Genomic DNA, 56,527 nt, shown 5'->3' on the forward strand with positions numbered 1-56,527 from the left:
CCTGCCCGACGCGTCCTTTGCGGGCCAGCAGGAAACCTTCCTGAACGTGCACGGCATCGAGGAAGTGCTGCACAAGATGAAGGAGGTCTTCGCCTCCCTCTACAACGACCGCGCCATCAGCTACCGCGTGCACAAGGGCTTTGCCCACGCCGACGTGGCCCTGTCGGCCGGCGTGCAGCGCATGGTGCGCTCCGACCTGGGCGCTGCCGGCGTGATGTTCACCATCGACACCGAGTCCGGCTTCGAGGACGTGGTCTTCATCACCTCCAGCTACGGCCTGGGCGAGACAGTGGTGCAGGGCGCCGTGAACCCCGACGAGTTCTATGTGCACAAGCCCATGCTCCAGGCCGGCAAAAAAGCCGTGGTGCGCCGCAACCTTGGCTCCAAGCTGATCCAGATGGTCTTCTCCACCCCCGAGGAGAAGAAGGCCGGTGGCAAGCTGGTCAAGACCATCGACGTGCCCACCGAGCAGCGCAACCGCTATTCCCTGACCGATGCCGACGTCGAGCAGCTGGCCAAATACGCCCTGGTGATCGAGCAGCACTACGGCCGCCCGATGGACATCGAATGGGGCAAGGACGGTACCGACGGCCTGCTCTACATCCTGCAGGCCCGCCCCGAGACCGTGAAGAGCCAGGCGGCCGGCACCGCCGAGATGCGCTACAAGCTCAAGGGCCAGAGCGCCGTGCTGGCCGAGGGCCGTGCCATCGGCCAGAAGATCGGTACCGGCCCCGTGCGCCTGGTGCACAACATCAGCGAGATGGACAAGGTCCAGCCCGGTGACGTGCTGGTCACCGACATGACCGATCCGAACTGGGAGCCGGTGATGAAGCGCGCCAGCGCCATCGTGACCAACCGCGGCGGGCGCACCTGCCATGCGGCCATCATCGCGCGCGAACTGGGCATCCCTGCCGTGGTGGGTTGCGGTGACGCCACCGAGCGCCTCAAGGACGGCACCCTGGTGACCGTGAGCTGCTCCGAGGGGGACACCGGCCACATCTACGACGGCCTGCTCGAGATGGAAGTGACCGAAGTCCAGCGCGGCACCATGCCCGAGATCGACGTCAAGATCACGATGAACATCGGCAACCCGCAGCTGGCCTTCGACTTTGCCCAGCTGCCCAACCATGGCGTGGGCCTGGCGCGCCTGGAGTTCATCATCAACAACAACATCGGCGTGCACCCCAAGGCCATCCTCGACTACCCGAACATCGACGCCGACCTGAAGAAGGCCGTCGAGTCCGTGGCCCGCGGCCATGCCTCGCCGCGCGCCTTCTACGTCGACAAGGTGGCCGAGGGCGTGGCCACCATCGCCGCGGCCTTCTGGCCCAAGCCGGTCATCGTGCGCCTGTCGGACTTCAAGAGCAATGAGTACCGCAAGCTCATCGGCGGCAGCCGCTACGAGCCCGAGGAAGAGAACCCCATGCTGGGTTTCCGCGGCGCGGCGCGCTATCTTTCCGCTGATTTCGCCGAGTCCTTCGCCATGGAGTGCGAAGCGATGAAGCGTGTGCGCGAGGAGATGGGCCTGAGCAACGTCGAGCTCATGGTGCCCTTTGTGCGCACCCTGGGCCAGGCCAAGAAGGTGATCGACCTGCTGGGCAAGCATGGCTTGAAGCGTGGCGAGAACGGCCTGAAGATCATCATGATGTGCGAGGTGCCGAGCAACGCCATCCTGGCCGACGAGTTCCTCGAATTCTTCGACGGCTTCTCCATCGGCTCCAACGACCTGACCCAGCTCACCCTGGGCCTGGACCGCGACTCCGGCATGGAGTTGCTGGCGGCCGATTTCGACGAACGCGACCCGGCCGTGGAAGCCATGGTGGCGCGCGCCATCACGGCCTGCCGCAAGCAGAACAAGTACGTCGGCATCTGCGGCCAGGGCCCCAGCGACCACCCGGACTTCGCCAGGTGGCTGGTCGATCAGGGCATCACCTCGCTCTCGCTGAACCCCGATTCGGTGGTCGAGACCTGGCAGAAGCTGGCGAAATAAGGCCGGCGCCCCTCGCGGCGATTCATAAGGTAAGGACCTGAAAACGGGCCGCTCCCACGGGGCGGCCCGTTTTTTCATGCGGTTTCGGGTAAACCCTGTCAGGGATTGACCGCAGAAAGTCAGCCTCAGGTCAGTCCTGTAAGAAGGGCGTAAGCGTGAAGCCAACAATGCCCTGAACCGCATTGATAGGTTCCCATGCTAGCTGTCGCGTCCACCATCAAACTGATTGCTGAAATCGCCCTCCTGGCCCTGCTGGGCCAGTGGCTGCTGGGCCTGCTGGCCGGCGCCAGGAAAGAGCAGAACCTGTTCTATCAAATCCTGCAGATCATGACCCGGCCCTTCGTGAGCGTGGCGCGCCTGCTGACGCCCAAGCTGGTGCTGGACCGCCACGTGCCCCTGGTGGCCTTCCTGCTGCTGCTCTTCATCTGGCTGGGGGCCACGATCTACAAGATTCAGACCTGCCTGCAGATCGGCGTGGAGTTGTGCAAATGAACACCACCCTGAATTACCTCGCCCTCAAGCTGCAGGCCATCGTGCTGCTGGTGTTCAACCAGAAGGTGCCGGCGCTCGATCGTTTCGAGCAGATGCTGGTGCTGCGCCCCGATGACTTCTACGCCCTGGCCAGCCGGGCCCACGTGCTGGCCCAGCTGGGCGAGAAGGCCCAGGCCCTGGCTGCGCAGGAACAACTCGTGGCACGCCATGCGGACAACCTGGCGGCCTGGTTCAACCTGGGTTACATGCTCGAGGAAGCCGGCCAGCATGCGCGTGCCGAAGTCGCCTTTCGCCGTGTCATCGAACTCGATCCCAAGATGGACCGCGCCTGGTATGGCCTGGCCCTGGTCCTGATCCAGGTGCGTCGCTTCGACGAAGCCGTCGCGGCCCTCAAGACCAATACAGAACTGCAGCCCATGAGCCCGTTCGGCTGGTACCAGCTGGCCCGGGTTCATGTTGACAGGCACGAGCCCGACGAGGCGGTGAAGATCATTCGCCATCTCAAGGGTTTCGAGCCGAAAGTGGCCGCCCAGCTGGAACGCGAGACCGGGTTGCGAGCCAACCCGGCTACGCAGACCAGCTGAGCGGGTACTTGATGGCCCCGGTGCAAGCCGCGGCCAGATAACGATAAGCCGCGATCCGGCCTGCAGGCCACGACGTGAGACACGTGGTGATCGCGAAATGCCCGAGAGGGTGACTTTGTTGGAGGTAGGTAAACATGCAGTTGACCGAAAGCCACCGCCAGTATTGGCGTAAGAACCTCAATATCACCGGCATCCTGCTGGCGATCTGGTTCGTCGTGACCTTTGTCGTGAGTTATTTCGCCCGCGACCTGAATTTCAACTTCTTCGGCTGGCCGTTCAGTTTCTGGATGGGCGCGCAGGGGTCGCTGATCATCTATGTGCTGATCATCGGCTACTACGCCCGTTACATGAACAAACTGGACATCGAGCACGATGTTCATGAAGGGGAGGAATAATCATGGCTGGAATGTTTGGTTCTGACGCCGGCGGCCCGACGGGGGCGGCCGCCAACAAGGCGTTCAAGCAAAACCTGAACAAGGTTTACAAGTGGTATACCGGTGGTTTCCTGATCTTCGTGGTGGCCCTGGCCATCCTCGAGCAGATGGGCCTGCCGCGCAGCTGGATCGGCTTCATCTTCCTGCTCGCCACCATCGGCCTGTATGCCGGCATCGGCATCATGAGCCGCACCACCGACGCCGCGGAATACTACGTGGCCGGTCGTCGTGTGCCTGCGGTGTACAACGGCATGGCCACGGGCGCGGACTGGATGTCGGCGGCCTCCTTCATCGGTATGGCGGGTACCCTGTACCTGACCGGCTATGCGGGCCTGGCCTTCATCATGGGCTGGACCGGTGGCTACTGCCTGGTGGCCCTGTTCCTGGCGCCCTATATGCGCAAGTTCGGCCAGTTCACCATCCCTGACTTCCTGGGCGAGCGCTATGGCGGCAACCTGCCGCGCTTCCTCGGCATCCTGGCCGCCATCCTCTGTTCCTTCACCTACGTGGTGGCGCAGATCTACGGCGTGGGCCTGATCACCGCCCGCCTGACCGGTGTGGCGTTCGAGATCGGGATTTTCCTGGGCCTCGGCGGTATCCTGGTGTGTTCCTTCCTCGGCGGCATGCGCGCCGTGACCTGGACCCAGGTGGCGCAGTACATCATCCTGATCGTGGCCTACATGATCCCGGTGGTGTGGATGTCCGTGAAGCAGACCAACGTGCCGATCCCGCAGGCTGTTTACGGCTACCAGCTCGAGAAGGTCACAGCCCAGGAAAAGCGCCTGAGCAACGACCCCAAGGAACTGGAAGTGCGCGAGATCTTCAAGCAGCGCTCCGCGACCCTGGCCGAGAAGCTCAAGGATCCCGCTGCGGCGCTGGCCGCCGACAAGGCCGCTGCTGCGCAGAAAGTGGCTGAACTGAAGGCCGCCAATGCCTCCGGGGCCGACATCACGGCTGCCGAGAAGGCCCTGGCTGCCCTGCCCAAGGACGCCGATGCTGCCAAGAAGGCCTGGACGGCTGCGAAGGCTGGTGCGGACGCCAAGTCCAGGCCGCTGAACAACATGCCGCCCCACGCGGCCCAGTTCTCGGGAGACCCCAATGGTGATGCCGCGGCACAGAAGGCTTACGACGTTTCGCGCCGTAACTTCCTGGCGCTGATCTTCTGCCTGATGGTGGGGACGGCCGCGCTGCCGCACATCCTGATGCGCTACTACACCGTGCCCAGCGTGCGCGAAGCCCGTGAGTCGGTGACCTGGTCGCTGTTCTTCATCTTCCTGCTGTACTTCACGGCGCCGGCCCTGGCCGTGCTGGTGAAGTTCGAGGTGTTCACGGTGCTGATCGGCACGCCGTTTGACCAGTTGCCGTTCTGGATCGCGGAATGGAACAAGGTCGACCCGTCCCTGCTGTCGGTGACTGACATCAACAAGGACGGCATCCTGCAGCTCAACGAGATGAGCATCGGCGGCGACATCATCGTGCTGGCGGCTCCCGCCATCGGTGGTCTGCCCTATGTGATCTCCGGCCTGGTGGCTGCCGGTGGCCTGGCCGCGGCGCTGTCGACTGCCGACGGCCTGCTGCTGACCATCGCCAACGCGCTGTCGCACGACCTGTACTACAAGATGATCGATCCGAACGCTTCCACCGCCCGCCGCGTGACCATCTCCAAGGTCCTGCTGCTGGTTGTGGCCCTGTGTGCCGCCTACGTGGCGGCGCAGAAGCCGGCCGACATCCTGTTCCTGGTCTCCGCAGCGTTCTCGTTCGCGGCGGCGGCGTTCTTCCCGGTGCTGGTCCTGGGCATCTTCTGGAAGCGCGCCAGCAACATCGGGGCCTCGCTGGGCATGATCGCCGGCCTGGGCACGACCTTCTACTACATGGTCACGACCCAGCCCTGGCTGCGCGGCGTCTTCGGTGTCACCTCGCCGGTTCAGCTCTGGTGGGACATCCAGCCGATCTCGGCCGGTCTGTTCGGTGTTCCGGTGGGTTTTGCCGTGATCATCCTGGTCAGCCTGGTGACGCCGGCCCCGAGCCAGAAGGTTCAGGAACTGGTCGACCACGTCCGCTACCCGAACCTGGGTGGCAGCAAGGCTTGATGACAACCTGACCCACGTCAGGACTTGAAGCCCGGCAACGCAGGTTGCCGGGCTTTTTTCATGGTGTTTACGCTAAGCTCTAAGCTGGCTTGTGAGGAGACAGCCACCCATGGCAGCACCCAACATGACGACTCCGGCGAGTTCCGGCGCCACCACTTCAGTGGCCGCCCAGGTACCTTCGGGCAGCCTGCTTGCGAACCTGCGTCAGGAACTGGCACGCTACACGCCGTTTTCGCAGATGGCTGCGCCGGAACTTGATTTTTTCCTGGCCCATGCCGAGCAGCTCTACTTCGCGCCCGGCGAGACGCTGATCGAGCCCGCCAGCGGCGAGGTCACCCAACTCTTTTTCATACGCCAGGGGGCGGTCACCGGCAAGCGTGGCCTGGCCGATCTCTCGGGCGGCGCCTTCCAGTTCGAGGCCGGGGACCTGTTCCCGATCAGCGCGGCGATCGCCAAGCGCGCCGTGACGGCCAGCTACGAGGCCACGGCCGATACCTTTGTGCTTGCGCTTCCCGCCGATGCCATGCAGGCGCTGGCGCTCAAGAGTGTGCCCTTCGCTGATTTCCTCAACCGGCGCGTGCTCAAGTTTCTCGAACTTTCGCGCCAGGCCCTGCAGGTGGCCTACTCCTCGCGCACCCTGGCCGAGCAGTCCCTGGAGACGCGTCTGGGCGATTTGACGCCGCGTACGCCCGTCACCTGCCGGCCCCATACGCCGCTGCGCGAGGCGCTGACCGAGATGCACCAGCGCCGCATCGGCTCCATGCTCGTGACCAGCGAGCGCGGCGAGCCGCTGGGCATCCTCTCGCGTGACGACATACTGGGGCGGGTGACGCTGCAGGAGGTGCCGCTGGAGACGCCGATCGGCGATGTCATGGCGCAGCCGGTGCACCATCTGACGCAAGAACACACGGCCGAAGACGCGGCCCTGCTGATGAGCCGTCACACCATCCGCCATGTGCCCATCACACGTGACGGCGTGGTGGTGGGCATCGTTTCGGAGCGGGATCTATTTGCCATGCAGCGCCTGAGCCTCAAGCACGTCAGCACCTCGATCCGCGGTGCCGCCGATGTGGACACGCTCAAGCTGGTGGCGCAGGACATCCGTCGCTTTGCGCGCAGCCTGCTGAGCCAGGGCGTGCAGGCGCGCCAGCTCACGGCCCTCATCAGTCACCTCAACGATGTGCTGACCGAACGCCTGCTGGAGCTCAAGGCGGCGCAGCACGGTGTCGAACTGGGTCGCCTGTGCTGGCTGGCGCTGGGTTCAGAGGGGCGCAGCGAGCAGACCATCGCCACCGACCAGGACAACGCCCTGATCCTCCCCGACGACAGCACGCCCGCGCAGCGCCAGCAGGCGCTGGCCTTTGCGCGCGATGTCAACCAGGCGCTGGACGCGTGCGGCTATCCGCTGTGCAAGGGCGGCATCATGGCCGGCAACCCGGAATGCTGCCTGACGCTGCGCGAGTGGCGCGAGCGTTTTTCGCACTGGATCGAACACGGCGCCCCGCAGGACCTGCTCAATGCCAGCATCTATTTCGACTTCCGGCCGCTGGCGGGCGACGTCACGCTGGCCCAGACCCTGCGATCGGAAGTCGACCGGTCGGCACAGCTGGTGCCGCGCTTCCTCAAGCAGATGGCGCTCAACGCGCTCACACGCACGCCGCCCCTGAGCTGGGTGGGCGGCCTCGCAGCCGACGATCAGGGCCTGATCGACCTGAAGCTGCAGGGCACGGCCCTGTTCGTCGATGCAGCGCGCCTCTATGGCCTGGCCCAGGGGCTGGCGGCCACTGCCACGCGCGAACGACTGGAGGCCGTGGGGCCGGTGCTGGGTGTGGAGGCCGCGGAGTACGAGGCCTGGGTGCGCGGATTCGAGTTCCTGCAGATGTTGCGCCTGCAGATCCAGCTGGAGGGCACGGCCACGGGCGACCAGCCCAACCACATCCGGGTCGACAGCCTCAACGACATCGACCGGCGCATCCTGAAGGAAGCCTTCCGTGTGGCGCGCACCCTGCAGCAGCGCATCCAGCTGGACTACGAGCGATGAGCCTGCTGGACTGGCTGCCTGGAGCGCGGGCCCGTACCCCGGTGAACGAGGAGCGCTGGGTCATGCTGGACGTGGAAACCAGCGGGCTGGATCCGCACCACGATCGCCTGCTGGCCATCGCCGCCATCGCCCTGCGCGTGGATTGGGGGCGCCGTCGCCTGAGCGTGGACCTGGGCGACAGCTTCGAGGTGGTGCTGCGCCAGGAGCAGGTCACGGCCGCCAAGGACAACATCCTGCTGCATGGCATCGGCGTGCAGCGCCAGCGCGAAGGCATGGCCCCCGGGGCGGCCCTGGAAGCCTTTGCCGGTTTTGTCGGGCAGTCGCCCCTGCTGGCCTTCCATGCGGCCTTCGATGAGGCCATGATCACGCGTCACATGCGCCTGTACCTGGCGCGCACGCTGCCCAACCCCTGGGTGGACATCGAGCACCTGTGCGCCGTCACGCACGAAAAGGTACGGGCCCGTTCCCTGGACGAGTGGATGCGGCACTTCGGCATCGAGTGCGCGGTGCGCCACCAGGCCGCTGCCGACACCCTGGCTGAATGCGAGCTGCTGCTGCGCGTCTGGCCGCGCGTGGCGGCCCAGTGTGCCGACTGGCGCGGGGTGCAGCGCCTGGCCCGCCAGCAGGGCTGGATTGCCCGCGCCTGACGGCCATCCCAAGGCCAGCTGGCCACGGTGGCCTGGTTGGGCTATAATGCTCGGTTCCCACCTTGCCGTACCCCAGTAGACGCCGGGGATGGCTTCCATCCACAAGGAGTATCAATGCGTCATTACGAAATCGTCCTCATGATCCATCCGGATCAGAGCGAGCAGGTCCCCGCCATGCTCGAGCGTTACAAGGGCATGATCACCACCGGCGGCGGCAAGATCCACCGCGTTGAAGACTGGGGCCGTCGCCAGATGGTCTACATGATCAACAAGCTGGCCAAGGCCCACTACCTGTGCCTGAACATCGAAGCCGACCAGGCTGTGATGGCTGAACTGGAGCATGCCTTCAAGTTCAACGACGCCGTGCTGCGTCACCTGACGGTTCTGAAGAAGAAGGCCGAGACCGGTCCTTCTTCCATGATGAAGACCGTCGAGCGTGAAGACGCCCGCAAGGCCCAGCAGGCTGAATTCCAGGCCTGATCGTTAGCGAGGAGTGAACCCCGGCGCCAACCAGCTGGACCTGAATGCTTCGATCGCAGAGCTCAACGCCATGCGATACACGCCGGCCGGAGTGCCGGCCCTGGATCTGAGGCTCGAACACGAGTCGCTGCGCCAGGAAGCAGGACAGGAACGGCAGGTGAAGGCGAGCGTCAAGGCAGTCGCCTTTGGCGCGCTGGCTGAACGGCTTGCCAAGCAGGCGGTCGGCAGCAACTGGAGGTTCCAAGGCTTTGTCGCCACTCCCCGCAACGGCAAGAACCTGGTATTTCACATCCAAGATTTCAGTCAAGATTAAACAGGAGGCCCCATGGCCACGTTCAAGAAATTCAACAAAGACAAGCGCCCCAAGCGCAACACCCAGTCGCTGCTGTTCAAGCGCAAGCGTTTCTGCCGCTTCACCGTCGCTGGCGTCGAGGAAATCGACTACAAGGACATCGACACGCTGCGTGATTTCGTCGCCGAAAACGGCAAGATCATCCCGGCTCGCCTGACCGGCACCCGCGCCATCTACCAGCGCCAGCTCAACACCGCTATCAAGCGCGCTCGCTTCCTGGCGATGCTGCCGTACAGCGACCAGCACCGCATCTAAGGAAGAACAGACCATGCAAATCATTCTGCTCGACAAGGTCGTGAACCTGGGTAACCTCGGCGAAATCGTCAAGGTGAAAGACGGCTACGCCCGCAACTTCCTGATCCCCTCCGGCCGCGCCCGTCGCGCCACCGAAGCGGCCAAGAAGGACTTCGAAATCCGCCGCGCCGAACTGGAAAAGGCAGCCGCCGCCAAGCTGGCCGAATCCCAGGCCCTGGGCGAGAAGCTGGCCGGCACCACCCTCAAGCTGACCCAGAAGGCCGGCGTGGACGGTCGCCTGTTCGGCTCCGTCACCAACTTCGACATCGCCGAAGAACTGGTCAAGACCGGTTACAAGGTGAGCAAGGCCCAGGTGCGCATGCCCAACGGCCCGATCAAGATGGTCGGCGACAGCACGGTCAGCGTGGCCCTGCACACCGACGTGGTCGTCGAGATCACCATCTCCGTGTACGGCGAAACCGCCTGACCCGGCTGATCTCCTGAAAAGCCGCCGGGCTCTGGGCCTGGCGGCTTTTTTCATGGCCGATCAAGTTGTACTTGCAAGTCCACAGCCTGCCCACAGTTATTCAATGGGTTGTCCACAGCATTTCACTCGACGCTGGGCGCGCTGCGTCGTAGGATAGAAAACCACAAGGAACACCACTGAATGTCAGCCGTATTGACCGCCGTAGACGACAACTACGGCCCGGACCGCCAGATCGCGCAACTGCGTGTCCCGCCGCACTCCATCGAGGCCGAGTCCAGCGTGCTGGGGGGGCTGTTGCTGGACAACGCCGCCTGGGACCGCGTCAACGACCTGCTGGGCGAGGGTGACTTCTACCGTTACGAGCACCGGCTGATCTACGGCGCCATCGGCCAGCTGATCAACGGCAGTCGCCCGGCCGACGTGATCACCGTCTTCGAGCAGCTGCAAAGCCAGGGCAAGGCCGAGGAAACCGGCGGCCTGGCCTACCTGAACGCCTTGGCGCAGTACGTGCCCAGCGCCGGCAACATCCGCCGTTACGCCGAAATCGTGCGCGAGCGCGGCATCCTGCGCAAGCTGGTGGCGGCCAGCGACGAGATTGCCACCAACGCCTTCAACCCCCAGGGCCGGCCGGTGGCGACCATCCTGGACGAGTCCGAGCAGAAGATCTTCAACATCGGCGAGGAAGGCTCGCGCATGAAACGCGGCTTCCAGTCCATGGATACCCTGGTGGTGGACCTGCTGGACCGTGTGCAGGAGATGGCCGACAACCCCAACGACATCACGGGCGTGCCCACCGGCTTCTACGACCTGGACCGCATGACTTCCGGCCTGCAGCCGGGCGACATGATCGTGCTGGCCGCACGCCCCTCCATGGGCAAGACGGCCTTTGCCATCAACATCGCCGAGCACGTGGCGCTCAACGAGCAGCTGCCGGTGGCGGTGTTCTCCATGGAAATGGGTGCCGCCCAGCTGGCGGTGCGTATCGTGGGTTCCATCGGCCGCATCGACCAGGGCCATTTGCGTACCGGCAAGCTGACGGATGAAGAGTGGCCGCGCCTGACCGAGGCCATCGAGAAGCTGCGCACCATTTCCCTGCACATCGACGAGACCGCCGGCCTGACCGCCAGCGAACTGCGCGCCAACGCACGTCGCCTGGCGCGCCAGTGCGGCGGCAAGCTCGGCCTCATCGTGGTCGACTACCTGCAGCTCATGAGCGGCTCGTCGGGCAACGACGAGAACCGCGCCACCGAACTCGGCGAAATCTCGCGCGGCATGAAGATGCTGGCCAAGGAGCTGGGCTGCCCCCTGATCGCGCTCTCGCAGCTCAACCGCAGTGTGGAGACCCGCCCCGACAAGCGCCCCATGATGAGCGACCTGCGCGAGTCCGGCGCCATCGAGCAGGACGCGGACATCATCATGTTCATCTACCGCGACGAGTACTACACCAAGGAAGCCTGCAAGGAGCCGGGTGTGGCCGAGATCATCATCGCCAAGCAGCGTAACGGCCCGACCGGCGTGGTCAAGCTAACCTTCCTCAAGAACCTGACGCGCTTCGAAAACTTGGCCGTCGGCTACAGCAGCGGGGATTTTTGATCAGGCATTTGTTCCTTGTCAGAATTGTCCTGCATCATTATTACTTCCCATGATTCGTCAGAAAACTGAAGCAATTGCTCTTGCCCCGTTTATCGAGCTGACTAGACAATTTGGGCTGGATGACAAAACTAGAACTGGCCAAGGGAAAAATAACCGATTGCCCCTTGATAAGAAAAATGTGTACTTTCAGTTTGGTGACTTGCGAGTTGAACTTCCGGAGTACACAGTTGTCGTTGAAGTCGAGTCAGCTGGTGGCGTAACGAACCTAGCTAAGTATTGGGCGTATCTTGGGCGCACAGAAGTAAGAACGCCCATAAAACTTTTGCATGTGTTCTTGCAGAAGAGTGAAGATGATTACAGGTCACATCTCATTGTTTGGGATTTCCTCGCAGAGCAAATGAAACAAGCTCTTGGTCCACAATGGGAAGCTAAATGTGAAACATCACGTGGTACTTCGAAAGAACACCTTAATTCTGCCCTCGGTGTGTTTGAGGATTGGTTGAAGGATGGTGCGGGCGAGCCAAAGATCGCGGGTCATCGCCGGTGATTTGGGTGTTGTGGCCGGCGTGATCCGTGGTTGGTCTCACTCCAAGGGGCTAGAGCACCTCGCTTGCGAAGTCTGCCAGGCGTGAGCGTTCGCCGCGTGCCAGCGTGATGTGCCCGCCGTGCGGCCAGCCCTTGAACTTGTCGACCGCGAAAGTCAGGCCCGAGGAGCCTTCGGTCAGGTAGGGCGTGTCGATCTGGGCCAGGTTGCCCATGCAGATGATCTTGGTGCCCGGGCCGGCGCGCGTGATCAGCGTCTTCATCTGCTTCGGGGTCAGGTTCTGCGCCTCGTCGATGATGACGTACTTGTTGAGGAAGGTGCGCCCGCGCATGAAGTTCATGCTCTTGATCTTGATGCGGCTGCGGATCAGCTCGCTGGTGGCCGCGCGCCCCCATTCGCCGGCGCCGGTGTCGGTCTTGGACAGCACTTCGAGGTTGTCGTCCAGCGCGCCCATCCAGGGGCCCATCTTTTCCTCTTCCGTGCCGGGCAGGAAACCGATGTCCTCGCCCACGCTCACGGTGGCGCGGGTCACGATGATCTCGGTGTAGCGCCGGTCGTCCAGCACCTGGGTCAGGCCGGCGGCCAGGGCCATCAGGGTCTTGCCGGTGCCGGCCGTGCCGGTCAGGGTGACGAAGTCCACCTCCGGGTCCATGAGCAGGTTCATGGCGAAGTTCTGCTCACGATTGCGCGTGGCCACGCCCCAGACCGCATGCTTGAGGTGGGTGTAGTCCTTGAGCGTCTTGAGCACGGCGCTTTTGCCCCGGATCTCGGTCACACGTGCATAAAAGCTCGGCTCGCCCGGGGCCTCGAAGTAGACGAACTGGTTGATGTGCAGGTTGGGCACGATGGGCCCGGTGATGCGATAGAAGGTGTGCTGGCCCTGCTGCCAGCTCTCCACGCTCTGGCCTTCGGTGGTCCAGAAATCGGGTGGCAAGGCCAGCGAGCCGGAATAGAGCAGGTCGCCATCTTCCAGGGTCTTGTCGTTCTGGTAATCGTCGGTCGCCAGGCCCAGCGCGCGTGCCTTGACGCGCATATTGATGTCCTTGGACACCAGCACGACCTCGCGCGGGGCGTACTGCACGCGCAGCGCCTCCACCACGCCCAGGATCTGGTTGTCGGCCTTGCCCTGGGGCAGGCTGGTGGGCAGGGTGTAGTTGAGCGGTTGCGTCTGGAAGAAGAGCTTGCCGCCAGCCTCGCGGTGGCCGGTGCTGTCGAGCTTGAGGCCGGTGGTGATGTCGGCGCCCTGGGCGCCGGCCAGCGCATCCAGCGTGCGGCTGGTCTGGCGCGCGTTGCGTGCCACCTCGGTCATGCCCTTCTTGTGGCCGTCGAGTTCCTCCAGCACGATCATGGGCAGGAAGATGTCGTGTTCCTCGAAGCGGAACAGGCACATGGGGTCGTGCATCAGCACATTGGTGTCGAGCACGAACAGCTTGGCCGGACCGGTCGGGGCCGTCTTTTTCGAACGCGGCCGGTCCTGCTGCTTTTCCTGGGTGCCGGGGGCGGGGCGGGGTGGGGTGCGCCGGGTCTCGACCTGGATGGCCGGGCCCTGGGCGTCGCTTCCCAGGCTCGCGCCATGCTCGAACAGGTCGCGCGCCTGAACCTTGTTCAGGGATTCGGGGGCGTCGAAGGAGGCCGAGGTCTTGCGGCCGCTGCGTGGCTTGCCTCGGGCCGGGGCTTCGAAGGCTTCAGGAGTGAGGAGAGCAGCGCGCTTGGTGGGGGCGGGAGGCAGGGGCATGGGTGGTGGAGCTGGAGGAGAGTGGGGCGGTTGCCGTGCGGAAAACAAAAAAGCCGCCCGGTAAACCTGGGCGGCTTCGTTTGGCGTGAGCGGTTGCAAACCTCAACGGCATGAATTCATTATGCATGAGCCGTCTGAAAGTACATGCCCCTGTTGCTCAAAAGCATCAGGGCCGGTCAGGCTCAGGCGGTAGCAGCAGCAGCGGCCTTCTTGAGCGCCTTGACGGCCTTGAGGACTTCGTCCACGTGGCCGGGGACCTTGAGGCCGCGCCATTCCTGCTTGAGGATGCCATCGGCGCCGATCAGGAAGGTGCTTCGCTCGATGCCCTTGACCTTCTTGCCGTACATGATCTTGTTCTTGACCACGCCGAACATGTGGCACATCTTCTCTTCGGTGTCGGCGATCAGCTCGAAGGGCAGTTCGAGCTTGGACTTGAATTCGTCGTGCGACTTCATGTTGTCGCGCGAAACGCCAAATACCATGGCGCCGGCCTTGACGAAATCCTTGTACTTGTCGCGGAACTGCATGGCTTCGGTCGTGCAGCCCGGGGTGTTGTCCTTGGGATAGAAATACAGGACCAGGGTCTGACCGAGATGGGAGGTGTTGGAAACCCGGATGCCACTGGTGGCGTTGGCTTCGAATTCCGGAATCGGTTTGTTGACAACAATCGCCATATGACTCAAATCTTGTGTGACAGCAGCTGTCGGAGAAGGGTCGGAATGCTTGCCGTGACAGCGGGGCTCGAGGTCCGACTCAATCCCGAGATTTTACCCTGAAATCCACCTCCTGGTGCGGGCCAGGGCTAGGGAGTTTCCAGTAACAGCGCGGCCACCACGTGCCGGCCTTCGCCAGCGAGGATGTTGTAGGTGCGGCAGGCCGCTGCCGTGTCCATGGTCTCCAGCCCGATGCCCAGGGCCACCAGGGTCTGCAGCCATTCGGGGCGGGGGAAGCGCAGGCGTGCGCCGCTGCCAAAGAGCACCAGTTCCGGGCGCAGTTCGGCCAGTGTGGCGAAGTGCGTGCCCTGCAGGTCTTCGTAGCGGCGGCATTCCCAGACCTGACGTTCGCCGCGCGAACCGAGCACGAGGCTGGTGCTGAATTTTTCAGCATCCACGGCAATCCAGCCCGGACCGTAGCCGTTGATGGTCTGGACCGTGGGTTTATCAGGCTGGAGTTTCATAGGGAATGCTTTGCACTACTTTCGCCGCACGCGGCGTGGATTTTGCGGGATGAGCCGCAAGGCGCAAAACCCAAGGCAAGCCTGAACGGCTTGCCTGGTTTTGCAACGCCGCGGATCGCCCGCAAAACCACGCCCCTTCGGGTTCGAACCAAAACGGGCCCTTTGCCCACCAAACCCCTTGCGTGTGCTGTAGCACACGCTGCGTGGTATTGGCGGCCAAATCATCCCGTTTTGGACTCGAACGCGTATGGCGAAAGCAGTGCAGAGCATTCCCGGTGTGAACTGTGGTCAAATTATAGGTTTCGCCTCGTCTAAAGGCTGGCTGTTGCAGGCCATCCTGTGTATCCCGGAGGGACTTTGAAGACCATACGCAAATCGGAAAAGCTGGCCAACGTCTGCTACGACATCCGCGGCCCCATCATGGAGCGCGCCAAGCAGATGGAGGAGGAGGGCCACAGCATCATCAAGCTCAACATCGGCAACCTGGCCGTGTTCGGTTTTGATTCGCCTGAGGAAATCCGCCAGGACATGATCCGCAACCTGCCCAATGCGGCAGCCTACTCTGACAGCAAGGGCATCTTCGTCGCACGCAAGGCGGTGATGCAGTACACCCAGGAGCAGGGCATCAAGGGCGTTACGCTCGATGACATCTACCTGGGCAACGGCGCCAGCGAGCTCATTGTCATGGCCACCAATGGCCTGCTCAATGACGGCGACGAGATGTTGCTGCCCGCGCCTGACTATCCCCTGTGGACGGCGGCGGTCAGCCTCTCGGGCGGCACACCCGTGCACTACCAGTGCGACGAGGCCAATGGCTGGATGCCCAACCTGGCCGACATCCGTGCCAAGATCACGCCGCGCACCAAGGGCATCGTGGTCATCAACCCGAACAACCCGACCGGTGCCTTGTACTCCGACGAGCTGCTCAAAGGCATCGTCGAGATCGCCCGCGAGCACAACCTGGTCATCATGGCCGACGAGGTCTACGACAAGGTGCTCTACGATGGCGTCAAGCACACCGCCCTGGGCAGCCTGTCGGACGATGTGCTCACGCTGACCTTCAACTCGCTCTCCAAGAGCTATCGCTCCTGCGGCTACCGCGCCGGCTGGATGGTGGTCTCGGGCGACAAGAAGCCGGCCAAGGACTACATCGAGGGGCTGAACATGCTGTCCTCGATGCGCCTGTGTGCCAATGTGCCGGGACAGTCTGCCATCCAGACCGCGCTGGGCGGCTACCAGACCATCAACGACCTGGTGCACGAGGGTGGCCGCCTGCGCCGCCAGCGCGACATCGCGTACGAGCTGATCACCGCCATCCCGGGTGTTTCCTGTGTCAAGCCGCAGGCTGCCTTGTACATGTTCCCCCGGCTCGACCCCAAGGTCTATCCGATCGAGGACGACAAGCAGTTCATCCTGGAGCTGCTGGAGGAGACGCGTGTGCTGCTGGTGCAGGGTTCGGGCTTCAACTACCCGGACAACCAGCATTTCCGCATCGTTTTCCTGCCGCACGAGGACGATCTGCGCGAGGCCATCGGCCGTGTCGCCAAGTTCCTCGAGAGCTACCGCAAGCGCCAAGCGCACGCCTGAAATCTGCAAGAAGGCGCCAGTATGGCGCCATGGACTGAGTCAAAGATGAAAGCTATACAAGTAGGCCTGCTGGGCATCGGCACCGTCGGCTCGGGCACGTACAACGTGCTCCAGCGCAACCAGGAAGAGATCAAGCGCCGCGCCGGCCGCGGCATCGAGATCACCATGGTGGCCGACCTCGACGTCGCCCGTGCCCGGTCCCTCGTGGGGCCTGGCATCAAGGTGGTCAACGATGCGCGTGCCGTCATCGCCAACCCCGAGATCGATATCGTCGTCGAACTCATCGGCGGCTACGGCATTGCCAGGCAGCTGGTGCTCGAAGCTATCGCGGCGGGCAAGCATGTGGTCACGGCCAACAAGGCCCTGCTGGCCGTGCACGGCACCGAGATCTTCGCGGCGGCCTCGGCCAAGGGCGTGATGGTGGCTTTTGAAGCCGCGGTGGCCGGTGGCATTCCCATCATCAAGGCCCTGCGCGAAGGCCTCACCGCCAACCGCATCCAGTGGATCGCCGGCATCATCAACGGCACCACCAACTTCATCCTGTCCGAGATGCGCGACAAAGGGCTGGATTTCGACGTGGTGCTCAAGGAGGCGCAGCGCCTGGGTTACGCCGAAGCCGACCCCACCTTCGACATCGAGGGTGTGGACGCCGCACACAAGGCCACCATCCTGTGCTCCATCGCCTTTGGTGTTCCGGTGCAGTTCGACAAGGCCCATGTGGAAGGCATCACCAGGCTGGCCGCGCAGGACATCCGCTATGCGGAGCAGCTGGGTTATCGCATCAAGCTGCTGGGCATCACCAAGCGCACGGCCAAGGGCATCGAGCTGCGCGTGCACCCCAGCCTGGTGCCGAGCAAACGCCTGCTGGCCAATGTGGAAGGCGCCATGAACGCCGTGGTGGTCAACGGCGACGCAGTGGGCACCACGCTCTATTACGGCAAGGGCGCCGGCTCCGAGCCCACGGCCAGCGCCGTGATTGCCGATCTGGTGGACATCGCCCGCCTGCACACCGCCGACCCGCTCAACCGCGTGCCGCACCTGGCCTTCCAGCCCGACGCGATGAGCAATGTGCCGGTGCTGCCCATGAGCGAGGTGGTGACCAGTTATTACCTGCGCCTGCGCGTGGCCGACCAGGCCGGCGTGCTGGCCAAGGTCACCGGCATCCTGGCCGAGGCCGGCATCAGCATCGACGCCGTGCTGCAGCGCGAAGCCGACGAAGTGGGCGGAGAAGGTTCCACCCAGACCGACCTCATCATCCTCACGCACGACGCGCGTGAGGGCACCATGAACGATGCCCTGGCCAGGCTGCAGGCGCTGCCGACCGTGCTGGCGCCCATCGTTCGCATCCGCAAGGAAGAGCTGGCCGGATAAGACTATGAGCCCCCACGTTCACTTCGTTCTCTGCCCCCCGAGGGGGCGTTCATTGCCCTTCGGGCGGCCGGGCGAGCAATGAAATACCTCAGCACCCGGGGCGCACCGGAACGCAAGCGCTTCTGCGAAATCCTGCTCGAGGGCCTGGCGCCCGATGGCGGCCTCTATCTGCCTGAGTCCTACCCTCAGGTAGACGAGGCCACGCTCGCCCAATGGCGCGGCTTGCCTTATGCCGACCTGGCCTTCGAGATCCTCTCGCTCTACATCGACGACATCCCGGCCGCCGACCTGCGCGCCATCTGCCGCAAGACCTACACCGAGGCGGTGTTCGGTACCCGGGAGATCGTGCCGCTGAAGCCGCTGGAGAACGGTGTCCAGCTCGAAGCCCTGTCCAACGGCCCCACGCTGGCCTTCAAGGACATGGCCATGCAGCTGCTGGGTAACCTGTTCGAGTACGAACTGGCCCGCCGCGGCGAACAGCTCAACATCCTGGGTGCCACCAGCGGCGACACCGGCAGCGCGGCCGAGTACGCCATGCGCGGCAAGCAGGGCGTGCGTGTCTTCATGACCAGCCCGCACGGCCGCATGAGCCCCTTCCAGCAGGCGCAGATGTTCAGCCTGCAGGACGCCAACATCCACAACCTCGCCGTCAAGGGCGTGTTCGACGACTGCCAGGACATCGTCAAGGCCGTCTCCAACGACCTGGACTTCAAGCGCCAGTACAAGATCGGCACCGTCAACTCCATCAACTGGGCCCGTCTGGTGGCGCAGGTGGTGTACTACTTCGCCGGCTATTTCCAGGCAACGAAGAGCAACACCGAGCGCGTCAGCTTCACCGTGCCCTCGGGCAACTTCGGCAACGTCTGCGCCGGCCATGTGGCGCGCATGATGGGCCTGCCCATCGAGCGCCTCGTGGTCGCGACCAACGAGAACGACGTGCTCGACGAGTTCTTCCGCACCGGCGTCTACCGCGTGCGCGGCAGCGCCGATACGCACGAGACCTCCAGCCCGTCCATGGACATCTCCAAGGCCTCGAACTTCGAGCGCTTCGTGTTTGACCTGCTGGGGCGCGACGGCGCCAAGGTCAAGGCCCTGTTTGGCGAACAGCTCGGCAAGAGCGGCCGTTTCGACCTCAGCGCCGATCCGGCCTTCGCTTTGGCCCGCAGCCGGTATGGTTTTGTCAGCGGCAAGAGCACGCATGCCAACCGGCTCGCTACCATCCGTGACACCTGGGAGCGTTTCGGCATGATGATCGACACGCACACCGCCGACGGCGTCAAGGTCGCGCGCGAGCACTTGCAAGCAGGTGTGCCCATGATCGTGCTGGAGACGGCGCTGCCGATCAAGTTCGCGGCGACCATCGTCGAGGCGCTGGGGTGCGAGCCCGAGCGTCCGGCCAAGTTCGAAGGCATCGAAGCCTTGCCCAAGCGGGTGGCGGTGATCGCTGCCGACGTGCAGGTGGTCAAGGACTACATCGTGCAGCACTGCGCCTGAGTTGCCGTTTCGCTCCGGGGTCAATTTATGTGCTATCAAAAACATAGCTTTGGAGTGATCGTTTCATGAAAGTGGTGGGTTTCGCCGGTTACTCCGGCTCGGGCAAGACCACACTGGTCGAGCAGCTCATCCCCGCGCTCAAGCTGCGCGGCGTGCGCGTGTCCGTGGTCAAGCACGCCCACCACAAGTTCGACATCGACCACCCGGGCAAGGACAGCTGGCGGCACCGCGAGGCCGGGGCTTTCGAGGTGGTGATCGCCTCCAATCGCCGCCTCGCCCTGATGCGCGAGTTCGAGCAGCAGCACGAGCCCAAGGTGCACGAGCTGATCGCCGAGCTCTACGACGGCGTGGACTGGGTGCTGGTCGAAGGTTTCAAGAACAGCGACCTGCTCAAGGTCGAGGTCTGGCGCGCCGAGGTCGGCAAGCCGGTGCGTTACCCCGACGACGCCTTCATCGCCGCCGTTGCCACAGACGATGCCAGCCGGCTGCCGGTGCCCACGGGCCTGGACCTGCTGGACCTCAACGACCCCGACGCCGTTGCCGCTTGGCTGGTGGCCCATGGCGAGCGTTTCGAATACAGCCCCGAGGTCTACACCGCATGAATGCACCCCGTGCTCCGCTGAAGTCGCTGGATGAGGCGTGGGTTGCGCTGCTGGCGCAGGCTGCGCCGTTGGTGGGCACAGAGACGGTCAGCACCTTTGATGCCGACGGCCGCGTGCTCGCCCAGGACCTGGTTTCGGCCCTGCACGTGCCGCCGCAGGACAACAGCGCCATGGACGGTTATGCCCTGCGCTGTGCCGACGTGCCTGTTGCGGGCACCGTGCTGCAGGTCACGCAACGCATCCCGGCCGGCCACCATGGCCACGCCCTGGAGCCGCAAGCCGCCGCGCGCATCTTCACCGGCGCGCCGGTGCCGCCCGGGGCCGATGCCATCGTCATGCAGGAAGACTGCGAACCCGTGGGCGAGGGGGGCGTGCGCGTGAACACCATGCCCCGGAGCGGCCAGTGGATCCGCCGGGCCGGCGAAGACGTCACGCGCGGCGCCGTGGTGCTGGCGCGTGGCCAGCGCCTGGGCCCCGCTGCCCTGGGCATGGCCGCCGGCATCGGCCTGAGCCAGCTGCCCGTGGTGCGCCGCCCGCGCGTGGCCTTGTTCTCCACGGGCGACGAACTCGTCATGCCCGGCGAGCTGCCTCCTGAGAAGATGCCGCCGGGTGCCATCTACAACTCCAACCGATTCTTCCTGCGTGCGCTCTTGCTGCGCCTGGGCTGCGAGGTGACCGACTGCGGCATCGTGCCCGACCAGCGCGACGCCACATTGGCTGCGTTGCGCGATGCGGCAAAAGGCCACGACCTCGTGCTCACGAGCGGCGGCGTTTCCGTGGGCGAGGAAGACCACATCAAGCCCTCGGTGCAGCAGCTCGGCGAACTCGACCTTTGGCAGATCTCCATGAAGCCGGGCAAACCTTTCGCGTTTGGCTCGATTGCACGGCAATCGAGCCAGCCCGAGGCGCTGAATGTTGGCGCCCCCTCCCTAACCCTCCCCCGCCCGGCAGCGGAGGGGGCCGCGACTTCGAAGTGTTACTTCATGGGCCTGCCGGGCAACCCGGTCTCCAGCTACGTCACCTTCATGCTGCTGGTGCGGCCTTTCCTGCTGCGCCTGCAGGGTGTGGCCGATGTAGCGCCGGTGCGCATGGCCTTGCCGGCGCACTTCGACCTGCCGCGCGGTGACAAGCGCCGCGAGTTCCTGCGTGTGCGCCGCAACGCCGCTGGTGGCCTGGACCTGTTTCCCAACCAGAGTTCGGGCGTGCTGACCTCGGCCGCCTGGGGCGATGGCCTGGTCGACAACCCCGCGAACACGACGATCGCCCAAGGCGATACCGTCCAGTTCCTGGCCTTTGCAGAATTGATGGCATGAAAGTCAACGTCAAATACTTTGCTTCCATCCGCGAGAGCGTGGGCACGGGCAGCGAGCCGCTGCAGACGACAGCCGCTACGCTGGGCGCGCTGCGCGACGAGTTGATCGCCCGCGGCGGCGCCCATGCCCAGAGCCTGGCACGCGGCCGTGCCGTGCGCGTGGCACTCAACCAGGTCATGAGTGGCGAGGACGCCGCGCTGACCGAGGGCTGCGAAGTGGCCTTCTTCCCGCCGGTGACAGGGGGCTGATGCCATGACCGCCCGCGTCACGATCCAGTCTCAGGACTTCGACGTCGGTGCCGAGATCGCGGCCCTGCGCGCGCAGGACAAACGCGTGGGTGCGGTGTGCAGCTTCATCGGGACCGTGCGCGACCGCAACGACGGCCAGTCGGTGAGCACCATGGAGCTGGAGCACTACCCCGGCATGACCGAGAAGTCCATCGAGGACATGATCGATGCGGCCTTCCTGCGGTTCGACATCTATGCCGCGCGCGTGATCCACCGCGTGGGCCCGCTCAAGCCGCTGGACCAGATCGTGCTGGTGGTGGTCACCTCGGCGCACCGCGGCGAGAGCTTCCAGGCCTGCGAGTTCCTGATGGACTACCTCAAGACCCAGGCCCCGTTCTGGAAGAAGGAACAGACGCCCGAGGGCGCGCGCTGGGTCGACGCCCGCGTCAGCGACGACCAGGCCCTGGCCAAGTGGGGCATCGCCTCCGGCAACTCGGCCATCTGAGCCCCGGGCCCGGCGCCCGCTGCTCCCGGAGCCATCAGTAGAAACCTCAGTGTCGGTGGGTCGGTCCTGACCTTAGGATGGTAAGAGTTCTTATCAATACCCAGGATCGACCGCATGGAGATCAAGCTCCCCAATCTGGCCAACCCGGCCCCTCCGCAAAAGGCACCCTACCTGCGCATCGCCACCGAAGAGGCGTTTGCCACGCAGGAGATGATCGACATCTACAAGAAGATCCTGGCACGCGGCGACGCCGACCCTGGCTTTCGCGGCCTGATGGGCTTCTACATGAGCAGCCCCAGCGAGCGGGCGCAGCACATCATGCGCGGCCTGCTGGACCTGGACCAGCTGCGCCTGCAGCACATGGACGCAGCGGGTGTGGACATGGCCGTGCTGGCCTTGACCTCGCCGGCCGCGCAGGTCATGGACAAGGCCACCGCCGTGTCCTTCGTGCAAACCGCCAATGACCAGCTGGCCGAAGCCGTGCGCCGCCACCCCACGCGCCTGGCCGGCATGATTGCCATCGCCCCGCAGGACCCGGCCGCCGCCGCCAGGGAGATCGAGCGTGGCGTGAGCAAGCTGGGCATGCACTCGGTCATCATCAACTCGCACACCCAGGGCGAGTACCTTTCCGATCCCAAGTTCTGGGACATCTTCGCCGCCGCCGAAGCGAACGACGCGCCCATCTACCTGCACCCCAATGCGCTGCCGCCAGGCATGCTGCAGCCCTTCCAGGAGTGCGGCCTGGACGGCGCCATCTACGGCTTTGGCGTGGAGACCGGCCTGCACGCCATGCGCATCATCACTTCTGGCGTGTTCGACCGGTTTCCGAAACTGCGCATGATCCTGGGCCACATGGGCGAGGCGCTGCCGTTCTGGGCCTACCGCCTGGACTACATGCACCAGGCCACGGTGAAGTCCAGGCGCTACCCGAGCGTCCAGCCCATTCGCAAGCGCCCCAGCGCGTACCTGCGCGAGCATTTCTACATCACCAACAGCGGCGTGGCCTGGGAGCAGGCCATCAAGTTCACGCAGGATTTCATGGGCACGGACCGTGTGATGTACGCCATGGACTATCCCTACCAGTACGCGCCCGATGAAGTGAACCTGCTCGACGCCATGGACATGCCGCTGGAGCACAAGCGCCAGTTCTTCCAGACCAATGCCGAAACCGTGTTCAAGCTGAAGTAATCCACGAGACGAGGAGACCGAGATGAAGACGATCAAGCATCTGTTCGCAGGGTTGCTCCTGCTGGCCGGCGCTGCCGGCGCCCAGATCTGGCCGGCCCAGCCCGTGCGCATCATCGTGCCCTTCACGCCGGGCACCGGCATGGACACCATCGCCCGCACCGTGGCGCCGCGCCTGTCCGAACGCCTGGGCCAGCCTGTGGTGGTGGCCAATGCGCCGGGCGCCAGCGGCAACATCGGCGCGGACCAGGTGGCCAAGAGCAGCCCCGACGGTTACACCGTGCTCATGGGTGCGAACACCATGCTCATGGCCTCGCAACTCTACAGGAACGTGCCCTTCGACCCGGTGAAGGACTTCGCCCCCGTCTCCATGGCGGCCTGGGGCACGCTGATGCTGGTGGCCAACCCCAAGACCGGCATCACGTCCCTGCAGGACCTGCTGGACAAGGCGCGTGCGCGTCCCGGCAGCATCAGTTACGGCTCGCCCGGTGTCGGCACGCCGCACCACATGGCCATGGAACTCTTCAAGGTGCAGACGCAGACCTTCATGCTGCACGTGCCCTACCGCGGCACGGCCGGCTATACCACCGACCTGCTCGCGGGTGAGCTCAACGTCGGCTTCCTGCCAGTGCACGTGGCGCAGGGCTTCGTCAACAGCGGGAGGCTCAACGCCCTGGCCGTGGGCAGCCCCAAGCGCCACCCGGTGTCGCCCAACGTGGCCACCTTCGAGGAACTGGGCGCCAAGGGCGTGGACGTGGACCTCTGGTACGCCTTTTTCGTGCCGAGCAAAACCCCAGCGGCCGTACAGCAGCGCCTGAACGGCGAGATCGCCGCCATCCTCAAGTTGCCCGAGGTGCGCGAGGTGCTGGGCAAGGCCGGCCTGGACGCGGCCTCGTCCACACCGAATGAGCTCATGACCATCGTGAACAAGGACTACCCGCGCTGGGGCGCGGTGATCCGGCGCAACGGCATCAAGGCGGAGTAAGTCCATGGGCGAGTTGCATCAGGGCACCCGCATCGCCGTCGTGGGCGGGGGCGTTGCCGGTCTTGGCCTGGCGCTTTCCCTGCACCAGCGCGGCATCGCCTGCGATGTGTACGAGGCCGTGCCCGAGGTCAAGGAGCTGGGCGTGGGCATCACCCTGCTGCCGCACGCCATGCGCGAGCTGGCCGCGCTGGGCGTGCAGGGCAAGCTCGAAGCCGCGGGCATCGAGAACCTGGAGAGCGTGTTCTTCAACCGCTACGGCCAGTACATCTACAAGGAGCCGCGCGGGCGGCACGCCGGTTATCCCCACCCGGAGGTCGGCATCCACCGCGGCAAGCTGCACCGCATCCTGTACGAGGAGGCGCTGCAGCAGATCGGCCCGCAGCATATCCATACCGACCACCGCTGCACGGGGGTGGAGCAGGATGCACTGGGTGCCACCGTGTTTTTCGTCGATGCCAGGGGGAACAAGCGCCCCAGCGTGCGGGCCGACATCGTGATCGCCTGTGACGGCGTCAACTCCACCATCCGCCGCCAGTTCTACCCGGGCGAGAAAGTGGCCTTCGCCGGCATCAACACCTGGCGCGGTGTCACCGTGCACAAGCCTATCCTGACGGGCAAGAGTTATATGCGCGTGGGCTCCATCCATACCGGCAAGATGGTGATCTACCCCATCGTCGACAACGTGGACGGGCAGGGCAAGCAGCTCATCAACTGGATGGCCGAGATCCAGCACGAGGGCGAGTCCATGAACGACTGGAACCGTCCCGGCAACAGGGCCGACTTCGAGGCCATCTACGCCGACTGGAAGTTCGACTGGCTCGACGTGCCCGCCCTGATCGCCAACGCCGAGCACATCCTCGAGTACCCCATGGTCGACAAGGACCCGGTGGCGCGCTGGACCTTCGGCCGCGTGACCTTCATGGGCGACGCGGCCCATCCCATGTACCCGCGCGGCTCCAACGGCGCCGCCCAGGGCCTGATCGACGCGCGCACGCTTGCCGAGCTGCTGGCGGTCACCCCCGACCCGCAGGCCGCCTTGCAGATCTACGACCAGGCCCGCGTGGAAGCCACGGCGCGGGTGGTCCGTACCAACCGGACGGCGCCGCCCGATCTCATCAACATCAAGGTCGATGAGCTCAGCGGGGGCAAGCCCTTTCGCCACATCGACGACCTCATCAGCCAGGAAGAACTGCGCCAGATCTCGGAGAACTACAAGCGCATCGCCGGCTTCTCGCAGGATGCGCTGAAAGCGCCGCGCTAGCGCTCCTGCGCCAGCACCTCGAACTGGCGCGACAGGCGGTTGCCCTGCGGGTCCACCACCGTCACGCTGTGCGTGCCCACCGGGATGTCTAGCGCGCGCTGGTGGAAGGTGCGCGTGCTGCCGATGTAGCTATCGTCCAGGTGCCAGTGCAGCGTGGTCTCGCGCTCGCGGTGCACGGCCTCGAACACGACCCGGCTTTTCGTCTCGGCCAGGTCCATCGGGATGTAGATGCGCGTGCCTGCCGTGGGGTAGAGGAATTCGATCGGCGCGCGTGAAGGGCCGCTGCCCGCGCAGTCGCTGCGGTAGGGCGGAAGCACCTTGTAGTCGCCATGGTGCCGGCGGTAGAAGAACTCCGGTCCCGGCGGGAGCACGAACCAGCTGGCCTGCACCATGTGGGCCACGCGCTCGCAGCCGCTGTCCACACGCTGGCGGCGCGTGCGGTCCAGGTGCACGCGAATGTTGTGCGGGCTGAGCTGGTCGAAGTGGCTGTCGCGCGGCGCCCATTGCCGCTCGACCTCGCAATTGCCGTTGGCCAGGTAGCCGTCGTTGGCGCAGACCTCCACCTCCTTGAGATGCTGCGCGGGCGGGTTGAACCAGCCGGCCGGCTCCAGGCGGTTGAAGAGGTCGAACAGGATGGGGGCCGCTGCCGTAGCCCCGGTCAGGCCCGGGCGGCCTTCGCCGCTGGCATTGCCGGCCCAGACGGCCACGGTGTGGCGTGTCGTGTTGCCCACGGCCCAGGCATCGCGCAGGCCCCAGCTGGTGCCGGTCTTCCAGGCAATGCGCCGGCTGCTGGCAAAACTCTTCCAGTAGCCTTCCTCGTTGGGGCGCGCCACCTCGAGCAGGGCGCGCAGCGTCAGCCAGGCCGCACCGGGGCTGATCTCGGCGACCTTGCCGCCGGTGCCGTCGCCGTCGGTCAGCAGCTTGAGCCGGCGGTAGTGGAGGGGCGCAGCCGGGCCGTCCTTGCGCGCGATGTCGGCCATGTTGGCGTACATGGCCGCCACGTCGCGCAGCGTGGCCTCGGCCCCGCCCAGGATCAGCGTCAGGCCGTAGTCGTCGGGCTTGCGGGTGAGGGTGCTCATGCCGAACTGGCGCAGGTATTCGTAGAAACGCTGCACGCCGTGCTGCTTGAGCATGCGCACCGAGGGCACGTTGAGCGACTGCGCCAGTGCCACCTCGGCCGCCACCGCGCCGCGGTAGCCGTGGTCGAAGTTCTCCGGCATGTAGCCGCCGTACTGCGTGGGCACGTCGGCCACCAGCGTGCCGGGCAGGATCTCGCCGGCGTCCAGCATGGCTGCGTAGAGGAAGGGCTTGAGGATGCTGCCGGTGCTGCGCGGGCGACGGATCAGGTCCACCGCGTGGCCGCGTTCGTTGTGCACCGCCCACTCGTTGTTGCCCACGTAGGCCAGCACCTCGAAGCTGTGGTGGTCCACGATCAGCGCCGCCGCGTTGTGGATGTCCTGCCGCGCCAGGGCGGTGGCGCGCTCGCGCACCAGGCTCGTCGCGGCGGCCTGCAGCCGCGCGTCCAGCGTGCTGCGGAAGCGGTAGGTGCCCGGGTGCTGGGCACGCAGCGTCTCCAGCAGGTGCGGGGCCTGTTGCGGCAGGGGCAGCGGCTCGGCCGGCAGCGGTTCGCGCAGGGCCAGGGCCAGGTCCATCTCACCCAGGGCGCCCTGGGCCTGCAGCTGGTGCAGCAGGCGGTCGCGCTTGGCCTGGAGCTTGTCGCGGTTGCGCCCGGGGTGGATCAGCGCCGGGCTGTTGGGCAGCACGGCCAGCGTGCTGGCCTCGGCCCAGGAGAGCTGGTCTGGCGCCCGGCCGAAATAGCGCCAGGCGGCGGCCTCCAGCCCGATCACGTTGCCGCCGAAGGGCGCATGCCCCGCGTACAGCGCCAGGATCTCGTCCTTGCTGTACCCCAGCTCCAGCCGCAGGGCGAGCAGGGACTCGACCAGCTTCTCGAGGTAGCCGCGCTGGCGCTCCCCGCGTGCCAGGCGGATCACCTGCATGCTCAGCGTGCTGCCGCCGCTGACGACGCGGCCCTGCTGCAGGTTGAGCCGCACGGCCCGCGCCAGCGCCAGCGGGTCGACGCCCGGGTGCTGCTCGAAACGCTTGTCCTCGAAGGTGATCAGCGCGCGCCGGAACTTCTGCGGTATCTGATCCGTCGGGGGGAAGCGCCACTGCCCGTCATCGGCGATGCGCGCACCCAGCAGCGTGCCGTCGCGCGCCTGCAGCACGCTGGACAGCGGCTGCTCGAACAAGGGGGCGGGCAGGCTGCGCCAGACGCCCAGCGCGATCGCCAGGGCGGCCAGCACGCCCAGAGTCCGGCGCCGGTGGCGCCACAGCCAGGCTTTCATTTCGCCGGCACGACCTCCACCCACTGGCCCTGGGTGCGCGCATGCTTGGTCGCGTCGTACATGGCCTCCACGGTCTGGCTGGGCAGGTAGAAGCGGCCCAGGTAGGCGGCGGTCAGCCGGGTCTTGAAGCTGATGCTCTCGCCGGGCTTCAGGCCGAAGTAGCGCAGCACGCGGTCGTCACGGATGTCCAGGTGCTCGACACGCCCCGTGGTCTCGGCCCGCGAGCCGAGGAAGAAGGGGCTGCTGCGCTGGGCCGGCTTGCTGCGCGTGCCCGCAGTGTCCGCGCCGTCCATGCGCTCGTTGTGGATCTCGTAGCCCGCCGCCACCATCTGCGTCAGCGCGATGTTGTCGATGCGCTGTGCCGTGGTGTTGCGCACCGTGACCTCGGCCACGATGTCCTGGCCCTGGGGCAGCTTGTCCAGGTTGATCGGGCCACCGTCGGCCGTGCGGTAGTCGACTTCCAGCGCCAGGCCGGACGAGGCCGCCTCGTCGGTGCCGGGCTTGGGCGTGCCGCGCACCAGCAGGGTGGCGAACAGCGGCCGGTCCGAGGTGTTCTTCACGCGCACCGGCGCACCCTGCAGGGGGAAGTCCTTGAGCTCGGTCGTGTCCACGGGCGCGCCCGCGCGCAGGCGCTCCGTGCGCCCGCCGGTCGAGCGCTCGTAGCTGTACTCGCCCACCTTGGCGCCGCCCACGTAGCGCGACATGGCCATCAGTGCGTAGGCCACCGACTGCGTGCTGTGCCAGCTGTCGTTGCTCAGCTGGGCCGAGATGTCGTCCACCAGCGGGCGGGCGCGTTCGCTCTGGCCCAGCGTCACCATGCCGGTCAGCACGATGGCGCTGTCACGCAGGCGCGAGCCGAAGGTGCCGTCGGGCGCGGCGTAATCCTGCAGCATCAGTCGGTCGGCCTTGACGATGTCGTTGGCCGCGTCGGTCATGCCGGCCAGCTTGTAGGCCGCGGCCAGCATCCAGAGCGTCGTCGAGGGCAGGTTGGCCGATTCGCGCAGGCGGTTCATGGCGCCTACTTCGGGCTGGCCGGCCAGGGCCAGGGTGTAGAGGCGATAGGCCTGGTCGAGCGCGGGCGTTCCGCTGCTGCCGCTCCAGGTCTGCGCGGCCTGTTTCTGGAAGCGCACCCATTCGCTCTGCATGGATGAAGGCACCGTGTAACCCTGCTTGCCGGCTTCCACCAGGAAGTGGCCCGCGTAGTTGGTGGACCAGGCGTTGCGCGTATCGAAGCCGCTGAAGCCGCCGAAGTCACCCGGCCAGTAGGCGAAGGAGCCGTTGGGCAGCTGGAAGCCGCGCAGCCGGTCGATCGCAGCCAGCACATTGGCCTCGATTTCCTTCTTGCGCCCATCCTCCAGCTTGAGCAGCGAGGGCAGGAAGAGCTGCGGGAAGGCCGCCGAGGTGATCTGCTCGATGCAGCCGTGCGGGTAGCGGATCAGGTAGTTCAGCCGCTGCTCCAGGTTCAGCGGCGGCACCGCCGACATCTCCAGCGTCACCGTGTTGGTGCCCGGCAGGCCGTGCGGGGCGACGATCTTCTCCCAGGTCTCGCCCGGGGCGATCATCTTCGTCTGCGCACGCGTCGTGGCCGGGTTGGGGCTGCGCACCTCCAGGTACACGTCCGCCTGCGCGCGGTGCGCGCCGCTGGTGGCGATGAAGCGCAACCGTCCCTTGCCCAGGCGCGGCTGGGTCTTGATGCGCAGCTGGCCCAGCTTCTCCTCGGGCCGGGTGAACAGGATCTTGACCGTGTCGCCCCCGATCAGCTGGAAGCGCGAGTCGGCCTCCAGCCTGAGCGTGACCTCCTTGATCGACGGGTCCATGGCGAAGACCGACACCGGCACCGTGATGTCCTCCCACGGCCCCACGACGCGTGGCAGCGTGGGCAGCAGCATGAGCGGCTGGCGCACGTAGACCGACTTCTCGGCCGAGCCATAGGCCCCGGCCTCGCCAGCCACCACCATGGCGCGCACCGCGCCCACATAGGGCGGCAAGGTCAGCTCATGGCGGCGTTTCTCGCCGGCCTTGAGCCTGAACGGCCCGAGGTACTTGACCACCGGCGGGAAGCGCTTGCGGTTCTTGGCTTCCTCGGCCTTGCCGGCATCGCTGCCGCCCAGGGCCAGCAGGCGCTCCAGCTCGGCGCCGTAGGCGCCAGCCACGTCGTCGAACAGGTCCCAGGTCGTCACACCCAGCGCTTCGCGCTTGTAGAACTGCTCGTGCAGCTCGGGCGTCTTGAAGTTGGTCAGGCCCAGCAGGCCCTCGTCCACCACGGCCAGGGTGTAGGTCATCTCGCGGCCCGAGGCCTCGGAGACATCCACCGCCACGCGGGATTCGGGTTTCCATTCCTCGGCCGCCGCGATCTGCGGCTTGATCCGGGTCTGCGGGTCCGTCACCAGCAGCGGGATCACGCCGTACAGGCGGATCGGCCGGTCGTTCTTTTTCTCCGCGTGCGGCTGGATCAGCGTCACGCTGACGTAGACATTGGGTGCCATCGCGCGGGTGATCGGCACCTCGAAGCGCGTCGCCCCCTTCTGGAACTCGATCCAGCGCGCCTCGATGATGGCGCTGCCGCTCTCCACCGTCACCAGCGCGCGGCCCTGGCTGGCCTCGGGCAGCTGGACCACCGCCTTGTCGCCCACCACGTACTGTTCCTTGTCGGCATTGAAGGTCAGCACGCTGGCGCCCGGCCCGGACTGCTCCTGGGCGCGGCCAGCCCAGGCCGGCCAGTCGATGTAGAAGGTCTGCCCGGTGCAATGGCCGCCGTCCAGGTCGCAGGCGCGCACCAGGTAACGGCCCCACTGCGGGTACTTGATCTCGAAGTTCCAGCTGCCCTGGCCGTTGGCCGCGGTGGTGATGGTGTCCTTCTTGAGCACCCGGTTGCTGGAGGCCGAGGCGTACTGCGCCAGCGAATCGCCGGATTTGTCCCACCACCACTTCCACTCCACCTTGTAGAGCGTGACCTCGATGTTGCGCACCGCGGCCGGCTTGCCGTCGGCCAGCACGCTGGCGATCTCCACCGTGTGCTGCTTGTCGGTCAGCAGCATGTTGCGCGCCACGTCGCCCTTGGGCAGCTTGATGCCGATGTAGCGGTCGAAGGGCGAGTAGGGCGCCGTCTGCCGGTTGATGCTGAAGGCGCCGCCGGGCTCGAACACGCGTGTGGTCAGCGTGGCGCTGAGCATGCCAGGCGCCTCCTTGGCAGAACTGCCGGCGTGTTCGAACTTGGCCTTGCCGTCGTTGTCGAGTTCACCCTCGAAGATGGATTCGGGCTCGGCGTTGAATTCGCGTGCCGGGTCGTCGAAGGCGAAGTCGGCGTAGCGCTCGAAGCGCGTGGCCGTGCGGTTCAGGCGCATCTTCACCTCGGCCTTCAGCCCGGCGGCCGTGGCGCCGGTCAGCCACTGGGCGGCCAGCTGGCCCTTCAGGGGCGCGCTGCCCGCCAGCTTGCCGGCCCCCACGTCCAGGTCGATCTTGAGCCGGTTGGGCATCACCGTCTCGATCTTCACGCTGCGGCTGAAGCTGGTGCCGCCCAGGATGGCCTTGGCCGTCCAGTCGCCGGTGGGTGCGCCGTCGGCCGTTTTCATGGCGAATTTGTAGAAACCGCCCACCGGGGTGGTGTTGGTCAGCGTCTGCACCAGCTGGCCCTGCGGGTTGCGCAGCTCCATGGTCACCGGGTGGTTGGGCGGCAGGGTCTTGTGGCTGTCCTGCAGCACGAAGGTGAGGTAGATGTCGTCGCCCGGGCGCCAGACGCCGCGCTCGCCATAGATATGGCCCTTCAGGCCGGCGCTGACCTTCTCGCCGCCCACGTCGAAGTGGCTGGTCGGCAGGGCCGTGCCCTGCGCCACCTTGAGGTAACCCTTCTGCCCGCCCTTGTCGGCCAGCAGGAAGAAGGGGGCGGTCTTGAGGTTGAAGTGGATCAGGCCTTCGCCGTTGGACACCTCGCTCAGCACCGGCTGGTTCTGGAAGTTCATGGCCGTGACCTTCACGCCCGCCAGCGGCTGGGCCGTGCGCAGGTCGGTGGTCACCACCAGCATCTTGCCGTTCTGGTCGCGCTTGGCCAGCAGGCCGATGTTGGATGCCAGCAGGTTGCGTGCGGCGCGCGTGCGCTCCGAGAAACGGTAGTAGCTCTTCTTGCAGGGGTTCTCGCGCTCGTGCCAGCCCTCCTGTTCGCCCTCGCCGTAGTACTGCTCGGCAAAATCCCAGCTGCTGGCTTCGCGCTGACCGAAGTCCTCCTCGTTCACCAGCGGCGACTCCATGGTCGCTTCCTCGGCGTCGGTGCCGGGGCAGGCGTAGGTGGCGTCGGCGCGGCTGATCGAGACCGTCAGGCGGAACAGCCCGCCCGGGTTCTTGTCGAAGAGCTCGGTCACGTCCAGCGCGTAGCGGTTCCAGCGGTTGGCCTGCGTGGCGGGCAGCGTGATGGTCTTGCGCCAGAGGTAGCGGCCCACGCGGCCGAGCTCCTGCTGGCCGTCGAGCTTGTTGACCTGCAGGAACTGGCCCACGTTGTTGTCGTAGATGCGGAAGGCCGTCACGCGTACCGAGCGCGCGTTCACCGCCTCGATCGGCACGCTCAGCACCTTGTTCTCGGGCAGGATCACGCCCTTGCCCACAAAGCGCACCTGCGGCTTGATGCTGGCAAAGGTTACAGCCTGCTGGAAGCCGGAGAGCAGCCGGTCGCCCCGGGCCGTGCGCAGGCCGGCGGCCACCGTCACCTGCACCTCGCCTTCGGCGCCGCCGTCCGGATACACCTTGATGACGTTGTTCTCGACACGGTGGGTCGACCGGCCGGAACTCAGCTCCACCAGGCCGCGCAGGTTCTGGCGCGCGTCCAGCGGCTCGGAGAAGGTGAGCTGCACGTACTGTTCGTTGTCGTTCTGCACGGCGCGCGCCTGCAGCACCTTGAACTGGTTGCGCGCCGGAATCTCGATCTGGCTCTGGCCCGTGGTGTTCTGCGCCAGGCTCTGGCCGGCCCATTCGATGGAGAGCTCATGCGCGGTCTGCTGCCGTTCGATGCCGGTGACGGTGAACTCGTGCCGCCGCGCATCCGGGGCGGGCTGCCACTCCACGGCCAGCGGCTGGCCCTGGAAGCGTGCCTTGAGCACCTTCTGCACGTCGGCCGCCGCTTCCACGTCGGCGGTCAGCACGGCGCCACGCAGCTGCATGCGGCCCTCATGCTTCTGGTCGGTGGCCAGGCCGGCCACCTGCACCTCGAAGCGGCGCGGCTGGGTCTGCACCACGAACTCGTAGTCCTTTACATCGGCGTCTACGCCCTGCAGGCCGGCCGGCTTGACCGTGAGGCGGTAGTCCCGGCCCGACTCCAGGTCCTGTTCAGGCGCCAGCACGATTTCGCGCGTGCTGGCGAAGACCACGCTGCCCTGGATGGCCGGATAGGCCGCCAGGTGCCGGTTGGCGCTCTGCCCGACCCGGTCCGCCGAGACCACGTCGCCCGAGAAGACCACACGGATCTTGTCCTTGCGCGAAAGCAGGCCGGCGCTGTGCGAGTTGATGATCCGGCTCCAGGCCGGGTCTTGGGGGGTGATCTTGAGGGAGGCGCCCGGGCCCCGGTTGCAGGCAGCGAGCCCGATTACCACCAGGCCCACCAGCGCGAGCGCGCGCGCGAATTTCGATCCAGACATGTTGCCTCCCTTCACCGTATTCTGTTTCCGCTGGCGCAGGCCGCGGCGCTTGTATGAAGTGCGACATCCTGGTCCGTACCATGGATCAACGAAGCCGGGGAAACGTCGCGGGGTCATTCTAGGCCAAGGTTTTGCGGCGCCCGGCGCGGTTTTGTTCGGCGTGGTTTTGATATCCGTCAAAATCATTCCGGGCCCCAGCCCTTGAAATTCAGTCTATGCACCCAAAGCTGGGCTGCAACCGGAGGATTTCATGCGGATCGACAAACTCACCACCAAATTCCAGGAAGCCCTGGGCGAAGCACAGACGCTGGCCCTGGGACAGGACCACGCCTACATCGAGCCGGCCCACCTGCTGGTGGCCATGCTGCGCCAGCAGGACGGCCCCAAGGCCCTCTTGCAGCGCGCGGGCGTCAACGTGGCGGGCCTGCTGGCCGGGGCCGAGGCCGCCGTCAAGAAGCTGCCCCAGGTCGAAGGCCAGGAACAGGTGCAGGTCGGGCGCGACCTGGTCAGCCTGCTACAGGCCGCCGAGAAAGAGTCCATCAAGCGCGGCGACCAATACGTTGCCAGCGAACTCTTCCTGCTGGCCGCCGCCGACCACAAGGGCGACATCGGCCACCTGGCCAAGGCCAACGGTCTGACCCGCAAGGCGCTGGAGGCTGCCGTGGACGCCGTGCGTGGCGGGCAGTCGGTAGACAACCCGGAGGCCGAGGGCCAGCGCGAAGCCCTGAAGAAATACACCCTGGACCTGACCGAACGCGCCCGTCTGGGCAAGCTGGACCCGGTGATCGGCCGCGACGACGAAATCCGCCGCGCCATCCAGGTGCTCCAGCGTCGCAGCAAGAACAACCCTGTGCTCATCGGTGAGCCCGGCGTGGGCAAGACCGCCATCGTCGAGGGCCTGGCCCAGCGCATCGTCAACGGCGAGGTGCCCGAGACCCTGCGCGACAAGCGCGTGCTGGTGCTGGACATGGCGGGCCTGCTGGCCGGCGCCAAGTACCGCGGCGAGTTCGAGGAGCGCCTGAAGGCCGTGCTGAAGGAAGTGGCGCAGGACGAAGGCCGCATCATCCTCTTTATCGACGAATTGCACACCATGGTGGGCGCCGGCAAGGCCGAAGGCGCGATCGACGCCGGCAACATGCTCAAGCCGGCGCTGGCGCGTGGTGAACTGCATTGCATCGGCGCCACTACCCTGGACGAATACCGCAAGTACATCGAGAAGGACGCGGCGCTGGAGCGCCGCTTCCAGAAGGTGCTGGTGGGTGAGCCCACCGTGGAACAGACCATTGCCATCCTGCGCGGCCTGCAGGAGAAATACGAAGTGCACCACGGCGTGGACATCACCGACCCGGCCATCGTGGCCGCGGCCGAGCTCAGCCACCGCTACATCACCGACCGCTTCCTGCCGGACAAGGCGATCGATCTGATCGACGAAGCCGCCGCCAAGATCAAGATCGAGATCGATTCCAAGCCCGAGGTCATGGACAAGCTCGACCGCCGGCTGATCCAACTGCAGATCGAGCGCGAGGCCATGAAGAAGGAAAAGGACGAGGCTTCGCAAAAGCGCCTGGAACTGATCCAGGAAGAGATCGCCAAGCTGCAGAAAGAGATTGCCGACTACGACGAAATCTGGAAGGCCGAGAAAGCCCAGGCCCAGGGCAGCCAGCACGTGCGCGAAGACATCGAGAAGCTCAAGGCACAGATCGCCGAGCTGACCCGCAAGGGCGATTTCGCCAAGGTCTCCGAACTGCAGTACGGCAAGCTGCCCGAGCTGGAAAAGCTGCTCAAGGAAGCCCAGGCCCGTGAACAGGGCCAGGGCGAGGGCAGTGCGCCGCGCCTGCTGCGCACCCAGGTAGGTGCTGAAGAAATTGCCGAAGTGGTGTCACGCGCCACCGGCATTCCCGTGGCCAAGATGATGCAGGGCGAGAAAGACAAGCTGCTGCAGATGGAAACCAGGCTGCACGAGCGCGTGGTGGGCCAGGACGAAGCCATCTCGGCCGTGGCCAACGCCATCCGTCGTTCACGCTCGGGCTTGAGCGACCCGAACCGCCCCACGGGCTCCTTCCTCTTCCTCGGCCCCACGGGCGTCGGTAAGACCGAGCTGTGCAAGGCGCTGGCCGGCTTCCTGTTCGACAGCGTGGACCATCTGGTGCGCATCGATATGAGCGAGTTCATGGAGAAACACTCCGTGGCCCGCCTGATCGGCGCGCCGCCCGGCTACGTGGGTTACGAAGAGGGCGGTTACCTGACCGAAGCCGTGCGCCGCAAGCCCTACAGCGTGCTGCTGCTCGACGAGGTCGAGAAGGCCCACCCCGATGTGTTCAACGTGCTGCTGCAGGTACTGGACGATGGCCGCCTGACCGACGGCCAGGGCCGTACCGTGGACTTCAAGAACACAGTGATCGTGATGACCAGCAACATCGGCTCGCACCTGATCCAGGCCATGGTGGGCGAGCCTTATGAGGACGTGAAGGACGCGGTGTGGGGTGAGCTCAAGAACCACTTCCGCCCCGAGTTCCTCAACCGCATCGACGAGACCGTGGTCTTCCACGCGCTGGACGCCGAGCACATCACCAGCATCGCCGGCATCCAGCTGCAGGCCCTGCAGGACCGCCTGGGCAAGATGGAGCTGGCACTGCAGGTGTCCGACAAGGCGCTGGCCGAACTGGCCAAGGTCGGCTTCGACCCCGTGTTCGGCGCGCGGCCGCTCAAGCGCGCGATCCAGCAGCGCATCGAGAACCCGCTCTCGAAACTGTTGCTCGAGGGCCGCTTCGCGCCCAAGGACGTGATCGCCGTGGACGTGGATCCCATCAAGAACCCGGGCCAGTTCAGTTTCGAGAAGGTTTGAAGCCCGGTAGCCTGGCGACCGGAGCGGAGAAGCAAAACCCGCCTCTTGCGCAAGCAGGAGCGGGTTTTTTGATGCATCCAGGCGTAACGACCAGGTGTCAGCGCCATGGCGGGCGATAGGCAATTCGTCTCAGGACTTACATCTTGATCAGAAGTTTTTGGCGCTTTCCCATACGCTTGTAAAACTGGCGTGAGAAGCTACCTTTCTCAAGCAGGAATCTCGCAAGGAGAGGCGCCCATGAACATCCCGGCCTACAAGATCGAAAGCACGGCCCCCATCGTCGCATCGCTGCCTCGCACCCAGGTCCGGGATGGCGCCGTGCTGTCGAACCTGGACCTGGCCGTGTCCCTGGCCGCCAAGAGCATCACGGACCCGCCGGGCGGTGTCGTGCGCGTCATCCATGTTCCGACCGGCGAAGTCCTGTTCAGCAAGGTCAGCGGCTGGGGTGACCTGGACGGATGAGCCCGCCATGCTGGCATGACGCCATCAAGCGGGCTGCGCCAGCGCCGTATGCCGCCTGGGGATGGGCGCATGCACCATGGCAATGCTCAGCCACACCGCCACGCTGAAATACAGCGTCATCCATGTCACTTCGGATTTCCAGATGCCCCAGTCGTGTGAGACGACCCAGCGCCCGGAGGCATCCGCGACGCCCTGACTCAGGCCCAGGTATTGGCGCCCCATCCCTTCGTCCGACACCCAGCGCTCCCAGTACATCGGGACGTCCACTGAGAACATGAAGAGCACGTAAGCGACGCCGACGAGGCACACCGCACGCAGGTAGGGGCGCACCGAAGGCGCCAGCCGCTCCTGGTTGACCAAGAGGTTGGCCACCAGCAGCGCAGCCGTGATGCCCCAGAGCGACTCCTCGATCACGTGGCCGAGGTTGGACGTGGTCAGCACCGAATACCAGGAACAGGTCTCGGCGATCGCGATCAGCGGCACGACAGCCATTGCGATGAGACGCCCCGTCTTGCTGCCCGTGGTCTGGGCAATCTCCCTCTGTAGCAGCGCCCACTGCGCCACGAAGCACAGCTCGGCGATCGTCGCCACGCTGCGACCCACGATGACGCTGGAAAACCAGCTGTCCACCAGGCAGATGCGCTGCACATCGAAGACCGGCAGGGCCGAACGATAGGCACAGCCCAGCACATAGCCGGCCGAAAAGAAGAGCTGTAACCTGCGCGAGGCGTACACCGGCTCCGGCAGCGCACGCTGACGCTGGTGTAGTGCATGCGCCGCCCAGGACCACGCCAGGAGATTGATACAACTGACGCCGATGAGCAGCGTCCACCACAAATTGACCTCGGGTGACATGCGGGGCAACTCCATGCGGTTTACGGGACAGGATTCAATATAAACCGTATATACCGTTTTGCAATGGCAAACCGCCTGACCGTTGCCATCCGAGGTGCAGGCCGGCGCGTCGCCGAGCGGCACCGGCCGGATGGGGCGTATTGCCTGGCGAGGAGAGCCGGGCAGGCTTGGCACTGCGCCCCAGAAGTATCGAAACATGAAAGCGCGCCTTCGCGCGCATGGCCGCGTTGCAAATCCTCGCCATAGCGAAGGCTAGGGCTGTGGTTTGCGCCTGGCCCTGCGCACGGATTCATCGCTTTCATCATGTTCCTCTACCTCTGGGGTGCAGTACTGGTCTTGCGGTTTCTACGATTGCGGCCGAGCGGCGCACAGTGCAAGATAGGCCGGGTTCATTGAGAATTGACGCCAGCAGCGATAACGCCCGCCCCGGGGCGGCGATGATTTCCAGAATCGAGAGGAAGACGAGCACCCATGAGCACCCTGATCTACACCCACGAAGCCTGCTTCAACCACAAGCCCGGCCCACACCATCCCGAATCCCCCGAACGACTGGAAGCCGTGCTGGCCGCCCTGAAGACCCCGGCCTTTGCCGACGCCGTCTGGCGCGATGCGCCGCTGGGCACCTTCGAGCAGGTGCTGCACATCCACACGCCTGACTACGTGGAGGCCGTGAAGGACATGGCGCCGGAGCAGGGCTACCGGGCTCTGGATGGGGGTGACACCATCATGTCGCCCGGCACGCTGGAGGCGGTGCTGCGCTGTGTGGGCGCGGCCTGCGCCGGCGTGGACGACGTGGTGAATAAGGAGGCGAAAAACGTCTTCTGCGCCACGCGCCCCTGCGGCCACCATGCCGAAGCGGGTGAGGCCATGGGCTTCTGCGTGTTCAACCAGGCGGCCATTGCCGCGCTGCACGCGCGCGAGCAGCATGGCCTGCAGCGTGTGGCGGTGGTGGACTTCGACGTGCACCACGGCAACGGTACGCAGAATTCTTTTTATGACGACCCGGACCTGTTCTACGGCTCCTGCCACCAGGGGCAGTTCTACCCGGGCACGGGCGCGCGGCATGAGACGGGCGTGGCTCACAACATCGTCAACGTGCCGTTCCCGCGCGGCACGGGCTCGGCCGCCTTCCGCGCGGCTATGACCGACGTGCTGCTGCCCGCGCTGCGCGAGTTCGCGCCCGAGCTGCTCATCATCTCGGCCGGCTTCGACGCCCACCACCTGGACCCGCTGGGTGGCCTGAAGTTCACCGACGAGGACTACCACTGGATCACGCGCGAATTGATGAAAGTGGCCGACGAGACGGCCCAGGGCCGTGTGGTTTCGGTGCTCGAAGGTGGCTACAGCCTGGAGGGCCTGGCCAGCGGTACGGCCGCGCACGTGCAGGCGTTGATGGGCCGCTGATCCGGCGGCGGGCGCCGGCTGCGCTGGGGCAGCCGGGCGCTGCACTATAAGCAATACAAGAGGAGGAGCCCCATGCGTACAGGCAACATCAAGAAGATCGGTCTGGCCACGGCAGGGCTGCTGGGCGCTGCCGTGCTCTACCTCGCGGCCTGGCCGGTGCCCATCCGGCCCGTGGCCTGGGAAGCGCCAGCGGAGCCGGGGTACACCGGCCCGCATGCGGTCAACACCCGGCTGGCCAAGCTGCAGTTGATCGACCTCAAGGGCGAGGTGGGGCCTGAGCACATCGTGTTCGGCAGGGACGGCAAGCTCTACACCACGGTGGCGAGCGGCAACATCCTGCGCATGGACGCCGACGGCAACCAGCAGCAGGTGTTTGCCAACACCGGCGGGCGTGTGCTGGGTTTTGATTTCGACGCGCAGGGCAACCTCATCGCTGCCGATGCCATGAAGGGCCTGCTGTCCATCACCCTCGACGGCAAGGTCGCGCTGCTCACCGACAAGGCAGGCGATACGCCGATTCTCTATGCCAACTCGGTGGTGGTGGCCAAGAGCGGCAAGATCTACCTGAGCGATGCCTCCGGGCGTTTTTCCCCCAGGGACTGGGGCGGCACCTTCGAGGCCAGCGTACTCGACATCCTGGAGCAGGCCGGTACGGGCCGCGTGCTGGAGTACGACCCCGCTACCCGGGCCACCCGCGTCGTGGCCCGGGGCCTGAGCTTTGCCAATGGCGTGGCGCTGAGCCAGGACGAGCGCACGCTGTTCGTGAACGAAACGGGCCGCTACCGCATCTGGAAGGTGGCCGTGGCTGCGCAGAATCTGGACCTGGCCAACTGGCCCAAGGCCGGCAGCGCCGAGGCCGCTGTGCTGTTCGACAACCTGCCCGGTTACCCCGACAACCTGATGCGCGGCCTGGACGGCCGCATCTGGGTGGGACTGGTCAAGCCGCGTAACCCCAAGGTGGACCAGCTGGCGCAAAAGCCCTGGCTGCGCAGCCTGACGCTACGCCTGCCGCGCGCCCTGTGGCCCATCCCCAGGACCTATGGCCATGTCTTCGCCTTCAACGAGGCGGGCCAGGTGGTGATGGATCTGCAAGACCCCAGCGGGGCCTACCCCGAGGTCACGAGTCTCACGGAAACCAGGGACCGTCTGTACGTGCAAAGCCTGCACGCGCACGGGCTGGGCTGGCTGGCGCGCTGATTCAGGGCTGGTTTTCGGCGGCGATCAGGTCCAGCTCCACCGCCGCGTTCTTGGGCAGCTGTGCCACCCCGACCGAGGTGCGCGTGTGCACGCCGGCCTCGCCGAGCACGCGGATCAGCACCTCGGAGGCGCCATCGGCGACTTCGCTGAGCTGCGAGAAACCGTCGGCCGCCTGCACGAACACCGTCACGCGCAGCACGCGGCCCACCGCGTCGAGCGAGCCCAGGGCCTGGCGCAGCAGGGCCAGCGCGCGCATCACACACACCTTGGCGGCACGCTCGGCGCGCTCCAGCGACACATCGCCGCCCACGCGCCCCGTCACCACGATCTCGCTGCCCACGCGCGGCACCTGGCCGCTGACAAAGACCTGGCCGCCGTGGCGCACGAACGGTGCGTAGTTGCCACCTTTCTGGAGTTCGCCATTGAAGTCGTAACCCAGCTCGCGGGCCACCGCCTGGAATTCGCTTTCGCGTGACATGGTGGCCGCTCAGTCGCGCTTGGGAATGTTCAGGCCGCGCTGCACCGCCGGCCGTGCCACGAAGGCCGCCAGCACGCGCGCGACTTCGGGGAAGTCCTTGGCACCCACCAGATCGCCCGCCTCGTAGAAACCGAGCAGGTTGCGCACCCACGGGAAGGTGGCGATGTCGGCAATGGTGTACTGCCGGCCCATGATCCAGTCGCGGCCCTTGAGGTGCTGGTTCAGCACATTGAGCAGGCGGCGCGATTCGGCCACGTAGCGGTCGCGCGGACGCTTGTCTTCGTAGTCCTTGCCGGCGAACTTGTGGAAGAAGCCGAGCTGCCCGAACATGGGGCCGATGCCGCCCATCTGGAACATCAGCCACTGCAGCGTCTCGTATTTTCCCGCGTCGTCGGCCGGCATCAGCTGGCCGGTCTTGGCCGCCAGGTAGACCAGGATGGCGCCGGATTCGAACAACGCCAGCGGTTTGCCGCCCGGGCCGTTCGGGTCGATGATGGCCGGGATCTTGTTGTTGGGGTTCAGGCTCATGAACTCCGGCGAGAGCTGGTCGTTCGAGCCGAAGTTCACCAGATGTACCTCGTAGGGCAGGCCAGTCTCCTCCAGCATGATGGACACCTTCACGCCGTTGGGCGTGGGCAGCGAGTAGAGCTGCAGGCGCTCCGGGTGCCGGGCGGGCCATTTGCGGGTGATGGGGAAGTCGGCGAGTTTTTTCATGGCGGATGGGTGGGGAGTGAGAAGCGACGCCCACTGTAGCCCAAGCCGCCTGCGCGTGCAGGTCTTGCCGCCGGTCACAGCGCCAGGACCTCACTTCCCGGATCGGCACCAGCGACCCTGGCTGCCTGAACTCAGGGCCGGGAAGGCAGCTTCTCGGCCACCAGCTCGACCAGGCTGGCGATGCGCGTGGGCCACTGGTCGATCTCGGCGGCTTCCATGAAGTTCAGGCGGCAGCTGGCGCAGGACAGCACCACGGTGTCGGCCCCGGTGGCTTCGATCTGCTCGCGCTTGATTTCCCAGGCCTTGTGCCGCAGCGGCGCGGCGCGGTTGATCAGGAACGCGCCGGCACCGCCGCCGCAGCACCAGTTGAGTTCGGCCGTGGGCGTGCTTTCGCGGAAATCGGCACCGAGCGCACGGAGTGCCGCACGTGGTTCGTCGATCACGCCGCCGTGGCGCGCCAGCTTGCAGGCATCGTGGTAGGTCAGCTTGGCGCTGCCGTCACCGGCCTGCAGCTGCAGGCGCCCGGCCTGGATTTCTCGGCCGACGAACTCGGACGCGGCCAGCACTTCGAAGGGCAGGGGGCTGCCGTCGGCCAGCCGTCCCTCCCAGCGCAGGGCCGGATAGGCATGGCCGCATTCGGGCAGGATGAGGGTGCGCGCACCGATGGCCAGCGCCTCGTCCACCAGGCGCTTGCTGGCGGCCTTTTGCAGCGCCTCGTTGCCCGAGAGCAGGCCGAAGTTGGCGGCCTCGAAGCCGGCGCTGCGCAGTGTCCACTTCACGCCCAGGTGGTTGAGGATGCGGGCCGTCGCGGCCAGCGCGTCCTGGAACAGCAGCACGTCGATCACCGTGGTGACCAGCATCACGTCGGCCTGCGGCTCGTCCAGCGGGATCGTGAGGCCCTGCGCGCGCAGGGCTTGCACACAGCCGGCCAGCTCTTTCGGGCCCACGCCGAACACCGTGCCGCGGCCGGCCTGTTCCTGCGCCACGGCCATCAGTTCCAGGGGCACCAGGCCGGCCTGCGACAGCGCCTCGCGCATGACGTTGACGCCGCGCGCAATGTTGATGCCCATGGGGCAGGCCATGCTGCAGCGTCCGCATTCGGTGCAGCTGTCGTAGACCAGTTCCTGCCACTCGCGCAGCTCGTCGACCGTGATGTCCTTCGTGTAGAGGCGCCGCAGCGGGGCGAAGGCCGAGGTCTCGCGCATGTGCACGCGTCGCAGCAGGTCGAGCTTGCGCGTGGGGGTGTACTTCGGGTCCTGCGTGCTCTGGTAGAAGTGGCAGGCCTCGGAGCAGTAGCCGCAGTTGACGCAGGATTCCAGGTCGAGGGCCAGCGCGCGGTCGGTCTTGTCGTGCATCACGGCCTTGGCGCGGGCCAGCCGCTCTTCGTCGCCCAGCGCCTCGGGCTGCGCCATCTCGCCCAGGTGGCGGATCGCTTCCTGGAACTGCCTGAAAACGGTCATGTCGATCATGTGCGTACTCCCCGGCGGCCCAGGAAGCGGGCCAGCTGCATGCGGTTGGGCAGGACCAGAAAGGCGTGCATCAGCTTGCCGAAGGGGAACCAGACCAGCAGCAGCTCCAGGCTCAGCAGGTGGATGGCCAGAGGATCACGGTAGACCGGGCTGGCGTGCGCCAGCAGTGCGCTGGACGGCTCGCCCACCACGCCCATGCCGGTGATCAGCGGCAACAGCGTCAGCGCCCAGGTGATGTGGTCGTCGGCGCGCGAAATCCTGCGCAGCACCGGGTCGGAGAGGCGAAACACGATGGCCAGCAGCAGCGAGACCATGGTGGCCGCCGCGGCCAGATACATCACCATGTCCGGCAGGGCAGGCCAGCCCAGGCCGGTCAGGCGCTGGATGAAGGCGATGTGCGGCGCATAAGCGAAGAACACCAGCGCCAGCCCGATATGGAACACATAGGGGTTGAGGGTGACCAGTGTGGCGCTGGGGTGGAAACCGCGGTGCGGCAGCATGCGGCCCAGACTGGCGGAGAGCGCATCGGCCGTGCCGAAGGGCTGGCGGGCGGGGGCTTGTGGCTGCGTGCTGGCCGGCAGGCGCCACAGAACCCACAAGCGCCACGCCACACCGAGCACGAACACCAGCAGCGCGACGGCCAGCAGCGGCCCGCGGACCCAATCGAGAAAGTCCATAGTCCCTCCTTTTGACAACCCGGCAGGGTATCAACAGCCTGATGGTAACGCTGATGCGCAAGCGCTTCAATAAGGGCTGATTTTTCGATTCGTTTGCTATCAAAAAAATAGCATTCGGGTTTCGCCGAGAAAGATCAAGCGGAGCGTCTTCGGTCCGGATCGTGGCAGTGCTGCAGCATCGGTGCTGTCACGGTCTGCAGCGTGGTATGGGCGATGCCGAAGCGCTGGTGCAGCCCTTCGCTCACCTCGCGCAGGAAGTCATCGCCCGGGTGGCCCTGCGGCATCACCAGGTGGGCGGTCAGGGCGACCCGCGTGGTGCTCATGGCCCAGACGTGCAGGTCATCCACGCGTGCCACGCCGGCTTGTGCCTCCAGCCAGGCCTGCACGGCGGGCAGGTCCACGTGCTCGGGCACGCCGTCGAACAGCAGGTGCAGGGACTGGCGCAGCAGGCCCCAGGTGCCGGCGACGATGATGGCGGCGATCGCCAGGCTCATGACCGGGTCCAGCCAGGCCCAGCCCTGCCAGAGGTAGAGCGCACCGCCTATCACCACGCCCAGCGAGACCAGGGCATCGGCCGCCATGTGCAGGAAGGCGCCGCGTACGTTGAGGTCGTGTTCGCCGCCGCGCAGGAAGAGCAGGGCGGTGGCGGTGTTGACCACGATGCCCATGGCCGCCACGGTGATGATGGTCCAGCCCTGCGTGGGCTCGGGCGAGCCCAGGCGCTGGAAGGCCTCCAGGCCCAGCGAGCCCATGGCCACCAGCAGCAGCACGGCATTGGTGAACGCCGCCAGGATGGAGGCACGTTGCCAGCCGTAGGTGTGACGTGCATCGGGCTGCAGGCGCGCGGCCAGGGCGGCCATCCAGGCCAGCAGCAGGCCAGCCACGTCGCTCAGGTTGTGGCCGGCGTCGGCCAGCAGGGCCAGGGAGTTGACTTGCCAGCCGTACCAGGCTTCTACCGCCACGAAGCCGGCGTTGAGCGCGATGCCGATGGCAAATGCGCGGTTGAAGTTGGCCGGGGCGGGGTGCTGATGACCGGCGTGTGCGTGAGCCGCAGCGTGGTCGTGCGCGTCGTGGGAGTGGTCGTGCGAGTGCTCGTGGGCCATGCCCCCAGTATGCCCGCGCCGGCACGACCCGCCCGCGCCGGGGGGGTTAGAAAGTGGAAATCAGCGACTGGCGCGTGCTGAGCAAGGGGGAGTTGGGATCCAGGGCTTGCAGCAGCAGCGAGGGCAGCTTGGGCCACTGGATGGGGCGCTGCAGGTGGGTGGCGCCGTGGGGAGCGCTCTGGCCATCGACCTGGATGACAGTCTTGCCCACCAGCATGCTGGCCTTGGCGGCCCAGGCCATGACCTTGGCGTCCGCACCGTCAAGCAGGATGACGTCGGCGGTGTCGGCGTCATCGGAGCGGGTCAGCTCCAGCCGCAGCGGGCGGCGCTGCGACAGCGCCACGATGCCCTGGATCAGCTCCCGTTCGGAGGGCGTGAAGCCGTAGACCAGGACCCGCAGCGTGCTTTGCAGCGGAGCGGGCCGCGAGGCCGGGGCCGCCGTGCGTTCAGGTTCCGATTCCGGGCCAATGGGCAGGATGATCATGTTGGGACTCCCCTCGCGTTTTTTGATACGGCAAAGATGTGCTGTTCGAGGGGATTCTTGTCCCGGCCCGCACATCTGGCGAGGGACAAGTTCACGGAAGTGGCGGGTGCTTGTTGCGATGCAGCAGTTCGCCGCGCATCGCGTGCAATAGTTCACGCTGCGCCACCCGAGAAGCTTGCCAGGCAGCGCGTTGGGGCCTGCATTACCATGGCGCCATGAGCACTGCGAGCCTTGTTACCCCCTCCGCCCCCCTGCGCCAGGACGCCACCATCATCGGCCTCGTCGGCCTGGCCCATGCGAGTTCCCACTTCTCGCACCTGCTGCTGCCCCTGCTGTTTCCGGTTTTCATGCGCGAGTTCGGCTTGAGCTATTCCGAGCTGGGTCTGCTGATGTCGGTCTTTTTCGTCGTCTCCGGCCTGGGCCAGGCTGGGGCCGGCTTCGTGGTGGACCGCTTTGGGGCTCGCCGTGTGCTGTTCGCCGCTGAGGCGCTGTTCATCGCGGCCTGTCTCGGGGCCTCGCTGGTGCAGGGATACAGCGGCTTGCTGGCCGTGGCCGTGCTGGCTGGTCTGGGCAACGCGCCTTTCCACCCGGTGGACTTCACCATCCTGAACCAGCGCGTTTCGGTGCCGCGCCTCGGCCATGCCTTCAGCGCACACGGCCTGACCGGCAACCTGGGCTGGGCCGTGGCGCCCGTGTTCCTGGTGGGCATCGGTAGCGTCGCCGGCTGGCGCAGCGCTTATGTGTCTGCCGCCCTGATGTACGCCGTCATCCTCGTCCTGCTGGTCTTGCAGCGCGACAAGCTGCGCACCGAGGTCATGGTGCGCCAGCCCCAGCACGCTGAAGGCAGCGACCTGGCCTTTCTCAAGTTGCCGGTGGTCTGGTGGTGTTTCGGGTTCTTCATGCTTTCGACCATGACGCTGGCCCTGGTGCAGAACTACGCCGTGTCCCTGTTGCAGGCCTTGCATGGCGTCAGCATGGAAACGGCAACGCTGACGCTGACGGCCTACATGCTCTGCGCTGCGGCCGGTATCCTTGTCGGCGGTTTCGTCGTAGCCCGCCAGGCCGCCCACAGCGACCGCGTGGTGGCCTGGTGCATGGGAGGCGGGGCACTGCTCATCGCGCTGTGCGGCAGCGGCTGGCTGGGCGCCACGGGCACCATGGTCGCGCTCGCTGCCACCGGTTTTGCGATCGGCATCGGCACCCCCTCGCGCGACATGATGGTCAAGAAGGCCACCCCCCGGGGCGCCACCGGCCGCGTCTACGGCACCGTGTACTCGGGGTTCGACGTCGGCTTTGCCGTGGCACCGCTGATGTTCGGCGCCCTGATGGACCGCGGCCATTTCAATGCGACCTTTTTCGTCGCAGCGGCAATCCTGCTGCTGAGCGTGTTCACCGCGGTTGGGGTGGGGCGTCTCGTAAGGCACTGAATGAACGGCCGTTCGGCGCCGGGCAAAATGGCGACATGAAAACCCAAATTGCCGGACACCTCCTCGTTGAATGCCTCGTGGCCCAGGGCGTGACCCATGCCTTCGGCGTGCCGGGCGAAAGCTTCCTGGCCGTGCTCGACGGCTTCCACGCCTACCGCGAGCAGATCCAGTTCGTCATCAACCGGCAGGAGGGCGGGGCCGCCTTCATGGCCGAGGCCCACGGCAAGCTCACCGGCCGCCCTGGCGTGTGTTTCGTCACGCGCGGGCCAGGGGCCACCAATGCTTCCATTGGCGTGCACACGGCCTTCCAGGATTCCACGCCCATGGTGCTCTTCGTCGGCGACGTGGCCAGTGACATGCGCGACCGCGAAGCCTTCCAGGAGGTCAACTACGAATCCTTCTTCGGCCCCAGCACCAAGGGCTTTGCCAAGCGCGTCGAGCGCATCGACGACGCGCGCCGTATCCCCGAGTACATCGCCCGCGCCTTCGCCACCGCCATGAACGGCCGCCCCGGCCCCGTGGTGCTGGTGCTGCCCGAGGACATGCTGGTGCAGGAGGTGGACGTGGCGCCGCTGCCACGCGTGGAGGCGGTGCAGGCCTGGAGCGATCCCGGTTCCCTGCGCAGCCTGCGCGAGATGCTGCTGCAGGCCCAGCGCCCCCTGGTCGTGGCCGGCGGCGGCGGCTGGACGCCGCAGGCGGCCCAGGCCCTGCAGCGTTTTGCCGAGAACTGGAAGCTGCCCGTGAGCAATGCCTTCCGCTTCCAGGACACTTTCGACAACCAGCATCCGCAGTACGCGGGCGACATGGGCATTGCGCCCAACCCCAGGCTGGCCAAACGCATCCAGGACAGCGACCTCATCCTTGCCATCGGCCCGCGCCTGGGCGAGATGACCACGGGCGGCTACACCCTGCTGGAAGTGCCCAAACCGAAACAGAAGCTGGTGCACATCCACAGCAGCGCCGAGGAACTCAACCGCGTCTACCAGGCTGATCTGGCCATCCACGCCACCATGAACGCCGCCGCGCGCTCGCTGGAGGTGCTCACGGCGCCGCCCAGCCTGCCCTGGGAAGCCTGGACCCAGGCGGCCAACGCCGACTACCTCGCCAACCTGCAGCCGCAAGCCCTGCCCGGCGAGATCGACATGCCCGCCATCGTGGCCCTGGTGCAAAAGCACCTGCCGGCCGATACCGTGGTCACCAACGGTGCCGGCAACTTTGCGAGCTGGGTGCACCGTTTCTGGCGCTACCGAGGCCTGGCCCATGGCGACAAGACCCAGCTGGCGCCGACCAGCGGGGCCATGGGTTATGGCGTGCCGGCGGGCATTGCCGTGGCCATCACCCAGGGGCGCATGGCCTTCACCATCGCCGGCGACGGCGACTTCCTCATGAACGGCCAGGAGCTGGCCACCGCCGTGCAGCATGGCGCCAAGACCCTCATCGTGCTGCTCAACAACGGCATGTACGGCACCATCCGCATGCACCAGGAGCGCGAGTACCCGCAGCACATCAGCGGCTCGCAGCTGCAGAACCCGGATTTCGTGGCCCTGGCCCGCGCCTACGGCTACGCCGGCGCGCGCGTCACGCGCACGGCCGAGTTCGAGGCGGAGCTGAAAGCCGCGGTGGCCCGGCCCGAAGGCACCCTGATCGAGGTCATGCTCGATCCAGAGGTCATCACCACGCGCGGCACCCTGGGCGCCATCACGCAGGCGGCGCTGGCGCGCCAGGCCAAGGGCTGAGGGGAGGGCAGGCCGCGGCGACCGCCGCGACCGTGCATAAAAAAAGCCGGCGTCACCGCCGGCTTTTTCGTAAACGGGGTGAGCCGATTACTTGAGGTGCTTGCCGATCAGGGCAGCCATCTCGAACATCGAGACTTGCGCCTTGCCGAAGATCGCCTTCAGCTTGTCGTCAGCGTTGATGTTGCGCTTGTTGACGTTGTCCTGCAGCTTGTTCTTCTTGATGTAAGCCCACAGCTTGCTCACGACTTCCGTACGCGGCAGGCCAGCGGAACCCACCACTGCGGCCAGGGCCGGGCTGGGGGTCAGCGGCTTCATGAACGCTGCGTTGGGGGTGCGCTTCTTGGCCGGAGCCTTTTTCTTCGCAGCGGCCTTCTTGGCCGGAGCCTTCTTGGCAGCGGCCTTTTTGGCCGGAGCCTTCTTCGCAGCCGGCTTCTTGGCCGGAGCCTTCTTGGCAGCGGCCTTCTTCGCCGGAGCCTTCTTCGCTACCGCCTTTTTAGCGGGAGCCTTTTTCGCAGCGACCTTCTTGGCCGGAGCTTTCTTGGCCGGAGCCTTCTTCTTTGCAGTTGCCATGATTGAATTCCTCTTCTAGAAGTTGATTAATCACCAGAGGGAACTGCTTCCTCTCTGGTATTGCGGATGCTATAGGAGAAAAAACGCATCTCCAAGCGAAAAGTGTGTTTTCTCCCTCTGGGATGTTGTTTTTTGCATCGCGATTTTCAGGCGGCGCCCCTCTGAAAAACGCTTTTTCTCCTCTGGAGGTCTTGCTCCGGGGTGCAGATCACGCTCTGCAGCGGGAGGAAAATCGCCTTGCGCACACCCCTGCGCAGCCCCGCTTTCTCCTCTGAAAGCGGGGCTTTTCGCGAGTGATCCTCGGGGCGGCGCAGGGCCGACGGCGTCGGCCAGCTGCGCGTCCGGTGCGCACTGCTCCGGCTGGCCACGCCGTGCGCACCCCTGCGGTCCGCTACGCTCTCGTCAGAAGAGGCTCGTCGAGCCGCTTGAACGCCCTCAGGAGCTGCCCCAGGACGCCGCCCATGCCTACCCTGCCCGAACGCCATGTTTTCGTCTATGGCACGCTGCGCCGCGGCGAAGCCAACGACATCAACCGTCTGCAGCCGGCCTGGGGCAGGCGCGCATGGGCGGCTTGCTCTACGACCTCGGGCCCTATCCCGGCCTGGTCCTGGGCGGCACGGAGCCGGTGCTCGGCGAGGTCTATGCCATGGCTCCCGAGCTGGAGCGGCAGCTCGACGTGATCGAGGAGGTGGCGCCCGTGCCCAGCGGCGAGTACACGCGCCGCTACGTCGAACTCCTTCTCGACGGCCGGTCCCTGCGCTGCCTGGTCTATGAAATCGACCCGCAGCGCGTACGCGGCTGGCCGCGCATCACCACGGGCGACTGGTTGCAGCGCCACTGAGACCGGTTTTTGCCTGCCGCGCCCGGTCTGCGGCATGGCGGCGTCGGTGCGCTAGGGGCTGTCGTGGCTGCATTTCAAAACCAGCCTATCTAGTTTCACAATTTGAAATTACCCGTTGACGCATCGCAGCAAATTTTCTCAATACGAGATATTGAATTTCACATTGCAAATCGAATAACGTAAGTTATTGATTCGTAATGAAATAAAAAATGTCTTGTATAAGACACAAGAGGTTTTCAAAGTCTTATACAAGACTTAAAGTAGACCCATCGAGCCAGGCCGCATCGCCGCCCGGTAATCGAACGGTTTCATCCACCTGCTTTAGGAGTTACACCATGCCGCAAACCCTGACCGAACAACTCAGCCGTGAGCAACAGATCGCCGCCCTGGAAAAGGACTGGGCCACCAACCCCCGCTGGAAGGGTGTCGAGCGCGGCTACAGCGCGGCCGACGTGGTGCGCCTGCGTGGTTCCTTCCCCATCGAGCACACCATCGCCCGCCGCACCGCCGAGAAGCTGTGGGACATGCTGCACACCGAGCCCTACGTCAACTGCCTGGGCGCACTGACCGGTGGCCAGGCCATGCAGCAGGTCAAGGCCGGCGTGAAGGCCATCTACCTGTCGGGCTGGCAGGTCGCCGCCGACAACAACACCTACTCGTCCATGTACCCGGACCAGTCCCTGTACCCGGTGGACTCGGTGCCCAAGGTCGTGGAAACCATCAACAATACCTTCCGCCGCGCTGACGAGATCCAGCACGCCAAGGGCATCGACGCCGGCCACAAGGACTACATCGACTACTTCGCCCCGATCGTGGCCGATGCCGAAGCCGGTTTCGGCGGCGTGCTCAACGCCTTCGAGCTGATGAAGGCCATGATCCGCGCCGGCGCCGGTGGCGTGCACTGGGAAGACCAGCTGGCCTCCGTCAAGAAGTGCGGCCATATGGGCGGCAAGGTGCTGCTGCCCACCCGCGAGTCCTGCCAGAAGCTGATCGCCGCGCGCATGGCCGCCGACGTCATGGGCGTGCCCACCCTGGTGATCGCCCGTACCGACGCCGAGGCCGCCGACCTGCTGACCTCCGACTACGACGAGATCGACAAGCCCTTCCTGACCGGCGAGCGCACCGCTGAAGGTTTCTACAAGACCCGCAAGGGCCTGGACCAGGCCGTCGCCCGGGCCAACGCCTACGCCCGCTACGCCGACCTGGTGTGGTGCGAGACCGGCACGCCCGACCTCGACTTCGCCAAGAAGTTCGCCGACGCCGTGCACAAGGTCCACCCGGGCAAGATGCTGGCCTACAACTGCTCGCCTTCCTTCAACTGGAAGAAGAACCTGGACGACGCCACCATCGCCAAGTTCCAGCGCGAGCTCGGCGCCATGGGCTACAAGTACCAGTTCATCACGCTCGCGGGCATCCACTCCATGTGGTACAACATGTTCGACCTCTCGCAGGACTACGTGAAGCGCGGCATGACCGCCTACGTCGAGCGCGTGCAGGAACCCGAATTCGCCGCCCGCGACCGTGGTTACACCTTCGTGTCCCACCAGCAGGAAGTCGGCACCGGCTACTTCGACGATGTCACCACCGTCATCCAGGGCGGCAAGTCCAGCGTCACCGCGCTGACCGGCTCGACCGAGGAAGAGCAGTTCCACTAAGCACTGAGTAACTTCACCGGCCAACGGGGCTGACGCGCCTGCGTTTTCGCAGGTCCGTCAGCCCCGTGCAATTTCCGGGACGATTTTGATTACTTTTGGAAATGACGTCATTCAATAAAATTAATAAGAAGTTTTATTCTGTGACAGCATAAAAAATGAATTTACCTTATTAGTGGCTGTTTATATATTTGCGCCATACCAAGCCGGTTGCCTGGCTCTCCCCCTCAGGCAGCCCCTGCTGAAACGATTTCTAAAACTACGGACCCGCAAGGGCATCAATCATCATGAGCAAGAAATACAACATCCTGATCCTGGGCGCCTCTTATGGCTCCTTGCTCGCCAGCAAGCTGCTCATGGCAGGGCACTCGGTCAGTCTGGTGTGCCGTCGCGAGACCGCCGAGCTGATCAACCGCGAAGGCACCCGCGTGCGCATGCCGGTCAAGGGCCGCGAAGGCCTGGTCGAGATCGACTCGCGCCAGCTGCCCGGCAAGCTCGACGCGGTCTCTCCCTCGCAGGCCAAGGCCGAGCAGTACGACCTGGTCTGCCTGGCCATGCAGGAGCCGCAGTACAGCGCCCCCGGCATGCGTGAGTTGATGAAGGCCATCGCCCTGGCCAAGGTGCCCTGCATGTCCATCATGAACATGCCCCCGCTGCCTTATCTGGCCCGCATCCCCGGCCTGGACGCCAGCGCCTTGCGCGCCTGCTACCACGACGCCAGCGTCTGGGAGGATTTCGAGCCCGGCCTCATGACCCTGTGCAGCCCCGATCCGCAAGCCTTCCGTCCGCCGGAAGAGCAGCCCAACGTGCTGCAGGTCGGCCTGCCCACCAACTTCAAGGCCGCCCGTTTCGAGAACCCGGCGCACACCGCCATGCTCGAGCAGATGGAAGCCGACATCACCGCCGCCCGCCTGACCGTGGACGGCGAAGTGCTGGACATCCCGGTCAAGCTCAAGGTGCATGACTCCATCTTCGTGCCGCTGGCCAAGTGGGCCATGCTGCTCACCGGCAACTACCGCTGCGTGCAGGCCGACGGCATGCGCGCCATCAAGGACGCCGTGCATGGCAACCTCGAGCAGTCGCGCCAGGTCTACGCCTGGGTGGTGGACCTGTGCGTCCAGCTGGGTGCCCAGCCCGACGACATGGTGCCTTTCGACAAATACGCCGCTGCCGGCCAGGGCCTGCTCAAGCCGTCCTCGGGTGCCCGCGCCCTGGCGGCCGGTGCCACCGACATCGAGCGCATCGACCTGCTGGTCAAGCTGGTGGCCGAGCAGCAGGGCCTGAGCAACGACTCCGTCAACGAGACCGTCAAGGTGGTCAACGGCTGGCTGGACCGCAACCGCAAGGCGGCCGCCGCAAAAAAAGCGGCTGAGGCGGTCGCCGCCTGAGCGGCGGGGTCGCCTCGGCCTCTGTTTCCCGACGGTTGCGCAACGCCAGGGGGCGAGCCCCCTGGCGTTGTCGTCTGAGGCCTCGGTTAGAATGAGGGCTGTGGACCCAGCGTCCGTTCACAAGAGCGAGAAAGGCACCCTGGTTATGACACCGCGAACTACCACCGCCAGCGAGAAACGCCACAGGGGTTGCTAGTCCGCGCGCCCCCGGGCGCAGGTGCTGTCACATTCAAAACAAGGCGCGGTCACTACCGCGCCTTTTTCATTTTCTGCGAGTGAGAGATATGGTTCAGATCACGCTACCCGACGGTTCCAAACGCGATTTCCCCGGCCCGGTCACCGTGGCCGAAGTGGCGGCCTCCATCGGCGCCGGCCTGGCCAAGGCCGCACTGGCGGGCAAGGTCAACGGCAAGGTGGTGGACACCAGCTACCAGATCACCGCCGACAGTCCCCTGTCCATCATCACCGCCAAGGACGCCGATGGCCTGGAAGTCATCCGCCACTCCACCGCCCACCTGCTGGCCTATGCCGTCAAGGAGCTGTTCCCCGATGCCCAGGTCACCATCGGCCCGGTCATCGAGCACGGCTTCTTCTACGACTTCTCCTACAAGCGTCCCTTCACGCCGGAAGACCTGGCCGCCATCGAGAAGAAGATGGCCGAACTCGCCGCCAAGGACGAGCCCGTGGTGCGCCGCGTGCTGCCCCGCGACGAGGCCGTGGCCTACTTCAAGGGCCTGGGCGAGCACTACAAGGCCGAGATCATCGCCAGCATCCCGGCCAATGAAGACGTCAGCCTCTACCGCGAAGGCAAGTTCGAAGACCTTTGCCGCGGCCCGCACGTGCCCAGCACCGGCAAGCTCAAGCACTTCAAGCTCATGAAGGTGGCCGGGGCCTACTGGCGCGGCGACCACCGCAACGAGATGCTGCAACGCGTCTACGGCACCGCCTGGGCCAGCAAGGAAGAGCTGCAGCAGTACCTCACCATGCTCGAAGAGGCCGAAAAGCGCGACCACCGCAAACTCGGCCGCGAACTCGACCTGTTCCACCTGGACGAGCATTCGCCCGGCACCGTGTTCTGGCACCCCAAGGGCTGGACGGTCTGGCAGGAGGTGGAGCAGTACATGCGCCGCGTCTACCGCGACAACGGCTACCAGGAAGTCAAGGGCCCGCAGATCCTGGACAAGGCCCTGTGGGAGAAGACCGGCCACTGGGACAAGTACCGCGAGAACATGTTCACCACCGAGAGTGAAAAGCGCGACTACGCCCTGAAGCCCATGAACTGCCCGGGCCACATCCTGATCTTCAAGCAGGGCATCAAGAGCTACCGCGAGCTGCCCTTGCGCTTCGGCGAATTCGGCCAGTGCCACCGCAACGAACCCACCGGCGGCCTGCACGGCATCATGCGCGTGCGCGGCTTCACGCAGGACGACGGCCACATCTTCTGCACCGAAGACCAGATCCTGGTCGAGTGCGTCAACTTCACGGCCCTGCTGCAGAAGGTCTACAAGGACTTCGGCTTCACCGACATCATCTACAAGGTCGCCACCCGCCCGGCCCAGCGCATCGGTGCCGACGCCTTGTGGGACAAGGCCGAGGCCGCCTTGATGGAGAGCCTGAAGGCCGCCAACTGCGACTTCGAGATCTCCCCGGGTGACGGTGCCTTCTACGGCCCCAAGATCGAGTACACCCTGAAGGACGCCATCGGCCGCCACTGGCAGTGCGGCACCATCCAGGTCGATTTCTCCATGCCCGAGCGCCTGGACGCCGAGTACGTGGGGGAGGACGGCAACCGCCACCGCCCCGTCATGCTGCACCGCGCCATCCTGGGCAGCCTGGAGCGTTTCATCGGGATTCTGGTCGAGGAACACGCCGGCGCACTGCCCACCTGGCTGGCCCCGGTGCAGGTTTCGGTGCTCAATATCACCGACGCGCAGGCCGATTACTGCCTGGAAATCGCCCAAAAACTGAAGAAATCGTTGCCAAATCAAGAACTTAGGGTCCAGACAGACCTGCGCAACGAGAAAATTACGTATAAAATACGCGAGCATTCGATGCAGAAGCTGCCTTACATCCTCGTCGCGGGCGACAAGGAGAAAGCAGCCGGTGCCGTCGCAGTGCGTGCCCGGGGTAACAAAGACCTCGGTGTGATGTCCCTCGAAGCCTTTGTGCAAATCATCGCGGACGACATCGCTCACAAGTCAGTCGAAACGGCCCCGCAGGGGCAGTGAGTCGGGCTTTTGGCGCGTACCCTGGCGGTCTCAGCCCTGTGAGGGCAAAGTTTTAAGGAATTGAACCATCGCTACTGAATTTCGTGATCGTCGCCAGCGCGAAGAGCGCAAGCACCGCCTGAACCGTGAAATCATGGCCACCGAGGTCCGGATTTCCGGCCCTGAGAACGAGCCCATGGGGGTGGTGAGCCTGACGGAGGCCCTGCGTTTGGCAGGCGAGATGGATGTGGACCTGATCGAAACAGTGGCCACTGCGAATCCTCCCGTCTGCCGCCTGATGGACTACGGCAAGTTCAAGTTCCAGGAACAGAAGAAGGCTGCCGAGGCGAAATCGAAGCAGAAGGTCATCGAGGTCAAGGAAATCAAGTTCCGGCCCGGTACCGACGATGGTGACTACAACATCAAGTTGCGCAACATCAAGCGCTTCTTGGAAGAAGGTGACAAGTGCAAGATTACCTTGCGCTTCCGTGGTCGCGAGATCACGCACCAGGAGATCGGCATGGCCATGCTGGACCGCATGCGCGCCGATCTGGCGGATCTGATCGTGGTCGAGCAGTTCCCCAAGCTGGAAGGCCGGCAGATGATCATGATGATCGCGCCGGGCAAGAAAAAGGCCGGTGGCGCTGCGGCGCCCAAGGCTGCCACCGAGGCAGCACAGGGTTAAGTTTTTTCCTGCGGGTTGCAGAACCGGCAGGAAATGCCGGGAAGGTGCAAGCTTTCCCGAAACGCAGCGGGGTCACACCCGCGGCGAGGGCAGAGGGGCAACCCTTGGCCCGACAAGTGGCGGGTTTTGAACTCGCCACTTCAAGAAGTGGCTCGGGGCCTACAAGGCTGGAAAAGGTTTCCAGACGCCTCACGAGCACAAGTAATAGGAGCATGAATATGCCCAAGATGAAGACCAAGAGCGCGGCGAAGAAACGCTTCCGCGTTCGTCCCGGTGGTACCGTCAAGCGCGGCCAAGCCTTCAAGCGTCACATCCTGACCAAGAAGACCACCAAGAACAAACGCCACCTGCGGGGTTCCACCGCTGTGCATGCGACCAATATGGGTCACATGGCACAGATGCTGCCCGGCCAAGGCATTTAATTAACGACGAACAAGGAGTAATCACATGCCTCGCGTCAAACGTGGTGTAACGGCTCGCGCCCGCCATAAAAAAGTTCTCGCCCTCGCCAAGGGCTTCCGCGGTCGCCGCGGTAACGTCTTCCGCATCGCCAAAGAAGCGGTGATGAAGGCCGGGCAATATGCCTACCGTGACCGCCGTACCAAGAAGCGTGTCTTCCGTCAGCTGTGGATTGCCCGTATCAACGCGGCAGCCCGTCAGTGCGGCATGACCTACAGCCAGTTCGCCAACGGCCTGAAGAAGGCCCAGATCGAGATCGATCGCAAGGTGCTGGCCGACATCGCCGTGCACGACATGACGGCTTTTGCCGGCATCGTGGAGAAAGTCAAGGCCAAGCTGGCTGCCTGATCTTCACGCCGGGCCCGCTGCCCAAAGTGGCAGGCCTCATGCACAAGACAAGAGGGCCGAAGCTTGCATAGAGCTTTGGCCCTTTTTCATTGCACAGGGCGATCCGGAGAGCGCAGCCAAAAGCCATTGCCGGGCTGCGCTGCCCCGATC

General features: G+C 65.4%; 49 protein-coding genes (1 of these 49 cut by a window edge). 36 read left to right on the top strand and 13 right to left on the bottom strand.

Annotated elements, in window-relative coordinates; all coding sequences use genetic code 11:
* The 13 genes from ppsA to AC1RRP_RS10425 all read left to right on the top strand — a co-directional run.
* Positions 1-1,990 carry the 3' portion of a phosphoenolpyruvate synthase gene (ppsA, locus tag AC1RRP_RS10365; protein ID WP_493035824.1) on the top strand. Its footprint begins 401 nt before the window's first position, so only the last 1,990 of its 2,391 coding nucleotides appear in the window; its start codon lies off the left edge, out of view; the stop codon is at positions 1,988-1,990.
* Between the two features lie 195 nt (positions 1,991-2,185).
* The gene (locus AC1RRP_RS10370) at positions 2,186-2,482 is read left to right on the top strand and encodes a hypothetical protein (RefSeq protein WP_493035826.1); all 297 of its coding nucleotides are present in this window, start codon (positions 2,186-2,188) and stop codon (positions 2,480-2,482) included.
* Positions 2,479-3,066: a tetratricopeptide repeat protein gene (locus AC1RRP_RS10375; protein ID WP_493035828.1), complete on the top strand. Its 588-nt coding sequence runs from the start codon at positions 2,479-2,481 to the stop codon at positions 3,064-3,066. Before AC1RRP_RS10370 ends, AC1RRP_RS10375 begins: the two co-directional genes overlap by 4 nt.
* A gap of 134 nt (positions 3,067-3,200) precedes the next feature.
* Positions 3,201-3,461: a DUF4212 domain-containing protein gene (locus AC1RRP_RS10380; RefSeq protein ID WP_493035830.1), complete on the top strand. Its 261-nt coding sequence runs from the start codon at positions 3,201-3,203 to the stop codon at positions 3,459-3,461.
* 2 nt (positions 3,462-3,463) lie between these two features.
* Entirely contained in the window at positions 3,464-5,590 is a 2,127-nt protein-coding gene (locus tag AC1RRP_RS10385; RefSeq protein ID WP_493035832.1) for a sodium:solute symporter family protein, read from the top strand.
* 109 nt (positions 5,591-5,699) lie between these two features.
* Positions 5,700-7,631 (top strand): DUF294 nucleotidyltransferase-like domain-containing protein, encoded by a 1,932-nt coding sequence (locus AC1RRP_RS10390; protein ID WP_493035834.1) that lies wholly within the window; start codon positions 5,700-5,702, stop codon positions 7,629-7,631.
* Positions 7,628-8,278: an exonuclease domain-containing protein gene (locus AC1RRP_RS10395; RefSeq protein WP_493035836.1), complete on the top strand. Its 651-nt coding sequence runs from the start codon at positions 7,628-7,630 to the stop codon at positions 8,276-8,278. The genes AC1RRP_RS10390 and AC1RRP_RS10395 overlap by 4 nt, the downstream gene beginning before the upstream one ends.
* A gap of 114 nt (positions 8,279-8,392) precedes the next feature.
* Positions 8,393-8,758, top strand: coding sequence for a 30S ribosomal protein S6 (rpsF, locus tag AC1RRP_RS10400; RefSeq protein WP_493035838.1), 366 nt, complete (start codon positions 8,393-8,395; stop codon positions 8,756-8,758).
* Between the two features lie 13 nt (positions 8,759-8,771).
* Positions 8,772-9,071 carry a primosomal replication protein N gene (gene priB, locus AC1RRP_RS10405; RefSeq protein WP_493035840.1) on the top strand — a complete coding sequence of 100 codons (300 nt, stop codon included), beginning with the start codon at positions 8,772-8,774 and terminating at the stop codon, positions 9,069-9,071.
* Positions 9,072-9,083: 12 nt separating this feature from the next.
* Positions 9,084-9,365, top strand: a complete 282-nt coding sequence (gene rpsR, locus AC1RRP_RS10410) for a 30S ribosomal protein S18 (RefSeq protein ID WP_057675697.1) — start codon at positions 9,084-9,086, stop codon at positions 9,363-9,365.
* Positions 9,366-9,378: 13 nt separating this feature from the next.
* Entirely contained in the window at positions 9,379-9,831 is a 453-nt protein-coding gene (gene rplI / locus AC1RRP_RS10415) for a 50S ribosomal protein L9 (RefSeq protein WP_493035843.1), read from the top strand.
* 180 nt (positions 9,832-10,011) lie between these two features.
* Positions 10,012-11,424 carry a replicative DNA helicase gene (gene dnaB, locus AC1RRP_RS10420; protein ID WP_493035845.1) on the top strand — a complete coding sequence of 471 codons (1,413 nt, stop codon included), beginning with the start codon at positions 10,012-10,014 and terminating at the stop codon, positions 11,422-11,424.
* A 49-nt stretch (positions 11,425-11,473) separates the two neighbouring features.
* Positions 11,474-11,971, top strand: coding sequence for a hypothetical protein (locus tag AC1RRP_RS10425; RefSeq protein WP_493035847.1), 498 nt, complete (start codon positions 11,474-11,476; stop codon positions 11,969-11,971).
* Positions 11,972-12,020: 49 nt separating this feature from the next.
* On the opposite strand, the gene AC1RRP_RS10430 is transcribed toward AC1RRP_RS10425, so the two are convergent.
* The 3 genes from AC1RRP_RS10430 to AC1RRP_RS10440 form a co-directional block, all read right to left on the bottom strand.
* Complete coding sequence (locus AC1RRP_RS10430) at positions 12,021-13,703, bottom strand: PhoH family protein (protein WP_493035849.1); 1,683 nt, start codon at positions 13,701-13,703, stop codon at positions 12,021-12,023.
* A 182-nt stretch (positions 13,704-13,885) separates the two neighbouring features.
* The gene (locus AC1RRP_RS10435; RefSeq protein WP_057675706.1) at positions 13,886-14,377 is read right to left on the bottom strand and encodes a peroxiredoxin; all 492 of its coding nucleotides are present in this window, start codon (positions 14,375-14,377) and stop codon (positions 13,886-13,888) included.
* Positions 14,378-14,505: 128 nt separating this feature from the next.
* Positions 14,506-14,880 carry an Mth938-like domain-containing protein gene (locus AC1RRP_RS10440; RefSeq protein ID WP_493035852.1) on the bottom strand — a complete coding sequence of 125 codons (375 nt, stop codon included), beginning with the start codon at positions 14,878-14,880 and terminating at the stop codon, positions 14,506-14,508.
* 357 nt (positions 14,881-15,237) lie between these two features.
* Here AC1RRP_RS10440 and AC1RRP_RS10445 point away from each other — a divergent pair, with 357 nt between their 5' ends.
* The 10 genes from AC1RRP_RS10445 (at position 15,238) to AC1RRP_RS10490 (ending at position 25,410) form a co-directional block, all read left to right on the top strand.
* Positions 15,238-16,467: a pyridoxal phosphate-dependent aminotransferase gene (locus tag AC1RRP_RS10445; protein WP_493035854.1), complete on the top strand. Its 1,230-nt coding sequence runs from the start codon at positions 15,238-15,240 to the stop codon at positions 16,465-16,467.
* A 45-nt stretch (positions 16,468-16,512) separates the two neighbouring features.
* Entirely contained in the window at positions 16,513-17,838 is a 1,326-nt protein-coding gene (locus AC1RRP_RS10450) for a homoserine dehydrogenase (protein ID WP_493035856.1), read from the top strand.
* A gap of 78 nt (positions 17,839-17,916) precedes the next feature.
* Positions 17,917-19,332, top strand: a complete 1,416-nt coding sequence (thrC, locus tag AC1RRP_RS10455) for a threonine synthase (protein WP_493035858.1) — start codon at positions 17,917-17,919, stop codon at positions 19,330-19,332.
* A gap of 65 nt (positions 19,333-19,397) precedes the next feature.
* Positions 19,398-19,934, top strand: a complete 537-nt coding sequence (gene mobB / locus AC1RRP_RS10460) for a molybdopterin-guanine dinucleotide biosynthesis protein B (protein WP_493035860.1) — start codon at positions 19,398-19,400, stop codon at positions 19,932-19,934.
* Positions 19,931-21,247 carry a molybdopterin molybdotransferase MoeA gene (locus AC1RRP_RS10465; protein WP_493035862.1) on the top strand — a complete coding sequence of 439 codons (1,317 nt, stop codon included), beginning with the start codon at positions 19,931-19,933 and terminating at the stop codon, positions 21,245-21,247. Before mobB ends, AC1RRP_RS10465 begins: the two co-directional genes overlap by 4 nt.
* Positions 21,244-21,495: a molybdopterin converting factor subunit 1 gene (gene moaD, locus AC1RRP_RS10470; protein WP_493035864.1), complete on the top strand. Its 252-nt coding sequence runs from the start codon at positions 21,244-21,246 to the stop codon at positions 21,493-21,495. Before AC1RRP_RS10465 ends, moaD begins: the two co-directional genes overlap by 4 nt.
* A gap of 4 nt (positions 21,496-21,499) precedes the next feature.
* On the top strand, positions 21,500-21,979 hold the full coding sequence (moaE, locus tag AC1RRP_RS10475) for a molybdopterin synthase catalytic subunit MoaE (protein WP_493035866.1): 480 nt from the start codon (positions 21,500-21,502) through the stop codon (positions 21,977-21,979).
* A gap of 114 nt (positions 21,980-22,093) precedes the next feature.
* On the top strand, positions 22,094-23,167 hold the full coding sequence (locus tag AC1RRP_RS10480; RefSeq protein WP_493035868.1) for an amidohydrolase family protein: 1,074 nt from the start codon (positions 22,094-22,096) through the stop codon (positions 23,165-23,167).
* 22 nt (positions 23,168-23,189) lie between these two features.
* Positions 23,190-24,149 (top strand): tripartite tricarboxylate transporter substrate binding protein, encoded by a 960-nt coding sequence (locus tag AC1RRP_RS10485; RefSeq protein WP_493035870.1) that lies wholly within the window; start codon positions 23,190-23,192, stop codon positions 24,147-24,149.
* Between the two features lie 4 nt (positions 24,150-24,153).
* Positions 24,154-25,410 (top strand): flavin-dependent oxidoreductase, encoded by a 1,257-nt coding sequence (locus tag AC1RRP_RS10490; RefSeq protein ID WP_493035872.1) that lies wholly within the window; start codon positions 24,154-24,156, stop codon positions 25,408-25,410.
* Here AC1RRP_RS10490 and pbpC read toward each other — a convergent pair.
* A complete protein-coding gene (pbpC, locus tag AC1RRP_RS10495) occupies positions 25,407-27,755 on the bottom strand; it encodes a penicillin-binding protein 1C (RefSeq protein WP_493035874.1) in 2,349 nt (782 codons plus the stop codon). The genes AC1RRP_RS10490 and pbpC overlap by 4 nt on opposite strands.
* Complete coding sequence (locus AC1RRP_RS10500) at positions 27,752-33,376, bottom strand: alpha-2-macroglobulin family protein (protein ID WP_493035876.1); 5,625 nt, start codon at positions 33,374-33,376, stop codon at positions 27,752-27,754. The genes pbpC and AC1RRP_RS10500 overlap by 4 nt, the downstream gene beginning before the upstream one ends.
* 250 nt (positions 33,377-33,626) lie before the next feature.
* On the opposite strand from AC1RRP_RS10500, the gene clpB reads away from it, so the two are divergent.
* Both clpB and AC1RRP_RS10510 read left to right on the top strand, forming a co-directional pair.
* Positions 33,627-36,221, top strand: coding sequence for an ATP-dependent chaperone ClpB (gene clpB, locus AC1RRP_RS10505; protein WP_493035878.1), 2,595 nt, complete (start codon positions 33,627-33,629; stop codon positions 36,219-36,221).
* Between the two features lie 237 nt (positions 36,222-36,458).
* On the top strand, positions 36,459-36,683 hold the full coding sequence (locus AC1RRP_RS10510; protein WP_493035880.1) for a hypothetical protein: 225 nt from the start codon (positions 36,459-36,461) through the stop codon (positions 36,681-36,683).
* A 24-nt stretch (positions 36,684-36,707) separates the two neighbouring features.
* On the opposite strand, the gene AC1RRP_RS10515 is transcribed toward AC1RRP_RS10510, so the two are convergent.
* Positions 36,708-37,538, bottom strand: a complete 831-nt coding sequence (locus tag AC1RRP_RS10515) for a hypothetical protein (RefSeq protein WP_493035882.1) — start codon at positions 37,536-37,538, stop codon at positions 36,708-36,710.
* A 471-nt stretch (positions 37,539-38,009) separates the two neighbouring features.
* Between AC1RRP_RS10515 and AC1RRP_RS10520 the strand changes: the two genes are divergently transcribed.
* Together AC1RRP_RS10520 and AC1RRP_RS10525 are read left to right on the top strand one after the other, a co-directional pair.
* Complete coding sequence (locus AC1RRP_RS10520) at positions 38,010-38,942, top strand: histone deacetylase family protein (RefSeq protein WP_493035884.1); 933 nt, start codon at positions 38,010-38,012, stop codon at positions 38,940-38,942.
* Positions 38,943-39,014: 72 nt separating this feature from the next.
* The gene (locus AC1RRP_RS10525) at positions 39,015-40,139 is read left to right on the top strand and encodes an SMP-30/gluconolactonase/LRE family protein (RefSeq protein ID WP_493035886.1); all 1,125 of its coding nucleotides are present in this window, start codon (positions 39,015-39,017) and stop codon (positions 40,137-40,139) included.
* Between the two features lies 1 nt (position 40,140).
* On the opposite strand, the gene AC1RRP_RS10530 is transcribed toward AC1RRP_RS10525, so the two are convergent.
* The 6 genes from AC1RRP_RS10530 to AC1RRP_RS10555 all read right to left on the bottom strand — a co-directional run bounded on the left by AC1RRP_RS10530 (position 40,141) and on the right by AC1RRP_RS10555 (position 45,064).
* Positions 40,141-40,617 (bottom strand): RidA family protein, encoded by a 477-nt coding sequence (locus tag AC1RRP_RS10530; RefSeq protein ID WP_493035888.1) that lies wholly within the window; start codon positions 40,615-40,617, stop codon positions 40,141-40,143.
* 9 nt (positions 40,618-40,626) lie between these two features.
* Positions 40,627-41,331: a glutathione S-transferase N-terminal domain-containing protein gene (locus AC1RRP_RS10535; RefSeq protein WP_493035890.1), complete on the bottom strand. Its 705-nt coding sequence runs from the start codon at positions 41,329-41,331 to the stop codon at positions 40,627-40,629.
* Between the two features lie 131 nt (positions 41,332-41,462).
* Entirely contained in the window at positions 41,463-42,800 is a 1,338-nt protein-coding gene (locus tag AC1RRP_RS10540) for a (Fe-S)-binding protein (RefSeq protein ID WP_493035892.1), read from the bottom strand.
* Positions 42,797-43,477, bottom strand: coding sequence for a hypothetical protein (locus AC1RRP_RS10545; RefSeq protein WP_493035894.1), 681 nt, complete (start codon positions 43,475-43,477; stop codon positions 42,797-42,799). The genes AC1RRP_RS10540 and AC1RRP_RS10545 overlap by 4 nt, the downstream gene beginning before the upstream one ends.
* 134 nt (positions 43,478-43,611) lie before the next feature.
* Positions 43,612-44,580, bottom strand: a complete 969-nt coding sequence (locus tag AC1RRP_RS10550; RefSeq protein WP_493035896.1) for a cation diffusion facilitator family transporter — start codon at positions 44,578-44,580, stop codon at positions 43,612-43,614.
* Between the two features lie 46 nt (positions 44,581-44,626).
* Positions 44,627-45,064 carry a hypothetical protein gene (locus tag AC1RRP_RS10555; protein ID WP_493035898.1) on the bottom strand — a complete coding sequence of 146 codons (438 nt, stop codon included), beginning with the start codon at positions 45,062-45,064 and terminating at the stop codon, positions 44,627-44,629.
* A 215-nt stretch (positions 45,065-45,279) separates the two neighbouring features.
* On the opposite strand from AC1RRP_RS10555, the gene AC1RRP_RS10560 reads away from it, so the two are divergent.
* Both AC1RRP_RS10560 and AC1RRP_RS10565 read left to right on the top strand, forming a co-directional pair.
* Positions 45,280-46,491, top strand: a complete 1,212-nt coding sequence (locus AC1RRP_RS10560) for an MFS transporter (RefSeq protein ID WP_493035900.1) — start codon at positions 45,280-45,282, stop codon at positions 46,489-46,491.
* Positions 46,492-46,526: 35 nt separating this feature from the next.
* Entirely contained in the window at positions 46,527-48,227 is a 1,701-nt protein-coding gene (locus AC1RRP_RS10565; RefSeq protein ID WP_493035902.1) for a thiamine pyrophosphate-binding protein, read from the top strand.
* 87 nt (positions 48,228-48,314) lie between these two features.
* On the opposite strand, the gene AC1RRP_RS10570 is transcribed toward AC1RRP_RS10565, so the two are convergent.
* Entirely contained in the window at positions 48,315-48,797 is a 483-nt protein-coding gene (locus AC1RRP_RS10570; RefSeq protein WP_082605516.1) for an SWIB/MDM2 domain-containing protein, read from the bottom strand.
* Between the two features lie 562 nt (positions 48,798-49,359).
* Between AC1RRP_RS10570 and AC1RRP_RS10575 the strand changes: the two genes are divergently transcribed.
* The 7 genes from AC1RRP_RS10575 to rplT all read left to right on the top strand — a co-directional run bounded on the left by AC1RRP_RS10575 (position 49,360) and on the right by rplT (position 56,377).
* The gene (locus AC1RRP_RS10575) at positions 49,360-49,638 is read left to right on the top strand and encodes a gamma-glutamylcyclotransferase family protein (RefSeq protein WP_493035904.1); all 279 of its coding nucleotides are present in this window, start codon (positions 49,360-49,362) and stop codon (positions 49,636-49,638) included.
* A gap of 335 nt (positions 49,639-49,973) precedes the next feature.
* A complete protein-coding gene (gene aceA / locus AC1RRP_RS10580) occupies positions 49,974-51,293 on the top strand; it encodes an isocitrate lyase (RefSeq protein ID WP_493035906.1) in 1,320 nt (439 codons plus the stop codon).
* Between the two features lie 284 nt (positions 51,294-51,577).
* Positions 51,578-52,678: a ketopantoate reductase family protein gene (locus tag AC1RRP_RS10585; RefSeq protein WP_493035908.1), complete on the top strand. Its 1,101-nt coding sequence runs from the start codon at positions 51,578-51,580 to the stop codon at positions 52,676-52,678.
* 284 nt (positions 52,679-52,962) lie between these two features.
* Positions 52,963-54,906 carry a threonine--tRNA ligase gene (gene thrS, locus AC1RRP_RS10590; RefSeq protein WP_493035911.1) on the top strand — a complete coding sequence of 648 codons (1,944 nt, stop codon included), beginning with the start codon at positions 52,963-52,965 and terminating at the stop codon, positions 54,904-54,906.
* A gap of 67 nt (positions 54,907-54,973) precedes the next feature.
* Entirely contained in the window at positions 54,974-55,570 is a 597-nt protein-coding gene (gene infC / locus AC1RRP_RS10595; protein ID WP_493036071.1) for a translation initiation factor IF-3, read from the top strand.
* A 218-nt stretch (positions 55,571-55,788) separates the two neighbouring features.
* Positions 55,789-55,992: a 50S ribosomal protein L35 gene (gene rpmI / locus AC1RRP_RS10600; RefSeq protein ID WP_057675808.1), complete on the top strand. Its 204-nt coding sequence runs from the start codon at positions 55,789-55,791 to the stop codon at positions 55,990-55,992.
* A gap of 25 nt (positions 55,993-56,017) precedes the next feature.
* On the top strand, positions 56,018-56,377 hold the full coding sequence (rplT, locus tag AC1RRP_RS10605) for a 50S ribosomal protein L20 (RefSeq protein WP_174252392.1): 360 nt from the start codon (positions 56,018-56,020) through the stop codon (positions 56,375-56,377).
* Positions 56,378-56,527: the final 150 nt, after the last annotated feature.

The sequence above is a fragment of the Hylemonella sp. GW821-FHT12C09 genome, from assembly GCF_058807395.1.

What these genes read in the sequence shown, in the direction of transcription:
- AC1RRP_RS10370 (WP_493035826.1), top strand. Translation starts at nt 2,186, where the DNA reads ATGCTAGCTGTCGCGTCCACCATCAAACTGATTGCTGAAATCGCCCTC.
- AC1RRP_RS10375 (WP_493035828.1), top strand. Translation starts at nt 2,479, where the DNA reads ATGAACACCACCCTGAATTACCTCGCCCTCAAGCTGCAGGCCATCGTG.
- AC1RRP_RS10380 (WP_493035830.1), top strand. Translation starts at nt 3,201, where the DNA reads ATGCAGTTGACCGAAAGCCACCGCCAGTATTGGCGTAAGAACCTCAAT.
- AC1RRP_RS10385 (WP_493035832.1), top strand. Translation starts at nt 3,464, where the DNA reads ATGGCTGGAATGTTTGGTTCTGACGCCGGCGGCCCGACGGGGGCGGCC.
- AC1RRP_RS10390 (WP_493035834.1), top strand. Translation starts at nt 5,700, where the DNA reads ATGGCAGCACCCAACATGACGACTCCGGCGAGTTCCGGCGCCACCACT.
- AC1RRP_RS10395 (WP_493035836.1), top strand. Translation starts at nt 7,628, where the DNA reads ATGAGCCTGCTGGACTGGCTGCCTGGAGCGCGGGCCCGTACCCCGGTG.
- rpsF (WP_493035838.1), top strand. Translation starts at nt 8,393, where the DNA reads ATGCGTCATTACGAAATCGTCCTCATGATCCATCCGGATCAGAGCGAG.
- rpsR (WP_057675697.1), top strand. Translation starts at nt 9,084, where the DNA reads ATGGCCACGTTCAAGAAATTCAACAAAGACAAGCGCCCCAAGCGCAAC.
- rplI (WP_493035843.1), top strand. Translation starts at nt 9,379, where the DNA reads ATGCAAATCATTCTGCTCGACAAGGTCGTGAACCTGGGTAACCTCGGC.
- dnaB (WP_493035845.1), top strand. Translation starts at nt 10,012, where the DNA reads ATGTCAGCCGTATTGACCGCCGTAGACGACAACTACGGCCCGGACCGC.
- AC1RRP_RS10425 (WP_493035847.1), top strand. Translation starts at nt 11,474, where the DNA reads ATGATTCGTCAGAAAACTGAAGCAATTGCTCTTGCCCCGTTTATCGAG.
- AC1RRP_RS10430 (WP_493035849.1), bottom strand. Translation starts at nt 13,703, where the DNA reads ATGCCCCTGCCTCCCGCCCCCACCAAGCGCGCTGCTCTCCTCACTCCT.
- AC1RRP_RS10435 (WP_057675706.1), bottom strand. Translation starts at nt 14,377, where the DNA reads ATGGCGATTGTTGTCAACAAACCGATTCCGGAATTCGAAGCCAACGCC.
- AC1RRP_RS10440 (WP_493035852.1), bottom strand. Translation starts at nt 14,880, where the DNA reads ATGAAACTCCAGCCTGATAAACCCACGGTCCAGACCATCAACGGCTAC.
- AC1RRP_RS10450 (WP_493035856.1), top strand. Translation starts at nt 16,513, where the DNA reads ATGAAAGCTATACAAGTAGGCCTGCTGGGCATCGGCACCGTCGGCTCG.
- thrC (WP_493035858.1), top strand. Translation starts at nt 17,917, where the DNA reads ATGAAATACCTCAGCACCCGGGGCGCACCGGAACGCAAGCGCTTCTGC.
- mobB (WP_493035860.1), top strand. Translation starts at nt 19,398, where the DNA reads ATGAAAGTGGTGGGTTTCGCCGGTTACTCCGGCTCGGGCAAGACCACA.
- AC1RRP_RS10465 (WP_493035862.1), top strand. Translation starts at nt 19,931, where the DNA reads ATGAATGCACCCCGTGCTCCGCTGAAGTCGCTGGATGAGGCGTGGGTT.
- moaD (WP_493035864.1), top strand. Translation starts at nt 21,244, where the DNA reads ATGAAAGTCAACGTCAAATACTTTGCTTCCATCCGCGAGAGCGTGGGC.
- moaE (WP_493035866.1), top strand. Translation starts at nt 21,500, where the DNA reads ATGACCGCCCGCGTCACGATCCAGTCTCAGGACTTCGACGTCGGTGCC.
- AC1RRP_RS10480 (WP_493035868.1), top strand. Translation starts at nt 22,094, where the DNA reads ATGGAGATCAAGCTCCCCAATCTGGCCAACCCGGCCCCTCCGCAAAAG.
- AC1RRP_RS10485 (WP_493035870.1), top strand. Translation starts at nt 23,190, where the DNA reads ATGAAGACGATCAAGCATCTGTTCGCAGGGTTGCTCCTGCTGGCCGGC.
- AC1RRP_RS10490 (WP_493035872.1), top strand. Translation starts at nt 24,154, where the DNA reads ATGGGCGAGTTGCATCAGGGCACCCGCATCGCCGTCGTGGGCGGGGGC.
- pbpC (WP_493035874.1), bottom strand. Translation starts at nt 27,755, where the DNA reads ATGAAAGCCTGGCTGTGGCGCCACCGGCGCCGGACTCTGGGCGTGCTG.
- AC1RRP_RS10500 (WP_493035876.1), bottom strand. Translation starts at nt 33,376, where the DNA reads ATGTCTGGATCGAAATTCGCGCGCGCGCTCGCGCTGGTGGGCCTGGTG.
- clpB (WP_493035878.1), top strand. Translation starts at nt 33,627, where the DNA reads ATGCGGATCGACAAACTCACCACCAAATTCCAGGAAGCCCTGGGCGAA.
- AC1RRP_RS10510 (WP_493035880.1), top strand. Translation starts at nt 36,459, where the DNA reads ATGAACATCCCGGCCTACAAGATCGAAAGCACGGCCCCCATCGTCGCA.
- AC1RRP_RS10515 (WP_493035882.1), bottom strand. Translation starts at nt 37,538, where the DNA reads ATGTCACCCGAGGTCAATTTGTGGTGGACGCTGCTCATCGGCGTCAGT.
- AC1RRP_RS10520 (WP_493035884.1), top strand. Translation starts at nt 38,010, where the DNA reads ATGAGCACCCTGATCTACACCCACGAAGCCTGCTTCAACCACAAGCCC.
- AC1RRP_RS10525 (WP_493035886.1), top strand. Translation starts at nt 39,015, where the DNA reads ATGCGTACAGGCAACATCAAGAAGATCGGTCTGGCCACGGCAGGGCTG.
- AC1RRP_RS10530 (WP_493035888.1), bottom strand. Translation starts at nt 40,617, where the DNA reads ATGTCACGCGAAAGCGAATTCCAGGCGGTGGCCCGCGAGCTGGGTTAC.
- AC1RRP_RS10535 (WP_493035890.1), bottom strand. Translation starts at nt 41,331, where the DNA reads ATGAAAAAACTCGCCGACTTCCCCATCACCCGCAAATGGCCCGCCCGG.
- AC1RRP_RS10540 (WP_493035892.1), bottom strand. Translation starts at nt 42,800, where the DNA reads ATGATCGACATGACCGTTTTCAGGCAGTTCCAGGAAGCGATCCGCCAC.
- AC1RRP_RS10545 (WP_493035894.1), bottom strand. Translation starts at nt 43,477, where the DNA reads ATGGACTTTCTCGATTGGGTCCGCGGGCCGCTGCTGGCCGTCGCGCTG.
- AC1RRP_RS10550 (WP_493035896.1), bottom strand. Translation starts at nt 44,580, where the DNA reads ATGGCCCACGAGCACTCGCACGACCACTCCCACGACGCGCACGACCAC.
- AC1RRP_RS10555 (WP_493035898.1), bottom strand. Translation starts at nt 45,064, where the DNA reads ATGATCATCCTGCCCATTGGCCCGGAATCGGAACCTGAACGCACGGCG.
- AC1RRP_RS10560 (WP_493035900.1), top strand. Translation starts at nt 45,280, where the DNA reads ATGAGCACTGCGAGCCTTGTTACCCCCTCCGCCCCCCTGCGCCAGGAC.
- AC1RRP_RS10565 (WP_493035902.1), top strand. Translation starts at nt 46,527, where the DNA reads ATGAAAACCCAAATTGCCGGACACCTCCTCGTTGAATGCCTCGTGGCC.
- AC1RRP_RS10570 (WP_082605516.1), bottom strand. Translation starts at nt 48,797, where the DNA reads ATGGCAACTGCAAAGAAGAAGGCTCCGGCCAAGAAAGCTCCGGCCAAG.
- AC1RRP_RS10575 (WP_493035904.1), top strand. Translation starts at nt 49,360, where the DNA reads ATGGGCGGCTTGCTCTACGACCTCGGGCCCTATCCCGGCCTGGTCCTG.
- aceA (WP_493035906.1), top strand. Translation starts at nt 49,974, where the DNA reads ATGCCGCAAACCCTGACCGAACAACTCAGCCGTGAGCAACAGATCGCC.
- AC1RRP_RS10585 (WP_493035908.1), top strand. Translation starts at nt 51,578, where the DNA reads ATGAGCAAGAAATACAACATCCTGATCCTGGGCGCCTCTTATGGCTCC.
- thrS (WP_493035911.1), top strand. Translation starts at nt 52,963, where the DNA reads ATGGTTCAGATCACGCTACCCGACGGTTCCAAACGCGATTTCCCCGGC.
- rpmI (WP_057675808.1), top strand. Translation starts at nt 55,789, where the DNA reads ATGCCCAAGATGAAGACCAAGAGCGCGGCGAAGAAACGCTTCCGCGTT.
- rplT (WP_174252392.1), top strand. Translation starts at nt 56,018, where the DNA reads ATGCCTCGCGTCAAACGTGGTGTAACGGCTCGCGCCCGCCATAAAAAA.